The organism is Salinivibrio sp. IB282, assembly GCF_001995685.1.
In the GTDB taxonomy this organism is placed as follows: domain Bacteria; phylum Pseudomonadota; class Gammaproteobacteria; order Enterobacterales; family Vibrionaceae; genus Salinivibrio; species Salinivibrio kushneri.
The window spans coordinates 1-51320 of sequence record NZ_MUET01000020.1; the positions used below are offsets into that span (position 1 = coordinate 1).

Sequence of the window (51320 nt, forward strand, 5' to 3'; positions counted from 1 at the left end):
CCAGTTATTGACAATTTAGACAGCTCATTTAACTACTTTATCGAAAAAAGACATGATTTATCTCTACCTATATGCACAAATAGCAGGTTAACCCCCATTTTCTTGCTAACTTGTTGGTTTTAAGGCTATTGATTTAGCCTCACGCTGTGCTTAATGTGCAATGACTGCCCGCTTTAGATAAAAAATTCAACATTCGGGCAACAGGAAGTTAAAAATCAATATTGCGGGAATGTGCTATTTCTTTCATATCGACCCAAAAAACGCAGCCTCACAACACTGCATATTTGGATGGACGTAAAGAAAGGCGATTCGCAAAGGAGTAAGTAGATATGAAAAGAGAACAATGGGGCWCACGCGCTGGGTTTATCTTGGCTGCCGTGGGGTCAGCAGTCGGCCTAGGGAATATTTGGCGGTTCCCTTACATGGCCTATGAGAACGGTGGCGGGGCCTTTTTTATTCCATACCTTTTCGCCATGCTCACCGCGGGTATTCCATTTATGATTATGGAATTTGGGCTAGGGAAAAAACTGCGCGGCTCATCGCCCGTGGTCTTTTCCAAGCTCAATACCAAATTTGAATGGCTGGGATGGTTTCAAGTTTTAATCGCGGCCACCATTGGGATTTACTACGTGGCCGTGATTGGCTGGGCCATTTCCTACTTTGGCTTTTCGTTTGGCCAAGATTGGGGCACGGATACCAACGCGTTCTTCTTCTCCGATTACCTAAAACTCGGGGAAAACTCTCCCACCAGCTTGGGTGATTGGCAGTGGCACATCGCGATTCCAATGATCATCGCTTGGGCTATCACCTATGCAGCGGTTTTCCGTGGCGTGAAAGGCGGCATAGAGAAAGCCAGCAAAATCATGATGCCTTTGCTATTTATCATGGTGTTGTTGCTCATTGGCCGCGTGGTAATGCTGCCTGGTGCGCTAGATGGTTTAAACTATCTGTTCTCGCCTGACTTTAGCAAATTGGCCGATGCCAGTGTGTGGTCCGCCGCCTACGGGCAGATCTTCTTCACACTGTCAGTGGGCTTTGCCATCATGCTTGCCTACTCTAGCTATTTGCCAGAAAAGTCTGACGTCAACAATAACGCCTTGATGACGGTGTTGATCAACTGTGGTTTCTCGATTGTCGCCGGCGTGCTGATCTTCTCCATTCTTGGTTATATGGCCGCGGAGCAGAGCAAAGGGATCACCGACGTGGTCAGTGGTGGGGTTGGTCTAGCGTTCGTCACCTTACCCGCGGCGATTAATCTGCTCCCTATCCCTTATATTCTTGGCCCGCTGTTCTTCCTGGCGTTGGTTGTTGCTGGCTTGAGTTCGCACATTTCCATCATCGAAGCCGTCACATCATCCATCATGGACAAACTCAATGTGACTCGCCAAAAAGCGGCGACAGCCGTCTGTGGTGTGGGTTTTGTCGTCTCAATGGCGTTCGCCACTAACGGCGGTTTGTTGCTGCTAGATTTGGTCGATTACTTTGTTAACAACGTTGCACTGCTCACAAGCTGCTTGCTTGAGCTACTCTTGGTCGGCTGGCTGGTTAAACTATCAGACATCCGTCAATATGCTAACCGTATCTCTGAGTTCAGCGTGGGACAGTGGATGGAAATTTGTATCCGCTTTATCAGCCCCATTATGCTGGCGGTGATCTTGGTGAAAAACCTGATTGACACCTTCAACGAAGGCTACGGTGGTTACGCACAATTCGAATTACTGACCCTAGGTTGGGGCTTGGTCGCTGCCATGCTTGTGGTAGGGATTATCGTTAATAGCACCACACCCCCTGCTCGCGATATGGAGACAGACGCATGACAACAGGCGCAATTATCATGATGCTTATCGGCTTTGCCGTCACTTGGGGTGGCGCGGCTTTATGTATTCGTAAAGCCATGCACAGCAATAGCGAATAGCGAATAGCGCGTCACGGTTCATAACACACTGTGATGTCAACCAAAGCCCTCTTCAATGGAGGGCTTTGTCTTTTTCACGCTCTCGCGTCGTCATGCGATGCACTATCTGCCTTTTTTATACCTTTACCCCTCCTGGGTGTCTGCTCTGACATCATCACCAATACGGCTATCAACAAGTCGCTGATTATTTACACAAAGTGCGGCTTTGTTTGTAGCATCTCAACGATAAAGCACCGATAATGGGGACACTGACTATAACAACGAGGACAATGGCGATATGGCTTCAGCCAAACGCATCTTAGTGGTCGACGACGATGTCGAAATTCGTGAGCTTCTCCAAGCTTACCTCACCAAAGCGGGTTACGAAGTCATGACCGCGCAAAACGGTCATGAGATGCAAACTAAACTGGCTGTCCAATACCCGGATTTAATTTTACTCGACGTGATGCTTCCAGGGGATGATGGCTTTACCCTGTGCAAAAGTATTCGTAAAGATTCGAGTGTGCCTATCATCATGCTCACCGCCGTGTCAGACGAAACCGATCAAATTGTAGGGTTAGAGTTAGGCGCCGATGACTATATCGCCAAGCCCTTTAGTCCGCGCCAATTGATCGCCCGTATTCGTGCATTACTACGTCGCACCCAGCAATTACAGGAAACGACTTTGTCCCGACCCAAAGCGATTCGGTTCGGCCAGTGGCGTCTTGAGCCTGCCACCCAGCAATTGCATCACGTTGTCACTGGTATGGAAATAGAGTTGTCGGCGTCTGATTATGCCCTGCTGATGTTGTTTATCGACCACCCACACCAATTGCTCGATCGTAATGCGATTAGCCAAGCGACACGAGGCCGCGATGCTCAGGCGCAAGAGCGTGGCATCGATGTACAAGTTAGCCGCTTACGCCAGCGCTTACGTGATACTGGCAAAGCGAACTTGATTAAAACCGTGCGTGGTGCGGGTTATATGTTTGTGGCTGAGATCCAATATGAATCATGACTGGCTAGAAAAGCTGATCCCCCGCTCTTTGCTTTCCAGAACCCTGCTATTGACGCTGCTATCCGTGGTCTTAGCGCAAGGGATCGCGACGTCAATATGGTATACCCAGTCAAAGCGAACCCAGCTAGAGGGGTTAGAATCCGCATCGGCGAGCTTGGCTAACATGTTTGCCTCAACCACCACCTTTTTTCAATCCTTGCCCGTTGCTTACCGGCATGTTGCACTTAACCAGTTAAGGAATATGGGCGGGACACGATTTTTTGTCTCCTTCAACAAAGAAAAAATCGAAATCACGCCCATTGAAGAGACACAGGCGAAAAAGGTAGCGACCCGCACCGTATCGGGCATTCTCCATGAGCAGCTCCCGTCATTGAATACGATTGATGTTGATTTTTCGCGCCCTGAAACCTTACGCGTGCTCAATAACGACATTTTATTGCAAGACTTGCCCAAGTCCTGGGCACATCACACGTTAAGTTTAGAGCCATTAAACCCACCCATTTTGGTGGTACAAATGGAGCTGAAACAAGATGAGTGGATCTATATCGCCGCGTTGTTGCCTGCGCCCTATGTGACGCTCGACGACACCCTGATTACCGCCGATCAAGTGGTCTTTATTGTGGTGATCACTGCGCTATTACTGTTTTTTACTTATATCTTGATTCGCCAGCAAGCTCGACCATTGAAACGACTCGCTAAAGCAGCAAACTTATTTAGCACCGATATCGAGCAGCCACCGCTTAAGGAAGAAGGCGCGGCTGAAATCGCGATTGTGACACGAGCGTTTAACCGTATGCAGCGTCGCTTACAACGCCACCTGCGTGAGCGTGAGACCTTATTTCGCTCCATGTCGCATGATTTAAAAACGCCCATCACCCGCTTACGTTTACGGGCAGAATTAATCGATGACGACGTACAAGCAGCGAAGCTCAATAAAGATTTAGATGATCTTGAAATCATGGTTAAAGGCGCGGTACAAACCGTCAGAGACACCGATATCCATGAGAATATGGCGGCTATTGATGTCATTGATTTCTTGGCGATGATTGTCGAACCACACAATCAAAACCGTATTCGAGTCAGTATTGAAAGTGACGTGGTGCCTCCGTTTACTTGCAAGCCACTCGCCTTTAAACGCTGCTTATCCAATTTAATTGATAATGGTGTGAAATACGGCGATAAAGTGACGATTTACGTCATGGACGCCAAACACACGTTAGATATTACCCTGATTGACGAAGGGCCAGGTATTCCTGAGCAAGCGCTCGACTCAGTGTTTGACCCTTATGTACGCTTACACGATGATAACGACGGTTCCGGGCTTGGTTTGGGGATTGCACGCGATATCATCCACGCGCATGGCGGGGATATGGTGCTTAGTAACCGCAGTGAAGGTGGCCTGCAAGTTGATATCAGTTTTCCGCGGGTAGAAGAATAATGGCACGCTTAAATAGATACCTCTCTCACTGGATCATCAGTGGCATGTTTGCCACCTACAGCCTTGCAGTGTCCGCCAGTGATGTTGAAGTTTTACACTGGTGGACATCTGCCGGTGAAGCCAAAGCCGCCTCTGTCTTGCGAGAAGGTATTGAGCAACGAGGCCATCAATGGCAAGACTTCGCGGTCGGTGGTCGCGCAGGGATAAGCGCGATGAACACCCTGAGGATCCGTGCCATCAGTGGTAACCCGCCCCTTGCGGCACAAATCAAAGGGCCAGAGATCACCGAGTGGGCCCGTTTAGGCTTTTTACGCAACCTCAATGAGATTGCGGAAGCGGAACACTGGGAAGATAAAATCCCTGCCCCACTACGTGATGTCATGCAGTACCAAGGTAACTATGTAGCGGCGCCCATTAATATCCACCGAGTAAATTGGCTATGGATTAACTTACGTGCGTTTGAGGCCGCGGATGCTGATGTCCCGACCGACTTTGATAGCTTTTTTACTGCGGCAGATAAACTTAAACAGGCAGGCTATATTCCCCTTGCCCTAGGCGGCGAGCCATGGCAGGTCGCGACACTTTTCGACAGTTTGGCGCTATCAGTGTTGGGACCACAAGATTATCAACGAGCCTTTTTAGACTTTGACCGCAAAGCGCTGCTGAGTGACGATGTGGTTAAAGCCTTTACCCTGTTGGCGAAGATGCGCCAATACGTGGATGACTCAGGCCAAGGGCGCAACTGGAGCGACACCACACGCCTACTCATTGATAACCAGGCGGGTATGCAAGTGATGGGTGATTGGGCTAAAGGCGAGTTTTTTGCCGCCAACCAACAAGAAGGCAACGCCTTTACCTGTGTCGCCTTCCCGGGAACAAAAAAAGCCTTTAGTTACAACGTCGACAGCTTTGTGTTTTTCAAACCCAATAACCAAAGTGAGCGACAAAGCCAAACAGACATGGCCTCGTACCTACTCACACCACAGTTCCAGCGTGACTTTAACCGTTACAAAGGCTCGTTGCCTATTCGGTTTGATGTGCCCCTCCCCCAGGGGGACCGATGTGCACAGCAATCGCGTGATGCGTTTATTTATGCGCAGGAGAATGGCACCTTAAGCCCCAGCATGTCACACGGTCTTTCTACCACACGTTATGTACAAAGCGCGGTGTTCGATGTGATTAATGAGTTCTTCTATAACCCTGAGCAAACGCCGCGTGAAGCCACCGAGGCACTGTATCGCGCGATTTTATCCGCGCAAGCGTGATCCCGCTATGGTTTGTCGCCACACAGGTATAGCCAGCCCTTCTCAACCGGTAATTGGCGCTTGCGTAGGGCTGGGATCGCGCTAGTCACAAGGAATAAAAGCGATATCTGGCGGCAGCGTCGAATAGTTGCTCAGTACATCGTTAGTGAACACATAGTCGAACTGACTTAAGGTTGTCACTTTCACCGGTGCGCTGCGCTGCCACTTTGATCCATCTGCCACCAACCAACGCGCACTCGCCGCGCTAAGCATGGTGTCACTGACATCTGCTTCATCGGGTGAAAACTCACACACCCATCCCTCTTCATTGACCGCCGCACAGCCGATAATGGCGATATCCGGTTGGAAACGAGATAGGAACTGAAGCACTGAGTGGCCAACCATGTCTTGGTCATTGGCGCGCAACTTCCCCCCTGCCAGCCAAATATCAAGGTCAGGGTTCGCCCCCAAAATGTGCGCGATCTGGACGTTATTGGTGATTACGCGAAGGTTGCGTCTTGTTAATAGCTGCTCAGCGATCGCAGAAACCGTGGTACCGATCCCAAGCATCACTGTCGCCCCCTCAGGAATGTGCTCGGCCACGGCCCGTGCAATCGCCGTTTTCACACCACTGTGCCGTTGCAAACGGCGCTGGTAATCGCTATTGACATGCGCAGAGGGCATATTAATGCCACCATGGTGACGTCGAGCTAAGCCCAGCGCACAAAGCTGATTAATATCACGACGAACCGTCTGCGTCGTAACCGAAAACTGCGTGGCTAAATCATCCGTTTCTAGGTGCTCTGTTTTTGCTAATTGCGCTAATATTTCGCGCTGACGCCAATTCAACTCTGCCTCTTGTGGCACGTATGCTCCTTGCTGTCAGAAAATGCTCGACCGCTCATCGACCAAGTCGTTTAACCCTGTGTTAGCACGGGTGTGTTAAGTATTTGCCCGGATCGTCGGTGATCATCATATCTACGCCCCAAGCCCATAACGTGTCAACTTCAGCTGGCTCATTAGGGGTATAACACTTCAATACTAAACCTGATTCTTTCACGGATTTCGCTTTGTCTTGCGTGAGGTGGCGATAGTTGCAGTGAATACTAAACGTCGCTAAGTCCCGAAACTCATGCCAATTGTCAGGGATCGTTTCCCATAAAATCGCCCGCGCTAACTCAGGCATTTCATCACGAACAATCGCGAGTGCTTCAAGAGAAAAAGACGAGACTAATACCTTCTCGGTGCTGATAGGGCTTGCCGACAAGCAAGCAAATATCGCGCGGCATAAGGCAGGAATATCGCTACCCGGGTAGGTTTTTATCTCAAGGTTGATATGAAGTGCATCACGGTGCGCTTGGGCTAAAACGGCCGCGAGCGTGGGTACCCTTTCATACCCAAACACGGGTGAAAAATGTCCGCCTGCATCAAGCTGCTGCAAGTCTGCCAAGGCGGTATCTTTTAGCGCCCCTGTCCCATTCGTGCAACGTAACAAAGTGTGGTCATGAAACACCACGGGCACCCCGTCTTGGGTCAATTGCACATCGACCTCCACCCAGCTTAATCCCATCTCTCGCACCTTTGAAATAGACGCTAACGTATTCTCTGGTGCATGAGCGGCGACACCTCGATGTCCGCATAATTGTTGTGGTGCGATTTTCATTTGAACAGTCTCATTTCAATCGGTCATTCGGGTATTGTAGGACAGCGTTCACCGTATTGTCTCGCGTAACTATGACAGTGTTTTTACGAATAAGTGGTTGCGGTTACAGCATTTTCATCATCAAAACACGCTCTATTTAACATTTTTTTTCACACAACATGAGACGGCGGTCAAAAGTCATACAATTGTCATCTCCCTTTTCGTTTGGGTTCATATTATGTTCATTTTTGTTCATTAAGTTGCCGAATGAACATTACCCAATCCTCAAAAGGAGTGACGCATGAAAACCCAACGCTTAACCGCGCTTTCTTCGGCCCTGTTGCTGGCCTCTTTTTCTGCCAACGCGACAACCGAAATCGAATGGTGGCACGCAATGGGCGGAAATCTTGGCGAAAAAGTGAATGAAATTGCCGAGAAGTTCAATGCCAGTCAGGATGACTATTCCGTCAAACCCGTCTACAAGGGTAACTACACCGAAACCATGACAGGCGCCGTATCGGCATTCCGCGCCAACAAGCAACCTCATATCGTCCAGGTGTTTGAAGTCGGCACCGCGACCATGATGTCAGCAAAAGGAGCGGTGTACCCTGTCTATGAGCTGATGGAAAATGCCAACGTCCCGTTTGACCAATCTGACTACCTCTCTTCTGTCACGGGTTATTATTCGGATGAAGATGGCAATATGCTGTCGATGCCGTTTAATAGCTCAACGCCCGTGCTGTATTACAACAAAGACCTATTTGCTAAAGCTGGCGTTAATCCTCCCAAAACCTGGGAAGAGGTTGAGCAAGTATCTGAGAAACTGCTTGCCAATGGTGCTCAGTGCGGCTTCACGACTGGTTGGCAATCTTGGGTACAAATTGAAAACCTCGGCGCTCGCCACAATGCCCCCATTGCCACCAATGACAATGGCTTTAGCAGTGTCGATAACAAGATGCTGATTAACCAGCCTCCGTTTGTGGATCACATTGCCAAAATGGCGGATTGGCAACAGGCTGGCATTTTTGAATATGGCGGTCGCCGCTCTGACAGTGCTCCGCTGTTCTACAGTGGTGAATGTGCCATGTATATGAACTCGTCAGCGTCTTATGCCGGTGTGCGTGAAAGCGTGAAAGATTTCGAGTTTGGTGTGGCGAAACTCCCTTACTGGGACAAAGCCGTTGAGCAGCCAAGAAATACCATCATCGGTGGCGCAACGCTTTGGGTTCTACAAGGCCACGAGTCAGAAGAGTATAAAGGCGTCGCCCAGTTCTTCTCCTTCTTGTCTCAACCTGAAATCCAAGCCGACTGGCACCAGTTCACCGGTTACTTACCCATTACCCACGACGCCTATGAGCTAAGCAAGAAGCAAGGCTTTTATGCCAAAAACCCAGGCACGGACATCGCGATTAAGCAGATGACCGAGGTCGAACCAACGCCTGCTTCGAAAGGGATCCGCTTAGGTAACTTCGTGCAAATCCGTGACGTGATTAACGAAGAGCTTGAGACTGTATGGTCCGGCGATCAATCGGCTCAAGAAGCGCTGGATGAAGCCGTTGAGCGCGCCAATGGCTTGCTTTCAAAGTTTGCGAAAGCCAATCAGTAAACAGTTAATTCCTTCCATAAAAAACCTTGTTGTATGACGGAGCGGTATAAACTGCCGCTCCACTTTTTGAGAAAGCCTATGTCCAATAAACCCACATTTAATCATTGTGCGTTTCCCATTTTACTACTCGCGCCTCAATTGCTGATCACCTTTATCTTTTTTATCTGGCCAGCGGCGCAGGCAGTATGGCAATCCACCTTGTTGGAAGATCCATTCGGTCTCAGTACCGAGTTTGTCGGTGGCGAAAACTTCACTGAGTTGCTGGGAGACGCCAGCTATTATCGCTCTTTTTTGACCACCTTGTTCTTTAGTTTTTCTGTTGCAGGCATCGCACTGCTATCGGCGCTTGTGCTGGCGGTGATGGCCGATCGAGTCATTAAAGGGGCGGCAGGCTATAAAACGCTATTGGTATGGCCCTACGCCGTCGCTCCCGCTGTCGCAGGGGTGCTGTGGTTATTCATGTTCAATCCCACTGTCGGTGTATTGGCCCATGCGCTAAAAGCCATGGGTTTAGACTGGAATCCGTTTATCCATTCTGGCGATGCCATGACCATGGTGATCATTGCCGCCACATGGAAGCAGATTAGCTACAACTTCCTCTTCTTCCTCGCCGGGCTGCAATCCATCCCTCGCTCATTGGTGGAAGCGGCAGCCATCGACGGCGCAGGCCCGGTAAAACGCTTTTTTACCATCATTTTCCCATTGCTCTCTCCGACCTCTTTTTTCCTATTGGTCGTGAACTTGGTGTACGCCTTTTTCGAAACCTTTGGGGTGATTCATGCCATGACACAAGGTGGGCCTGGGCAATCCACCACGACGCTGGTGTATAAAGTGTATGCAGACGGTTTTGTCGGCCTCAATATGGGCTCATCCGCCGCGCAATCCGTGGTGTTGATGATCCTCGTGGGTGCATTAACCGTGATTCAGTTTAAATATGTTGAAAAGAAGGTGGCTTACTAATGGTTGAACGTCGCCCTTGGCTTACTGTGTTCTCGCATTTGGTGTTGATTTTAGGGGTGGCCTCGGTTGCCCTCCCTGTGTGGCTAGCGTTAACCGCTGCGACCCATGACAGCAGCGCCTTTGTCAGTGGTGTCACGCCGTTATGGTTTGGTGACAAAGGCTTATCTGTGTTCAAAGAGGTATTAACCGAAGGGACATCCCGAGAGTTAAATATTTCCGTAGCCGGCATGCTGTGGAATTCATTTTTAATGGCGATGGGTATATCGATCGGCAAACTGGCTATTTCTATTTTATCGGCCTATGCGGTGGTGTATTTTCGCTTTCCGGGTCGGATGTTGGCATTTTGGGTGATTTTTATGACTCTGATGCTGCCCGTGGAGGTGCGCATTATGCCTACGTTCCAGGTCATTGCCGACCTGAACATGCTCAACTCGATGTCGGGACTGACCATTCCACTCATCGCCAGTGCTACCGCGACCTTTTTGTTCCGTCAGTTTTTTATGACGGTCCCTGGCGAAATGCTTGAAGCCGCGCGGATTGATGGCGCGGGCCCGTTCAAGTTTTTCAAAGACATCCTGCTCCCTCTCTCGCGTACCAATATCGCCGCGCTGTTTGTGATCACTTTCATATACGGTTGGAACCAGTACCTTTGGCCGATATTGATCACCACGGATGATGAGTATTACACCATTGTGATGAGTATTCAGCGCATGCTGTCGGTCGGCGACGGTGAAGTGGAATGGAATCGCGTAATGGCAACAACCCTGATGGCCATGCTACCACCCGTACTCGTGGTGCTTGGCATGCAAAAACTCTTTGTGAAAGGCTTAGTGGAAACGGAGAAGTAAATGGCAACGGTAACCCTAGAACAAATGGCAAAGACCTACCCTAATGGGTTTAAAGCCATTCACGGCGTCGACTTATCAGTGAAAGATGGCGAAATGATTGTGTTGGTGGGGCCCAGCGGCTGTGGCAAATCAACCTTACTGCGCATGATTGCCGGCCTCGAGGCGATTTCCAGCGGCCAATTGGTCATTGACGATAAAAAAGTGAATGATCTTGAGCCCGGCGAACGCGATATTGCCATGGTGTTTCAAAACTATGCGCTCTATCCACACATGAGTGTATTCGACAATATGGCCTATGGCCTTAAAAACCGCGGCACACCCAAAGCGACCATTCAACAGCTTGTGACCGAGGTTGCGACGATGCTCGAGCTAGAACACCTGCTCGACAGACGGCCTAATCAATTGTCCGGTGGACAGCGACAACGGGTGGCAATGGGCCGTGCGATTGTGCGTCGTCCCAAGGTTTTTCTCTTTGATGAGCCGTTATCCAACCTTGATGCTAAACTACGTGTACAAATGCGTTTAGAAATCAAAAGTTTGCAAAGGAAGCTGAATACCACTGCCGTTTATGTTACCCACGACCAAGTTGAAGCGATGACCCTCGCGGACCGCTTAGTGGTATTGAATGGTGGTAACGTTGAGCAAATTGGTACACCGTTAGACGTTTACGATGCACCGGCTAGCTTGTTTGTCGCCACATTTATTGGCTCTCCAGCGATGAATATTGTCGAGGGTCAAATCGACAGTGATGTCCTATCGATAGGTAAACACGTTTTGGCTGAGTGTCAGGACGTTGATACACAATCCGTGTCCGTCGGATTGCGGCCCGAGCATTTAAAAGTGGTATCGGCCGATCAGGCCAGTTTTACGCTTGCAGTCACCTTGACCGAGTCTTTAGGGGCCGATTTGCTAGTCTATGGTCATATAACCGATACCGATAGCTTCATCACACTGCGTTTAGAGGGGCACAGTAAAGTGGTTGAAGGCGATAAACTTCCCTTGACGATTTCCCCTGACGACCTCCACGTATTTGACAATGAACAAGGGAAACGACTGGCTCTTAATCTGCGTCAGGTTAATCATCGCCATGTGGCGGCTATTTAATTAACGAGGATCGCGACACCTATGTCGAATCAGTGTTTGCCCATCTCGTCAATGCATGATCACGCCACACGCTGGCGTGACGTGCAATGGCTATTTACCGACGTGGATGACACCTTGACATGGCAAGGTGAGCTGCCCTGGCAAACCCTGAAGGCGATGGCTGATCTCCGTGAAGCCGGCATTTACGTTGTCCCTGTTACTGGCGCGTGCGCCGGCTGGGGCGATCACATGATTAACGCGTGGCCCGTTGATACGGTGATCAGCGAAAACGGTGGGGTGATCCTATGGCAAGAAAACGGTCAGCGCTTCACGAAAATCAATCAAGCCGCCCGCCAACAACAAGCCGCCCTCGTCGACTGGGTAAACCGCTTACTTCAGCGCTATCCAGATCGCGCACTTGCGGCGGATCAGCCTTATCGCCTTTGTGAAGTAGCGGTTGATATTGGCCAGCATACGTCACGTGCATCCACCGATGAGATCAATGCATTGCTCGCCGAGTTTCATGGACAAGGTATTAATGCAACAGCCAGCTCGATTCACATTAATGCTTGGTTCGGTACCCATAGTAAGCGACGCGCAGCGCAAGCATGGTTAGAGCGTTACAATGTCACCGGTAGGCAGGCTCAGCAACGCGCGGCGTTTATTGGCGATTCACCGAACGACAGTGACATGTTTGCCCACTTTCCTCTGAGCGTCGGCGTTGCGAATATTGCTCCTCACCTTCCAGCATTGACCACCGCGCCAACTTGGATCACGGATGCGCCGGGAGGGTTTGGTTTTGCCGAATTTACCCGCCACTGGCTGTCGGTATTGTCGAACCAGCAAGGCATGTCACGCGCTAACTGAGCGTGATATCACAGCTTTTCTGCTACAGGGCTTTTTATATCAATGTGTTATTTAACTTTGTCACTGGCTCGTTCTACAATATCTGCGTTTTATCATTCACAAAGATGCCCAAACCTCATTGTTTGCGCCCCGCACACGGTTAGTGCGTATAATCTTAAAGCGCAAACACGATAACGATTAGGATAATGTTATGAAACGCTATGCCCTTGCACTGGTCGCGGCACTATTGCCGATAATGTCAAACGCTGCCCCTATCAAAAATGCAGACTGTTATTCGGCCAAATATCATGATTATGTGGATGCATCGATCAATTGGTACCAAGCGCTGGTCGATATGACAGTTAAAAAAGATCCGACACTGGATGAGGTCGCCGCGTGGTTCTTGAAAGGCCGAAAAAATCACTTCAATCTCAATGCACAAGCTTTTGATTATTATCTAGAAAATGACAGTGCCAAGCTCAATTTGGAAGCGCCGGTGGAGTCTTGGCTAAAACTAAGCCAAGAAGACGTAAAAACGCTCGCGCAAAGCTCATTGCCACCCTCGACGCTGGCTGAAAAAGTGTTTAACTTTCGCCAAGGCGAAGCCATGGACGGAAACTATACCCTTCGCAGTGCACTGGCTGATCTGCTAAGCCATCCAAAAGAGATTGACAAGGCGCTCAATCAATATAATGGCCAAATGAACAGTATTAACCAACGTCAGTGTCAGTAAACACGCTCTCATTTAAGAGCCAGCAATCGCTGGCTCCTCTTATCAACTCTACTCTCTATCGCGTGCGCTGTTTCAGCTGTCATCCTTCAGTAAAAAAAGCCTGATGCTCTGGCTTTTTTTTGCTATGTTGAGGCCTAATTTCAGTCAGTGATCGTGACCCTAGTCTCAATGCGCTTGAGAGGGTCACTATTTGGACAGCCAAGCAGATATAAGAAGAACGTCATGGCAACACACAATAAAGCCGCGGACGCCACACCGGAAACCTTGCACCGGATTTTTACTGTCCCCGAAGCCCCAGATTCAACGCTCAGCCAAATTGAGCAAGCGATCTCTCAGAATCTAAACCGGTTTTTACAAAACCATATAACTGCCACCGAGCGATCGCTCGCTGATATTGAGCGCGATTTTAGCGACCCGGCCATCCCTGAAGATCCCAGTTTTGTCTCTGATCATACGCAGTTTCTGCTCGAGAAACTCGTTGCTCAATCAGTACATACCGCTTCACCGCGATTTATCGGCCACATGACCTCTGCACTGCCCTATTTTTTGATGCCACTGTCTAAAATCATGATTGGCCTCAACCAAAATACGGTCAAAATTGAAACCTCTAAAGCGTTTACACCGCTTGAGCGGCAAGTGCTTGGCATGTTGCATAACCTGATTTATCAGCAAGACGACGCCTTCTATCAGAGTTGGATGCACAGCGCCAACCATTCACTCGGTGCTTTTTGCTCAGGTGGCACAGTGGCGAATATCACCGCTTTATGGGTCGCGCGAAATAACGTCCTCAAGCCTGACGGAGAGTTTCCTGGCATCAACAAGGCTGGCTTGTTTGGCGCGATGCGCCACTACGGCTATCGCGACCTCGCTATTTTGGTGTCAGAGCGTGGTCATTATTCACTGGGTAAGGCGGCTGATGTGCTGGGTATTGGTCGCGACCAACTGATCTCGGTGCCTGCGGATAGCCAAAATCGCATATGTATTGATGCACTTGAAGACACCATTTCGCAACTGAATCGAGACAAAATTAAGCCGGTCGCCATCGTGGGTGTCGCGGGCACCACAGAAACCGGCAGTATCGACCCACTCAACGCATTGGCGGATATTGCGGAGCGTGAGGGCATTCACTTCCACGTTGACGCCGCGTGGGGCGGCGCGACGTTAATGTCGAATAACCAGCGACATAAACTGAGTGGGATTGAACGTGCTGATTCGGTGACCATTGACGCCCATAAACAGCTTTATGTCCCTATGGGCGCGGGGATGGTGCTGTTTAAAGATCCGTCCGTGGTCGCATCCATCGAGCACCACGCCGAGTATATTCTCCGTAAAGGAGCAAAAGATCTGGGCAGTCACACACTCGAGGGCTCTCGCAGTGGCATGGCAATGTTGGTGTTTGCTTGTATGAACATTATCTCTCGCCGCGGTTATGAGTTGTTGATTGATCAAAGTATCGATAAAGCAGCTGCGTTTGCCAAGATGATTAGCCAACACCCGGATTTTGAGCTTATCTCAGAGCCAGAGCTTTGTTTATTGACCTATCGGTTTGTTCCCGCTCGTGTGCAAGCGGCCCTTGCGGTGGCTAATGAAGAGCAAGTCGATTTGATTCATAACTTGCTCAATGATCTGACTAAATTTGTGCAAAAACGCCAGCGTGAATCAGGTCAAACCTTTGTCTCCCGCACGCGCCTCACCCCAGAACAATGGCAACGACGCACCACCACGGTTTTCCGTGTCGTGCTGGCCAATCCGCTCACTACCACGGATATTTTGCAAGAAGTGTTGGCAGAACAGGGGGAAATAGCCAAAGAAAGCGAGTTTGCCTACCCACGCCTGATGACCCTGGCAGAGAGTATTCTCAAAGCCTAAGTATCAGTGCGTTTCGAACAATAAAAAGGCAGCCAGGTTACGGTGGCTGCCTTTTTAATTTGATTAACCACGATTCAATGTCATATTCGCGCTATTTTAGCGGTCCTGTTTTGGGTGAGTCGGTCGATTGCAGGCAATGAGTTTGACTCAATACAGCCTCGCGTTGATGTTCAATATCAATTTGGGCTTGGCGCCATTGCATCTGCACCTGAGAGGCCGTCATCGTCCGTCCCGGCTCTGAAAACAAAAAGCGCTGCAAGGTATGATCTAACTCAGCGCTGTTCTCTTGTTCGCTGTAGACAATGCCCATTAGCTCAAACGCACGCATTTTCTCTCGCGCCGTACCAATCACGGTATAACGCTGCGCCGTATCAAGTGTTTTATTATAGCGGCAATGGATAAGATCTTGTTGCGCGCCGCGCAGTGCTTCGTTGAGGCCAATGGTGCTGTAATTGCGCCATAAGTCCGACATTTTTGGCAGTGAGCAACCGACCAACAACATCGATAAGTACACCGCTGCCATTATCCTAATCATCGCTTCTTCCTACGCTGTGCACCGAATACCACTCTTCTCTCTAAGGCTACTTACCAAGAGGTTTTGCGCCATAAAACCATGTCTACTGTCACAATGACGCCTTGCTATCACTTATAACGGCACCACCACTGACAACTTGAGGTCAGTCACGCTTGCCAATTATCACTTCCCCTGATTGCTCAAACATCGCCACTTCCTTGCGCCGACGTCCCAGTAAAATAGGCTTATCGTCGTAGAACAGGAAGTTTTTCCAATACTGTTTAAACACCCTCCAGTGAGTTTCGACGATATTGTGTTTGTCATAACAAAAATAAACCTTGATGTTGTCTTCCCATGGAAAGTGAGCGAGAAACTCATCAGGAAGGTCACCGTCATCATCCCAGGCTTGTTGCCAAACCAGCCGCTGGGTCCAAACACTTTGATGGGTTGGCCAATCTTGCTTGCCAAAATGATCCGGGGTTGGGCTGTCTTTACTGATAAATTCTTGCCACAACTGCGCCGCGCGCGTCTCTGTCATGGGTTTAATCTCGGCAAGATCGCTTTCCTCAATCGGTAATGATTGATGGGTAAAGATCCACTTGCGCTTATAGTCAGATAAAGGGATATAGTTCATGGTGTTGTTCGTTATCACATTGGTATAAGGTGCCACTTTACCATATTCAATGATCGGTTGTTATTGACCCGCGCGCAGACAAAAACGGCAATGCGTAAGGCATTGCCGTGAATGGTGAAATAGAGATCGCAACGATTAGCTGTTGACCGCTACCTCGTCGGTCGATCGGATGTCTTGATCACTGCCGACTTTGCGGTGTCCTTGGTCAAGGTGCACCATATCAACCAAATCATCGTTACCTACTTGGAACGCTTGACCAAATCCTTTGACGTATAAACCATTGTCCGGTACCAAACGGAACAAAAGAAAATCTTCTAACCCACTTAGACTCTCAATGATATCGCCAAAACGGGCTTTCAACGCATCAATACCGGCTTGCCAAGCATCGGTATTACGTTCCACCATTTCAGCTCGTGCGTCAAAGCTAAGACGTTGCCGGGCAAAAATCTGTTTCGCGCTCCCTTCATCTTCGATCATCATCAACGACAGGTTGGGGTTTTCTTGCAGATTGCGTGCGTGACGGGCAATTTCACTAATGAGGATATAAAAGCCATCTTCACGCTGAATAAAGGGCGCATAACTGACATTGGGTTTACCTTGTGCGTCTACGGTCGCCAATTGTAACGTCCGGCAGTTTTCACGAAATTCTTTAATTTCAGGGCCAAGGCGGTTTTGTAGGCGTTGTTGTTTCGTCGCTTGATCCATAATTATTGCTCCAGGCCTGTTGGTGTTGAGGTCGCTAACTGCGTTTTTAGCTGATTAAAGGCATCAATCTGATGGTCGAGAAGCTGACGTTTTTCGTCACGCCCGAGATAAATCTTAAAAATCGAATCGCCTTGTTCGGTAAAAAAGCCGATGTAGTGGGTTGTCTTGCCGCGAAAGGGCTTGCTGACAAAAGCAATACCCGCCATACGCTCTAGCTTTAGGTGGCCATGCATCTCACCGGGCTTACCCATTAAGTTGTAATAGCCGTAAGCGATTTTTCCTTTGGGAAACGGCGCTTTTACTTCAAAGATTGAGCCGCCGGAATGCACAATCGCCGTGACTGGGCCACCCCATTCGGCCACCTGCATGAGCACGGTTTCAGCATGTTGCCCATCGACCCAAGTTTGATAATCTGCGGGCATGGCGCGTACCACTTCTCCCTCACTCACACCTAGCGTTGCTGCCATATCGGCAGGCAGCATCGAGGCATTTTCGTTCAGTAGCGCGCTGACCTGTTCCGTTAACGTAGTGGTTGTCATTGATCACTCCCAGCCTATTTTTATTGTGATAGGTTCTATCAGTGTGGGCAGGCGTTCACCTGCCCTTTGTATGTGTTTGATTAAAATTGGTAACGAACGTTAAATTTAATATCACGCCCTGGAGAGGCCACTTGTGCCCAGGCTCGGGTATACTGTTCGTCGGTTAAGTTATCGATCGCGAGATCGAACTTCACCCCATCCCAGGCGCCATTCGKGCTATAACTTGCATAGAGATCCCACAGGGTATAGCCGTCGTAGCTGTTGGCATTATTCGTATCGTCTTGATCGGCATAATGAGAAACGCGACCACCAACACTCACCGGTAACGTCGCCAGCGCGTAGTCGGTTTCCGCAACAAACTTGTGGGCTGGGATGTTATCGAGGTAACTGCCCGTCTCTTTGTCTCTCCCTTCAGTTTGGCTGTAGTTTAGATTATTGGTAAAGCCACCGAGTTGGTGATGAAGGCTTAGCTCGACGCCTTCGAGTTTAGCTTCAGGCAAGTTATTCTTGACGGTAGTACCATCACCTTTCGTACCTGATGTGCCGTCTTTAGTTGATTGTTCGATAAAGTTATCGACATCGTTTCGAAATACGCGCACATCGACATAACCTTGATCTACATACGTATTTGGCACAAACGTATAGGTCATGCTTAGCTCTTTATTGGCGCTCTCTTCTGGCCTCAAGTCGGGATTCGGCACAAATTGATTCATTCCAAAATGTGTACCACTGGCATACATTTCTTCTAAGCTCGGTGCTCGGAACGCCTCACGATAACTAGCGGTGAGTGCCAGCTGCTCAGTGGCCTGCCAGGTTAATGCGGTGGAAGGCGACCACGCCGTATCATCATGGTCTCCAATCGTCGAGCTGGGTCGCTTATCTTTTGCGTCATAGGCGTCAAAGCGTACACCCGCTTGCCAGTGCCATGCTTGTCCCAGCGGTACATCAACTTGGCTAAACAAGCCGACACTTTGTGCTTCGGCGTCTTGGTTGTCTGGGCGAGAGGTGTTGCTGCTTTTATCACGTACGGTTTCAAAGCGATCTTGATAAGCATCCAACCCAGTGGTGAGCGTGAGGTTTTCAAGGTTTGAGTGGTTGGACAAAGATAAGCCCAGCGTTTGCATTTGGTTATTGTCAAATTCACCCTTCTCAACACGATGCTCATTGACCTCGGTATCATTCCAATACAGACGCGCATCCAAATCTACCCACGACTGACTTGGGTTGTAGTTATAGGCGACTGACAAGCTTTGATCATCTACTTGACGATACGTGCGAGGCGACCTGCTTGAGATCGCTAACTTCGAAGGGTTATATGGCACCATGGCATCACGCTTGCCTTGACGAGCAGTCAACGTCCATTGATGGTCTAAAGACGGCGTGAATGTCACTTTCGCAAACCCGCCTTTTTCTCTCTCGGCTGAATAAGACAAGGTTTCGCCATTGCCTAATTGGTTATCATCACTATCGTTGTAGTAACTTTGCACCAGCCAATCAACCGTCTCTGTTCGTCCAAATACCGCGCCGCTGGTGCGTGAGGCATTATCGTTACTATGAAAACCTTGTTTAAGGTAACCACCTAAGTCCTGATCACCGGAAAGAAAATCACTGGCTGATTTTGTCGTTTGAGCAAACACGCCCCCCAAGGCCCCGGAGCCCCACAAGGTACTGGAAGGGCCACGGACCACTTCGACAGAACGAAGTAACTCAGGATCCATAAATAAGCTCGAGCGATGACCCACAGAAAAGTTCTGACGTGCACCATCAATAAGCTGCACCACGCGACCGTTTTCGCTACTTAATCCACGAATAGTCACAGATTGCGCCACATCGCGCCCACCGCCGAGCACAGACACATTAGGTAAGTGCCGGATTAAGTCAGTGACATTACTTCCCTGGCGTTTTTCAATCTCGTCGAGTGAAACCGTATTGACTGCCACGGCGCCATTCGCTTTTTGCGCGTCCATACGGCTGGCATACACAGATACCGTCTCTGTTTGCGTACTACTTTGCTCGTCAGTCGCGGCCATTACTGATGAAGTGAAGCTTAATGTACCAAGTGCCAGCCCAATCGCGAGGTTTAAATGGCTGGGGCGCGGTATCAAAATATCCTTTTTCAATGTCATGTCAGTGCTCTCTAGTTTAACTACAAATGAGAATCATCATTATTTTTGCAAGATTGTATTGATCGAGAACACCAATGTAAACGATAATTGATCTTAATTAGGTATGTAACTAATAATTACAATTGTGCAGTAACACCTATAGTACTGTCAAAACAGGACGTTACTGCTAAGTCATTAAACRCTGATAAAGCAAAGATAAGGATTTAACATGGTCGCCGCAGCAAGAGTGATAGCTCTAATCAGTCTTTTCGCATCGCTTAGTATTCATGCTTCACCACGTATCATCAGCGCGGGGGCGAGTGTGACTGACTTGCTCATTGAGCTTGGCGCGCAATCACAGATTGTTGGTATTGATGCCACCAGCCAATTACAAGAGAAGGACATGCCGAGCGTGGGCTATCATCGCCAACTCGCGGCGGAAGGGGTGCTTTCGCTATCCCCCGATCTTTTAATTGGTTCAGAAGAAATGGGCCCAGCACCTGTGTTATCAACACTCCGTGATGCCGGCGTCAAGGTAGTGAGGTTATCGAGCACCCCGACGGTTGCTGCCCTCAAGCAACGCATTCATACCCTGGCGGAGTTAACGGCGACACAAGCGAATGCCGAACCATTGATCAACGCCATGGACGCTCAATTAGCCAAGCTAGAAACCAGAGCGTCTGCGTCAGCACTAAACACATCCACACTCAACGGTCTGTTTCTCTTGGTTCATCAGGGGCGGCCTGCCAGTGTCGCCGGCGCTGATACCACCCCAAATACCTTGATTGACTTACTCGGTGCCACAAACCCTGCGGCTGAATCCGTCACCAGCTATAAGCCGCTTTCACCCGAAGCGCTACTGGGCTTTAACCCGGACTTTATTTTGGTTATGCAACGCTCACTCGATCAGCTTGGTGGTATGCAAGGCCTAGCAGACGCCGTCCCGTTGCTATCAAACACGCGAGCGTATAAAAACAATCGCATCATCGCTGTGGATGGTCGCGTGTTAGTGGGGGGATTGAGTCTTAATACGCTTAAGGAAGCCCTTCGTATTCAAACGGCGTTAACCGGAAACCAATAGTAATGCACGCTTACTTTCGTGAAACCCATCAGCGCCTATTCCCTGCGCTCATCTCAGTTTTGTTCGTTGTCGCGGTAATGTCGATAGCCGTGGGACAGTGGCAGCTCGGATGGCTCGTCAGTTTACAAAGCCTGAGCCCTTGGCAAAGTGATGTCGCACCGCATATCTTGACCATCGTGCAACAAGTCCGCTTACCACGCACCTTATTGTGTTTGTTCGTTGGCGCACTTCTGGCAGTATCTGGCGCATTAATGCAAGGGCTATTTCGTAATCCGCTTGCGGATCCGGGGATCATTGGGGTCTCTGGAGGGGCATCGTTAGGCGGCGCGTTAGGATTGCTACTTTTATCCTGGGGCAGCCTCAACGTCGGTTTTACCCTCTCGGTGCCGCTGTTTGCCTTTTTGGGTGCGCTGGTCGCCACCTTGTTTGTTTATCGTATTGGCACAACATCGATGGGAACATCGGTTACCGTGATGTTATTAGCCGGTATTGCCATTAGTGCCTTGTCGGGTGCGGCGCTCGGGTTAATCAATTACGTTGCTGATAACCAAACATTGCGTGATATCGCCTTGTGGTCAATGGGGTCGCTCACTGGCGCATCGTGGGGACTCATAGCGTTAACGGGCGTTGCAGCCGTTACCCTCACGCTTTTTGCCTATCGCTGCGCTCCGCATATCAACGCCTTATTACTTGGCGAGAACGAAGCTGCGTATCTTGGCATCAATGTTCATCGCCTAAAGCGCTTATTGATCATTGTAACAGCCGCTGGGATGGGCGTGTCGGTCAGTGCCGCAGGATTAATTGGCTTTATTGGCTTGGTTGTACCGCATATTGGCCGCCTATTGGCTGGGCCAGATCATCGCACCCTGATCCCTTTATCGGCGATATTGGGCGCCCTTTTATTGACGCTTGCTGATATTATCGCACGAATCATCGTTGCGCCGGCAGAGCTGCCAGTGGGGATCATCACCGCACTTATGGGGGCACCCTTCTTTTTATGGCTTTTGATCCAACAACGACAAGCAGTGGTGCATTAATGTCTGATATTGCCCTTAATGTTCGTGATTTAAGTTACTCGCTTAACGGACGCCAACTACTTAATCGCATCAATGTTTCCTTTGCTGCAGGCCAATTACATGTGTTGCTCGGGCCAAATGGCGCGGGGAAAAGCACCTTGCTCAAACAAGTGATGAGTGACAGCCATCCATCAGGCCAGGTTGATTTTTGGGCGACGCCCAAAGCCAGATGGCACGGTGAACACTTTGCTAAACAGGTCGCCTTTCTCCCCCAAAGTAGTGGCTTAACCTTTGCGTTTACCGTCAAAGAAGTGGTTCAAATGGGGGCTACGCCGTTACAAGCGAGTCAGGCGCAAGTTGCCGCGCTGGCCGATGAACAGTTACAGCAGTGGGATATCTCCCACCTTGCCAACCGGCCATACCCTATTTTGTCAGGCGGTGAAAAACAGCGAGTCCATATGGCGCGCATTGCTTTGCAGTTGGTCCAAACCGATCCTACGCGGGCCATCATGCTACTCGACGAACCTACATCGGCGCTCGATATTACCCATCAGCATTACACGCTACAACGCTGTCGGTCGCTTGCCGATCAAGGGATGACGGTGATCTTGGTGCTCCATGATCTCAATCTTGCCAGTCGCTACGCGGATCGCCTGTATTTTCTCAAACAAGGAGAGATGGTCTTAACGGGGACCCCTTGGCAGTGTTTTGACAGTGAACAGGTCTCGACGATTTATCAGTATCCGCTTACGGTCATTGAACACCCAGAGCATGCCTGCCCATTGATCGTGACCTAGTGCCTGATTTATTGCTATCAAGGTGGGAGCTTGCCAGCGTCGCCATGAGACTTTTGCATTGATAACCACCTAGCTGGGTCACAAAACCGTCTGTTGATGATCGTTCGCTCATCAGACCAATTGCGACTGAGCAGCAACCTAAGTAAACTGAGACCGCAACCGATTAACTATGAGAATGGATGAAATCGGATTCGTTACCTTCGCAACCGTCTAATGAGCCGGGATTGTGAAAGACATCGCCGCTGCGTTACAGCGGCGTTTTTCTGTAAGGTCGCGAGTAACGATCCCAAGGCTTCACAATATAGAAGAATTAAGATGGCAACGATTAAAGATGTCGCGCGTCTCGCGGGCGTTTCRACCACSACGGTTTCACACGTTATCAATAAGACCCGCTTTGTCGCCGAAAAGACCACCGAAAAGGTGTGGCAAGCGGTTGATGATCTAAACTATGCGCCAAGTGCGGTGGCGCGCAGCTTAAAATGCAATACGACGCGCACGCTTGGCATGTTGGTGACCAAATCGACTAACCCCTTTTTCGCTGAACTGGTTCACGGTGTAGAAGACTACTGCTATGAGCAAGGTTATACCCTGATCTTATGTAATACCGAGGGTAACTTAGAAAAACAGCGTGACTATTTGCGCATGTTGTCAGAAAAACGCGTCGACGGCTTGATTGTGGTGTGCTCGGATCTTAACGAAGACCTCATGCTGCTATTGGAAAAAAAGCGTGACCTGCCCATGGTGGTTATGGACTGGGGGAGTCATCATATCAACACCGACCGCATCGAAGATAACGCTGAATTAGGCGGCTATCTGGCCACCAAACACTTTATTGACAATGGCCATACCCAAATTGGCTGCATTTCCGGTCAAATGGATAAAAATACCTGTAAACAACGACTAGCAGGGTTTTACCGCGCACTGAATGAAGCCAATATAACCGCGAACCCTGACTGGATTGTAGAGGCTGACTTCGAGGCAGACCAGGCCAAAGTCGCTGCACAACAGTTCATTGATATGACCCACCGCCCCACGGGCGTGTTTTGCTTCAACGATATCATGGCGCTTGCGGCAATTAGCACCTTTAACCAAGCTGGGTTGCAGGTACCTGAGGATATGTCTGTCATCGGTTATGACAATATTGATCTCACCGAGTATTACTCACCACCACTCACTACCGTGCACCAACCTAAACGGCGGCTCGGTAAAACCGCCGTTAAACTCTTGCTCGCACGCATTAACGATAATGATACGCAACAGCAAGTATTTGAAATGGATCTCGAGCTCATTAGTCGTGAATCAGTAAAAACGATAAATTAGTGTTTTATAGAAGTTTTTTAAGCCGCCAATGCCTTTGGGTATGGTGGCTTTTTTAGTCTTTCGAGCCAAAAAGAGCCTTTACTTTAACTTATCAATTACAACTTTTTTGAACCAAAATCACATTTTGTATGGTTAGTGAGGGCGACATCACTGTCTAAGTATTATATGCTTATCCCTGTTTGAACAAGGCAAACCATGGCGAAAGCATGGGACGCAAAGCCACCGGCCTACGGACACTGATCAATCGTTTCAGTCAGTCACGGTAGCGGGGTTGCCAGCATCGTCGTTATAAAGCTGAAGATGGTGTCAATGCAATATGAAGTATCATTATTGATATTTTGATAACTTATTGACAATCCTGCCTGTTTGCCTTGTTACACTGACACATTATTTTTAGGCATTTGCATTCATCGAGATTGTTATTAATGGATAAACCAGCTTTAAAAGACGCGATGCGTTTATTTGCCGATTTTGGCAATATCAAATCCCGATCCATGTTCGGCGGATTTGGCTTATTTTGCGAAGACACCATGTTCGCCCTTGTCGTCAACAACACCCTTCATCTACGCGCCGGCAAAGAAAACGAAACCTTACTTAAGAAGCAGGGACTTACCCCTTACGTTTATAAAAAGCGTGGTTTCCCGGTGGTGACCAAGTACTTTGCCATTCCTGATGCTTGGTGGGACGATCACCAAAAACTCATCAATGAAGCTAAAAGTGCACTCGATGTCGCTATTCGCGATCGTTCGCTGAAAACCGAAACCAGTCCGTCGCGATTAAAAGACCTCCCTAACCTCCGGTTAGCAACAGAAAGAATGCTGAAAAAGGCAGGGATTGACACCCCCGAAACGCTGCAAAAACATGGCGCAGTCAACGCATACAAAGCCTTGGTATCTGCGCACGATAAAGACCTGAGCTTGGAGCTATTATGGTCACTAGAGGGCGCAATTACTGGCAAACACTGGTCAGTTGTCCCTCCTCAACGCCGCCAAGAATTATTACAACATCTAGAAAAATAACCTCTCACAGTCTCCCTTGTATAACGCTCWAATCTTTTCTGTGAGCAATGTTCGCGTTCAACACCGCCTCTCGGCGGTGTCGCCTCGCTTTTCGCTCAAAAAAGCATCAACCACACGTTTTTCACACTCTATTTGAAAGTCTCTCGCGATCGGACAGGTCTGATCCTAGGTACGATTAAGAGCACAGTTTCTTAATGCAACCAAAAAAATCAGCCAGTTAATTAGTCTAAAGCACCTAATGTTATATCTGGGCCCTATTTGCTACCTGACGAGACATAGTATGCCAGTAAAAAAAATCCTGCTTGGTTTAGTGATTGTTGCGCTTATTACCCTGTGGTTTAGTTTTGATCTCAGCCAATGGTTGACGCTTGAAAACGCCAAAGCACAACAAGCGGCATTAAACGATTACATTATCGAAAACGCGACCACCGCAAGTCTGGTGTTTTTTGTCGGCTATGTGGTGATGACAGCATTGTCGCTACCGGGAGCGGCAGTGGCGAGCTTATTGGGCGCAGCACTGTTTGGCTTTTGGTGGGCATTGGTGTTGGTCTCCTTTGCCAGCTCGATTGGCGCCACCCTTGCCTTCTTGGTGAGTCGCTTTATGTTGCGCGACTGGGTCCAGGCCAAGTTCGGTAATAAGCTCGACGTTATTAATCGTGGTATCGAGAAAGACGGCAGCTTGTATCTGTTGACCCTACGCCTAATCCCGATTTTCCCGTTTTTTCTGATTAACCTAGTGATGGGGCTCACCCCATTCAAAACCCGCACCTTCTATTGGGTCAGTCAGCTCGGTATGTTGCCGGGTACCGCAGTCTACGTGAATGCAGGGACTCAACTCGCCCAAATCGACGCACTCGGCGACGTGGTGTCACCCTCGGTGCTTGGCTCACTCGCCTTACTCGGCCTATTCCCGCTGCTGGCAAAGTGGATCATCGCGTGGGTCACGCGTCGTAAACGCTATCAAGGTTGGAACAAGCCTGGTCAGTTCGATCGCAATATGGTGGTCATTGGTGCCGGCGCAGGCGGTTTGGTGTCAAGCTATATCGCAGCCGTGGTGAAAGCAAAAGTCACGCTAGTTGAAAAAGGTTCGATGGGAGGTGATTGCCTAAACACGGGCTGTGTGCCTTCTAAAGCGCTGATCCGCGCGGCGAAAACCATGCGAGAAATTGGCAAGGCTAAGGCGTTTGGCATTCATACCCAGACGCCAGCCGTTGATTTTCCAGCGGTCATGGCGCGAGTTAAACAAGTGATTACCCACATTGAGCCTCACGATTCGGTCGAGCGTTACACCAAGCTCGGCGTGGAGTGCGTGCAAGGCGAAGCACACATCGTCTCGCCATGGGAAGTTGAAGTGAATGGCGAACGCCTCACTACCCGCAACATCGTGATTGCCACAGGCGCACGCCCTATGTTGCCCCCGATTCCCGGTTTGGCTGAGGTCACCCATTACACCTCAGATACAATTTGGTCTCTGAATGAACTGCCGCCACGGTTATTGGTGTTAGGCGGTGGTCCCATTGGCGCGGAATTGGCACAAAGTTTTGCGTGTTTAGACAGCCAAGTGACGCTCGCAGAAATGGCCGACCAACTTCTCAGCCGTGAAGATAAAGATGCCGCCCAGTTGGTTGAGCAGGCGTTAGAGCGTGACGGCGTCACTGTTTTAACACAACACAAAGTGAAAGCATTTGAGCACAGTGATGATCAACAAGTCGCGTTACTCGACGGTCCTGATGGGGAGAAATCCGTCGCGTTTGATGCAGTGCTGGTCGCGTTAGGGCGCAGCGCCAACACCAAAGGCTTTGGTCTCGAAAAGCTCGATATTCCAGTGACCGAGCGTGGCACAATTCAAATCAATGAGTATCTGCAAACCGCCTATCCCAATATTTACGCGGTGGGCGACATGATCATGGCTTTATTAAGGTGCTGACACCGAAAGGAAAAGATACCATTCTAGGCGTGACTATTGTTGGCGAACATGCGGGCGACTTGCTCGCAGAATTTACTCTCGCCATGCGGCACGGGCTTGGGCTGAATAAGATCCTTGGCACCGTCCACCCTTATCCCACCATGAGTGAAGCGGTGAAGTATACTGCCGGGATGTGGAAGCAAGCCCATGCCCCCGAGAAGCTGCTGAAATGGGTCGAAAAATATCACCGTTGGATGCGTCACTAATTGAAAAGGAAGATTAAAATGAAACATTGGATAGCGGCGATAACACTGTCGATCGCAAGTGTCGTCAGTTTAACCGCCTCCGCCAGCACCGAAAACCAGCGTTGGGAAAGTATTGAGCAACAAGCCAAAGGCCAAACCGTTTACTTTAACGCATGGGGTGGCAATCAAGAGATCAATGCTTACTTACGTTGGGCAAATCGGGAGTTGCAACGCGATTACGGTGTCACGCTTAAACATGTCAAAGTGGCGGATATCGCTGAAACCGTCAATCGCCTGCTTGCCGAGAAGACCGCGGGTAAGGATAGCGGCGGCAGCGTCGATATGGTTTGGATTAACGGCGAAAACTTCAAATCAATGAAAGAAAATGATTTGCTGTACGGCCCTTTTGTTAGCAGGCTGCCCAACTGGCAAATTGTCGATAAAAGCTTACCGGTTGAAGAGGACTTCACGGAACCAACAGACGGCCTCGAAGCGCCTTGGGGAGTGGGACAGCTGGTATTTATCCACGATAAGCGCACACTTGCCAACCCGCCTCGCTCGTTTGCTGAATTACTGAGTCTCGCGCAAGCGAACCCAGGTCGAGTGAGTTACCCAAAACCGCCGCAGTTCCATGGCACCAGCTTTTTGAAAGCGGCGCTGCTTGAGCTGACAGATTCGCCCGAAGCCCTTTACCTGCCCGTTGATGAGGTGGACTTTAACGCCGTGACCGCGCCATTATGGCGCTATCTGGACCAATTACATCAAGTGGCCTGGCGCGAAGGCTCACAATTTCCCTCCAGCAGTGCCGAAACCCTACAACTGCTAGACGACGGCGAGCTTCTCGTGGCGATAGCGTTTAACCCCAATGCGGCAAAAGCGGCAGTCGCATCTGGAAAGCTCGCCCCATCAGCACGTGCGTTTGCCTTTGACCAAGGTGCGCTATCTAACATTCACTTTATGGCGATCCCATACAACGCCAATGCCAAAGCCGGCGCCATGGTCGCTATCAACTTCTTGATGAGCGAAAAGGCACAGCTGCGTAAAGCCGATACCCAAGTATGGGGCGATCCACCGGTCGTTAAATTATCCGAGACCGCCGAGGTCAGTCGCTTTAATACCCAGCCCGAGCCACACCCGAGCTGGCAAACCGCGCTTGAGGCTGCTTGGCTGAAACGCTACGGCCAATAAAAAGAGGCTGATATGGCACGTTTGCTGTTTGCCATCACCCTAACGGTATGCTGCCTACCCTTGTTGCCAGGGGTCGGCGGCTTGCTCGCGAGTGCCTTTGCGTTCTTGCCCACCCTGGGGCTGACAGAGGCCAATTTTAGCGGCTGGCACCAAGTCATGGCATGGCCGGGACTTTGGCAATCGATTCAGCTGACGCTCATCTCGGGGTTGGGCAGTAGCCTGCTCGCGGTGGCATTTAGCTTTATGATTTTACAAGCCGCTTGGCACACGCCCATTTGGCAAAAGCTCAGTGCGCGCTTGCCTGCGCTACTGGCATTGCCACACGTCGCCTTTGCGATTGGCCTGGTTTTACTGCTTTCCCCCTCGGGTTGGCTGTTTCGCCTGTTAAGTCCCCTTTTCGGTGAGAAACCTGTAACTTGGGCATTAGTACAAGATCCTTATGTTATCGGGCTCACCTTGGCGCTAACGCTAAAAGAGACACCATTTTTATTATTGATGAGCCTGTCAGTGCTACGGCAAATTGATGTCTCTCGACTAACCATGGTATCAACCAGCCTCGGGTATAACCGCACCGCAACCTGGCTAAAAGTCATTCTTCCGCTTTGGCTGGCCAAAATGCGTTTCCCGATTTTTGCCGTCATCGCCTACAGTCTGTCGGTGGTTGATGTGGCGATGATCCTCGGGCCCAATACGCCGCCCACTTATGCGGTATTGGTATGGCAGTGGTTCAATGACCCTGATTTGGCGTTATTGCCCAGAGCCTCAGCTGGGGCATTGTTGTTATTTGCCCTATGTGGCCTAGCGTTATTGCTATTCCGCTTTTTGGCGTGGCTTGGCTGCCAATGTCTCAATCGCTGGCAATACACGGGCCGCCGCCACGCATGGCTGCCTGGCAAGTTACTCTGGTGGCCAGTGTTTATCACTCCCCTTGCGATTATACCTGTGTTGCTGGTGTGGTCATTCGCGCTGCGTTGGTCATTTCCCGATTGGCTGCCCAGTCGATATAGCTTACGGTTTTGGGAACAAGAACTGAGCTATGTGTGGTCATTGGTGGGAAACAGCATTGTTCTGGCGGTGATCAGCGCCAGTGTCGCCTTGCTGTTTGCTATTGGGTGTCTGGAGCGCTCGGTCAATCAGCGATGCTCGGTGCCGAGAGCCGTCATCGCCATTCCATTATTGGTTCCGCAACTCTCTATCTTGTTCGGTATTCAGGTGGCGGTGTACAGCCTCCCCGGCCAATGGCACGTGCCGGCAACCCTTTGGGCTCACATTTTTTTCGCGTTTCCTTATGTGTATCTCGCGCTCGATGGGCCGTGGCAGCAATTTGATATGCGGCTCATGCAAACCGCCAGGAGCCTCGGTGTCAGTGCAACACTGGCATGGTGGCGCGTTAAACTACCGCTGCTTTTGCCTGCGATCATCTTGGCGTGGGCGGTCGGCGCGAGTGTCAGTTTGGCGCAATATCTGCCTACACAGTTGTTGGGCGCGGGACGCATTAATACGCTCACTACCGAGGCAGTTAGCTTATCGAGCGGCCTCGATCGCCGTATTAGTGGTCTGTATGGACTGATGCAAGCGATGCTTCCCCTTATTGTTTTCGCCTTAGCCACCGTGCTTAGCCGTATTGCGGAGCGCCGCCTTTTACCCACATCAACACCGACTTATTCAGGAGCGAAACACCATGACACTGTGTGTCAATCAACTCACCATAAACGCGCCTGAGCAATGCTTGGTGCGTGATTTATCATTCTCGGTCGCCCCGGGAGAAATACTCACCGTAATGGGTCCCAGTGGCTGCGGAAAATCGAGCCTGCTGAGCGTATTGGCAGGACACATTCAACCGCCCATGCATTACAGCGGCCAACTAACCTTAAATGGTGAACCCTTTGATCACTTGCCGCCGGAGCAGCGCCGTATCGGGATTTTGTTTCAAGATGATTTGCTCTTTCCGCATCTCAATGTCTGGCAAAACTTGGCCTTTGCCCTGCCTTCATCGATGAGCAAAGCGCAAAAACGTGATCAGGCCATCGCAACATTAGGGTCTGTCAATTTAGCGGAGTTTGCCGATTATGCCCCCAGCCAGCTCTCCGGCGGGCAGCGCGCGCGGATCAGTGTGTTGCGTGCATTACTCGCCGCGCCCGATGCTATCTTGCTTGATGAACCCTTTAGTAAGCTGGATAAGCCGCTACGACGGGATTTTCGTGCTTTCGTGTTTGAGCAAATCGCGCAGCGCAACATCCCCGCGCTGATTGTGACGCATGATGCCGAGGATATTGCGCACCAGAGCCGCTGTTTAAATTGGCCTAAACGCCCAGCTAGCTCAGTACTGCATGAGGAGATGCAAAATGCTTGATCGCTATGCCATCGCCGTGATCCGCTGGCCATTGAAGCAGGCAGCGGTGCAGCTCACAAAGTGGTGGGTCAAACCTGATACCGTCACACTATCGGGCTTTTTGATTGGCTTGCTGGCGGTGCCCGCTCTGGCGCTACAAGTGTATTGGCTGGCGCTTGTGTTCATTATCATTAACCGACTGTTCGATGGCCTTGATGGCGCGCTCGCCCGCGAGCAAGGACTCACGGACGCAGGGGGCTTTTTAGATATCACCCTCGATTTTATCTTCTACGCTGCCATTCCCTTTGGTTTTGCGCTGGCTGATCCCGCTAGTAACGCCATCGCCGCCAGCTTTCTGCTGTTTTGCTTTATGGGTACAGGCGCAAGCTTTTTAGCGTTTGCGATTATGGCGAGCAAACACCAGATTGATAACCCAGTGTACGCCAACAAGTCGATGTATTACATCGGCGGGATCACCGAAGGCACGGAAACCATCGCCAGCTTTGTGTTGATGTGTCTTTTCCCTACATACATGGCATGGATTGCCGGCGTTTTTGGCGCAGCCTGTTTAATCACCGCCACATCACGGGTTTGGGCGGGGTATCAAACCTTGCGTACGCTCGATGCGCCGTCCTCCTAGCTTATAACCACTGGTACTGCAGTTGCTCTTTATCGCCCAGGTAGTCGAGCAGCCAGCGCACCGGTGGCGATTCTTTATCCGAGCGCCATGCAATACAACACGGACTACTTAATAGCGGTTCTTCAAGGGCAAGCTCCACCAACTCTCCTCGCGCAATCGCGTCTTCTGCCATGTGTGACGGCATCACACCAATGCCCAGCCCGGCCTTAAAGCATTGCATAGCACTGTGCCAATTGGGGACGGTAAGACGGCGCTGATTATCCAATAGCCAGGTAGTACGACGCGGCAAACGGCGCGAAGTATCTTCCAAACATATCGCCGGATACGACGCGAGCTGATCATTAGCCAGTGGCTGGGCACACTGTACGAGTGGATGCGACGGACTCACCACAAACCGCCAACGCAGGGTACCCATTTCTCGATAGCGAAACGCGCCGCTCACTGGCACAGCAGCCGTGGCACCAATGGCAATATCGGCTCTATCATCCGCCAGCGCATCCCACACACCATTGAATACTTCCATGGTCAGTAACAGCTCGACATCAGGAAACGCATCATAAAAGTCACGTACCAAGGTATTGACGCTATCCTCTCTTACGACGTTATCCAGTGCCAATGCGACACTTTGCGTCCAACCATTAGCAACACGCTGGGTTTGTTGGCGAATGGCTTCCATATTCTTAATCATCTCACGTGACTGGGAGACAAAGTACTCGCCCGCGGCGGTCAACCGAACCTGGCGATGAAGCCGCTCAAACAGGGTGACGGCCAGCTTGTCTTCAATCTGTCGTACCGTGTAGCTCACCGCACTCGGTACCTTGTGCAGCTCTTCAGCCGCCGCAGAGAAACTTCCTCGCCGTGCAACCACGTCAATCACTTGAAAATCTTGGTAAGAAAACATTCACATCAAATATTTTGAAAGCAGTATTCAAATCATAGCGTTTCACAGTATTAATTGTTAGGCATAAACTGCTCTTTACATTAATCTTTGTATCAAGAGATAAAAAAATGAACAAAAACGTGCCATTTATCACGCTGTTTTGGCTAGCAGGGCTCAGTATGCTCGGCTTCTTAGCCACCGACATGTATCTTCCCGCCTTTGAAGCCATGCAAATCGATTTTGCGACCTCGTCGGCCAATATCGGTTTGACCTTGAGCATCTTTTTGCTTGGCATGGCCTGTGGTCAGCTCGTTTATGGTCCCCTCTCCGACCGCATTGGCCGCAAGCCTGCGCTGTTAATTGGCTTAAGTCTCTATAGCGTTGCGACCGTGGTATGTCTGTTTGCAGATAATATTTATCTGTTACTCGGTGCGCGCCTTGTTCAGGCGTTGGGCGCGTGCAGCGCAATTGTGATTTGGCAAGCCGTGGTCATTGATCGCTATGAGGGAAAACTGGGGCAGAAAGTGTTCGCCACTATCATGCCTTTAGTTGCTTTGTCTCCAGCTCTCGCACCATTATTAGGTTCCTATTTACTCCAGCATTTTGATTGGCGCAGTATTTTTGTGGTTTTATTCGCACTAGGTATTATTTTTGTTGCACTGACCCTTCGTGAGGAAGAAAGCTTAACTAGCCCAGCACAAGATACTAAAATTATTGATAAACTTAAGGGTGACTACCAGCAAGTTTTTAAATCAAAAAAGTTCATCGGAAATATGCTTATCTTTGCCGGTTGCTCGGCCGCTTTCTTTGCCTATTTGACTGGATCGCCGTTTATCATGTCAGCGATGGGCTATACCGAAGCAGACATTGGCCTAAGCTACATCCCACAAACGATCGCGTTTGTTGTCGGCGGGTATGCCTGTCGTTATGCACTGAATAAACTCAAAGATCACAGCATCCTTCCTTGGTTACTGAAACTGTTTGTCGCCAGTGTGGTGGTAATCTTTTTAATTAGCTGGCGCACTGATGTCACTAATATTTGGGTAATCTTGGGGCCATTCTGCTTTTTGGCAGCGGCCAATGGTGCCATTTATCCACTCGTGGTAAACCGAGCCTTAGAAGATTTTAAATCATGTAGCGCGACAGCGGCGGGGCTGCTGAACTTCTTGCAAATGATRATCTGCTTCTTGGCGAGCGCCGTGGTGTCTGCGTTTGCGGCCTCGGGCTTGATCGCCGTCACCACCGTCATGCTGTCCACCTGTGCGGTGGTGATTATTGGCTTTGGCTTGGTCTGGCATGCAAACCGTCAAGCACAAACGCTAGCAGCCGCGTAATACTGCAGGCTGTAGAGACTAAAAAGGCGTCTTTCGGGACGCCTTTTTATCCTGCCAACTTTCCATCACGCAAACAGGCAACAAGCTCACCTTTACCAATGGGAAGTACACCCACATCGAGTTCAGGCTGTTGCTAACGCAATAAATCCACGGCCATTAGTCCAATATAAGGCTGCCGTTATCATCAAATTGCCAACAATCGCCATAAGCCACTTCCCAAAGGTAGTTATCCGGATCGGCAAAGTAGCCGCTGTAGCCTCCCCAAAATACGTCTTGTGCAGGTTTAACAATACGACCGCCACACCGCTCTGCCAGCGCCAGTACCTCGTCGACCTCTTCTTTGGATCGCGCGTTATGCGCCAATGTGATACCACCAAACCCTGTCTCGTTAACGGTGAGTCCGGGTTTGATATCATCGGCTAACGAGTCTGCGGGATATAACGCTAATCGTGTACCTGCGGTACTAAAAAACACGATGCCTTCTTCAGGGTGGCGGTGCGTTGGAAAGCCCAATTGGCGATAAAATTCATAAGAGTGAGAAAGATCCGCAACCCCCAATGTGATGATACTAATTCWTGCTTCCATACCATTGCTCCTTCGCTTAATCGGTAGGGGCATTGAGTCGCTTTGATATCACACTGTAACGTGTCAGCCATAAGGTAAGTGTGCGAGTAATCACAGCCTTACAGTGTCGCTAACTCAACATGAAGATTGATGTTTTTCAGTGTGATACCAACAGAAGCAAGGCGACTTTGTATATCATTTAGAGCGGCTTGGTAGTCATCACTTCGTTCAAAGCTGGCTAGCGTCTGTCGGTCTTTAAACATTAGCCGCACGATTAAGCTTTGTGGAAAACGCTGATAATTCACCTCATGCGTCAGCCATTCAAATCCCTCCACTTTTTCCATTGTCAATTCACAGACATCTGTCAGCGCTTCTCGAACCGCCTTGTCATATTTCTTATCTGTCTTTCGCATGATGCGTCTCTTCTACTGCTGGGTTTTCTTGTGTTTGGGGTCCGTGCGGCTGTGATCGACAAAAATCAGCGCTTCAGTGGCAAAACCTCGCTGTTTCGCTTCTGCAATAAATTTGTTTTTTACTGACTCCGACACGCTCGGTGTGCGCGATAGCAACCACAGGTAATCGTGGTCAGGCCCCGAGATAAAGGCATATTGGTAGTTATCATCCAAATCAAACACCACATACGACCCATAGAAAGGCCCAAAGAACGAAACCTTCAGATACCCCGTCTTATCATTTTCAACGAAGTACGCCTTACCCTCTGCTTCTTGCCATTTGCCCTCTTCGCGGCTAAAGCCTCGGTTTATCACTTTAACGCCACCGTCTTCACGCAACGTATAGGTTGCCGTCACATCGGATAAGCCGCGCTCAAACGAGTGATCCAGTCGCGCTACTTCATACCAAGTACCTAAATAGCGGTTAATCTCAAAGTTTGTTACGGGTGTAACCTGTTTTGGCATGCCTAAACACCCAGTTAACATTAAGGATAATAACCCAATCACCCAGCCTCTTTTCATCCTTATTCCCTCTTTAAATCCAACATGATGAGTCTTACTCAGTAACAGGTTTGATCGTTTACATGCTTTGTCAATTTTTGGTCAACTCGCTATTTCTCTGCTTGCCAAGGTGTCAAGACGGTGCTTATATAAGCACTCTTTAGTCACAGAGGTAATCACAATCCATGGACAGCGACCGATGTCGTGTTATGCCCTTCCCCGCTTCCTTTAATCAGGAGGCCATCGTATGTTAACACTCTTTTTGGAACCCGAAACCTGGGTGGTCTTCTTTACCCTTCTAACCCTTGAAGTGGTATTGGGTGTTGATAACTTAGTCTTTATCTCCGTACTGTGTGAACGTCTCCCTAAAGAGAAACGCCGCTTTGCGCGCACCTTGGGTATTGGTCTGGCCGTGATTAGCCGGATTGGCTTATTGCTTTCCATCGCTTGGGTCATGTCGTTGACTGTGCCCCTGTTTACGATTGGTATGGAACCGGTTACCGGTAAAGATCTTATCATGCTGTTTGGTGGTGGCTTTTTGCTGCTAAAAAGTGCCAAAGAGCTGTGGGCATGGTTGGGTCATGGCGAGCCCGTGAGCCATTCGACACAAGTGCGCACTGGTATGGCAGTGATTTTGCTGCAAATCGTTGCGGTAGATGCGGTATTCTCGATGGACTCAGTGATCACTGCGGTCGGTCTCACCCAAGATGTGCCTGTGATGGTCGCCGCCATTATTACCGCCGCCATCATTATGATAATTGCGGCAGAGCCCGTGAATAATCTGGTCAGCCGTTACCCTGGGTTTAAAACCTTAGCCTTGTTGTTCTTGGTGTTACTGGGATTGCTGCTGATGGCCGAAGGTGCTGGCATTCATATCAACAAAGGCTACGTATATGTTGCGATGGCATTTGGTTTGATACTTGAGCTCTGCCACATTCGATTGCGTAACAAGCAGCGCTTGAACATCAAGCGTATTCGTCCGCACTCTTCGTTGAAAGTGTCACGTCGGATTGCTGACAGCCGTTAATTCCCAGAGACCGTCGCCACACTGTTGATGGCGGCGGCCCTATCTTTAAACTGGATTTTTCCCACACAACACTGCCCTTGCTGCGCATAATGCGCTTGAATACGCGCCACAAGCTGCTCAAGTGGCATGATTTCCCCACTTGGCTGCCAGTGCTGCCCCCCATTTTCGCTCAACCAACAAATGCCTTCGCTATCTACCAACCGATCGTCTTCAGTGATCACGCTGTCACTCAGCGCCTCAAGCGACGCCGAGTCTGACGCAAACGAGAGTTCATCATCGCCGTGCCAAATCAGCAGTGCTGGGTATGCAAGAAAAGCACTCATTGCTTGGGCTTAAATATGGCCAGATTGAGTTCAACAGACGGGCCCATCCAACCCACGTGAGCCGTATGGTCAATGTAGTCATCGCCCGTCACGCCATGCAAAAACACGGTTAAATCACCGCGATGCGCCTCAAGCCATGCCATCACCTCGTCAAACGCAGCCTTATCAAAGGCGATTTGGAAGCTCCATCTTGGGTGTGGGCCAACACATTTTCGATGAAAGCGGCCAAGGTCGATGGGCAGTGATGATGCGGCGGCAGCCTGATAGATAGCATCCGCCTGCGCTTCGGTGTCAGCCTCGTAGTAGACATGGGCATGGTAAGCCTGGTGGCGGTTTGGAAAGTCAATGATTCGAGACATTTAGATTCTTCTACAAATCGATATGAATGATAAGAGTTTACGATAAACCAACACATATAAAAAGCGCCTTTCTACAAGGAGCTCGACTGGGTAACCCTTCGTCAGTCTGAGTATATAAGCATACCGCGTCCATGCTAAGCTTGAGCTAAACGCAAAGACAATGACCAAGGAGTCATCATGATTCAGCAAGGACAATCTCTACCGAGCGCCACCCTCAGTGAACTCACCGCTGAGGGCATGCAAACCCACGACATCCCTGCCCTTTTCGCCAACAAGAAGGTTGTGCTGTTCGCGGTGCCGGGGGCCTTTACCCCGACCTGTTCAGAGTCGCACTTACCGGGTTTTGTGGTGAAAGCGGATGAGATTAAAGCAAAAGGCGTCGATATGATTGCCTGCGTATCGGTTAACGATGCCTTTGTGATGCAGGCTTGGGGCGAGGCACAAAATGCCAATCAGATTCATATGCTGGCCGACGGTGATGCGAGCTTTACCAAGGCGCTAGGACTAGAAATGGATTCGGGGAAGTTTGGCGGTGTTCGCTCACAGCGCTATGCCATGATCATTGAAAATGGCACCGTCACCCAGCTTAATGTTGAGCCGCCGAAAAGCTTTGACGTTTCCAGTGCTGAAGCCGTACTCAAGCAGCTATAGGTTTGCCAGATGTTAGGCGATAACTCGCCCAACTGACGGCCTGAAGGTAATTTAGTAAGCGGTGACGGGATGACGCCACCGCTTTTTTATTACACTGACTTTTCACTCACGTTACGACGCAGTACATATTTTTGCACTTTCCCTGTCGACGTTTTTGGGAGTGTTGTAAAGATCACTTTTTTAGGCGCTTTAAAGTGCGCCATTTGCTCACGACAGAAAGCAATAATGTCTGCTTCAGTTACGACTGATGCTTCGGTCGTTTTGACAAACGCACAGGGAACCTCACCCCATTTTTCATCGGGCATCGCTATCACCGCGACTTCGTCAATCTCGGGGTGACGATACAAGACATCTTCAATTTCAATGCTGGAAATATTCTCTCCACCACTAATAATGATATCTTTCAATCTATCTTTGATTTCGATGTAATTATCGGCATGCCACACCGCTAAATCGCCCGTTCTAAACCAGCCGTTACTCATGGCATCTTCGGTCGCGCTGGGGTTCTTTAAGTAGCCTTTCATAACGATGTTACCGCGGACAAAAATCTCACCGAGTGTGCCACCATCTTTTGCAACCGGTTTAAACGTCACCGGATCGGCGACCATCAGATCCCCTTGCATCGGCGCGCGTACGCCTTGGCGCGCTTTCATCCGCGCTTTTTCTTGTTGGGAGAGGTGATCCCAATGATGCTGCCAATCACACACCACGCAAGGACCGTAGGTTTCGGTGAGCCCATAAACATGGGTCACAGCAATGCCCATCGCTTCCATGCCCTCAATCACAGAGGCAGGTGGCGCGGCACCTGCGGTCATGACCTTGATGGTATGCTTAATGCCAGATTTTAACGCCGGATCAGCACTGTTGATCATATTAAGGACAATGGGCGCACCGCAGAAATGAGTGACTTTATGGGTTTTTATCGCATCAAAGATAGGCTCGGCCCGAACATGCCGTAGGCTGACACTCACCCCCGCCGTTGCGGCCACCGTCCATGGGAAACACCAACCATTACAGTGGAACATGGGTAGCGTCCAAAGATACACTGGATGGGAATCCATGTTCCAAGACAGCACATTACTCACGGCATTCAGATGGGCGCCACGGTGATGATACACCACCCCTTTGGGATTGCCCGTGGTGCCCGATGTATAATTAAGAGAAATGGCCTGCCATTCATCGTCTGGCAATGCGTACTGATAATCACCATCCCCTTTTGCTAAAAACGTCTCGTAGGTAGTTTCACTGATGCATTCGCCATACGGATACAAGGGATCATCAATCGCAATCACCAGTGGGCGGTGTTTGATCATTTTTAACGCCCGCTTAGCCACTTCCGTCATTTCCTTGTCGACGATAAAGACTTTGCTTTCCGCGTGTTCGAGAATAAAAGCGACGGTTTCCGCTTCTAGCCGGGTATTAATGGTATTGAGTACGGCACCTGTCATCGGCACACTAAAATGCAACTCAAAGACTTCAGGCAGGTTGGGAGCCATCACCGATACCGTATCACCCAGCCCAATGCCGGCTTGACTCAATGCCGAGGCAAATTGACGACAACGCTGATCGACTTGCTGCCAACTCCAACATAAATGGCCATGCACGCTGGCCGGATAATCTGGATAGACGCTGGCGGCCCGCTCAAGGAAAGAAAGCGGGCTCAGTGTTTGATAATTGGCTGGACTTTTGTCTAAGCCAAGATCGTAGATATTATTAGATGACATAACGCGCTCCTTGCTGACTTTGTCTAGATAACTAGATCAACGTAGCATGTCATCGAGCATGCGCTATTCAACTTAAGTCGATATGGCGGCGATAACGCAAAAAGGCCCAGCGGTGCTGAGCCTTGTTATTAATGAGGTGTGAATTTAGAAGTGTAATGACGCGCCGAGGACGACTTTGCGCTCTTCGCCCAACGTGGTTTTATTTTGTACACCACCAGCGAGATAGCTTTCGTTGAAGAGGTTTTTAACATTCACCGTGAGTTTTAGATCAGATCGTTCACTGGTTTRTACCGTGTGGCCGACACCTGCATTCACTGTGGTGTAACCTGGCTTATGATAGGTATTTTTAGTATCGCCATAACGATCACCGACGTAACGCGCACCTACGTTCACATAGGTTTGGTTATCGACATCATAACGTGACCAAATGCTGGCGCCCCACTCGGGTGTATCGGCAGGCTGTTTACCGTCATGCTTAGGGTCAACGGGATCTTCGGTCCGTGCATGCAAGTAGGTTGCAGAACTATGCAGTGACCAGCTATCGGTCACCTGGCCGCCCAAGTTTAGCTCTACCCCTTTATGGGTTTGTTTACCTAATTGTGTGGTGCGTGAGGTAAGGTTGCCTGGTCCGGTAATCGTCTCTTTCACTACTTTGTTTTCTTGCTCAATTTGGAACACGGCAGCACTGAATAACGCTTGATCGTTCAGTAACGCTTGCTTGTAACCGAGCTCGTACAACTTTCCTTTTACCGGATCAAGCGCCATACCTTCGTTAATATCCTTTTCGCCTTTAACCGGGTTTTTCGGCTCAAAGCTCTCGGAATAGGTCACGTATAGGGTTTGTTCGGGGGTTGGGTGATACATCACCGCCGCTTTCGGTAGCAGGTTATAATAGGTATCGGTTTCGTTCTCTTCGCGATCGTAGCGAAGCCCTGCAAGCACTTGCCATTGTGGATTCAATGTCATTAAGTCTTGCGCGTAAAAGCCAATTGAATCGGTGGGTTCATAATCACTTGGGGGCACTGTGTTATAATGGATATTTGGCTCTGGATACGCACCGCCAACTATGGCAGTTTGGTCTTCCTTCTTCACACGCTGCCTGACATAGTCATTACGCAGCGCATTGGAGCCAATTAGCACTTGGTGACCGATATTGGCGAACTGAAATGCACCGGTGACATCAATATAAGCCGTATCCAATACCCAATTGTCGTGACGATCCATAGCAAAGTACTTAAACGATTGGTTATTGGCGTTGTAGGTTTCACGCTTTCCAAACCCTTCATGATAGTGGCGCTCGTAATCTTGACGATTGTAGCCGGCTTTGACTTTCCAATCCGGCGTTAATTGGCTGACAATATCGATTCCGTAGTTCTCGACATCAATGTCCATGAACGACCAAGGCGCTTCCCAGATAAATTGGCTACCCAGTTGCGGTTGACCATTAATAATATTAGCGCCGTTATCGCTGTTACTGTCATCAATCACGCGATCATAATGAAGAGAAAGTTGGGTATCGGGGGTGATGTCATAATCAAGCATCAAGCCTGCGACTTGGCGATCGAGCTCAGGTTCACTGCCATCTACATAGCGACGTGATGAGCCCTCGCTTTGTTTCGATAGCACCATCCGACCACGTAAGGTGCCGCTCTCGTTGAGAGAACCCGACGCATCGGCGACGGTGTGTTGATAATCGTTAGTACCGACTTTCTGACTGATTGACGCTTGGAACGCAGCTGTTGGTCGTTTGGTGACCATATTCACCAGACCGCCCGGTGCGGACTTGCCATAGAGCAAACCTGCTGGCCCTTTTAACACCTCAACGCGTTCCATCAGCTCAACAGGATGGCGATAATAAGACCATTGCTGCTGGCCATTACGCAGGTAGCCTGTTCCGGTATCAAGTTCAAAACCGCGAAGCGAGAAAATCTCACGATTACGGTCCGTACCGCCCACACCAATGCTGGCGTCATTCACCAACACATCCCCTAACGTGGTCGCGTTTTGCTCTTGAATCAGCGTTTGATCCATCACAGCCACTTGGCCCGCTGTTTCTAGTTGGCTGACATCCATTCGCATCGCCGTTTCGTTGCTATTAGCCTTAAAACGTGCCTGATGGCCTTCAACCACATAGACTTCATCAACGGGTTCTGTCGGGTTGGTTGCAGCTGCACTGGTAAGGGGTGACAGCGCGACAGCCACAAAAACGGCAAGGGGGTGTTTCTTCAACATGAGACTTCCTGTAGCTAACGATTATTTGAACTCACTGGAACATAAACAACAATCAGTCTCATTTCCATTTGTTTTTATCGATACGCAACTGTTTGCGCTTTTTTTCGTCAAGGTTGTATGGGTTGTGTTAAAAATGTTAAAGGTTTCATCAGGTTATTGATAGGCCACCGTTTCGTTACTTAGCGGACATTAGATAATTGTTTATCAACGTGACCCAATCTATCGACATACTCAAGCGCCTTGTTGTTCATTCGGACGTTGCGCTTAAAGACAACGAAAGCGTGAGAACCGCATCTCGGCTGCGCCCTGTCTCCACAAAACCCAGCGCTTGGTACAATGAAACGGCTGGGTTTTCTGCAAAGACACGCAACGCTAACTGCGCATAGCCAGACGTTTGCGCATAAGCCATCGCCCAAGTGATGGCCTCGCGGCCGATCCCTTGCCGCTGCTTACTCGGCTCAATCTGCAAATCACGGATAAAAAGCGTTGCACCGTCTGACTTCAAACGAATCACGCCACAACGCTTTCGCTCATGGCGAATTTCATAGTTATCAAATATTCGCCAACTTTCCATAAACCGCTGGGGATCCCAAGCGATATTCCTCGCCTCGTAGTAAAGGGCCATATTCTCTTGGGTCAGCCGTTGGCTGTACTTCGCATCCGTTGTCGGACCTATTGCAACATCCATGTCATTCTCCTCTCATTCACGCTTGGCTAAACGTGCTTTGACGGCACTTACACCTTGCCAATCTTCTAGCTCTTGTTCGGGGTACTCGGATCGAAATTGCTGATACAACGCAATGCCCTGCGGATCTTCCAGCACATCAACCGTCACCCCTTTTTCTTGCAGCATCGTCTCGTTACCGCCCGCACTGGTGACATCCCCCACCACCACGCGAGAAAAACCGCGCATGGTAATCAATGTCGCGCACACATCGCATGGGCTTAAACTGGTAAACAAGGTTGTTTGGCTGAAGTCGATTCGCCCAGCATCACGTATCGCGGCCGTTTCACCATGGTTGTAGGGGTGATTGTCTTGCACCAAGGTGTTATGTCCTTTGCCCACAATTTGGCGTGTCTCATTGTCAATAATCACCGCGCCGATGGGGCAGCCTCCTTCATCCGCGCTTTTTTGGGCTAACAACACCGCAATGCGCATCAAATCGGCATCGGTCAGTTTTTGGCTGAAGCTGTTATCCACCAGCACCGGCAAACTGCGCGTTGGCATATGCGCCATGGCACGTAGCGCGGCTTCGTCCACCGTACTGTTTGCATTTAATAGCATCCACTCTCTCCTTATTTTATCTGACAGATAACGTTAAGCTGCGTCATACCACAAGATCATCAATTTACTCGCAATTAATGAACCAAACAGTGATAAGGTTTGTATTGGTCAATTCGATATTTGTTATTGGTTTAATCGACCTTTTGCGCCTTCGTCTGTACTTGTTAGCCAAGGGTGGTGATAGCAACTCTTTTCAGGGATTTTTATNGGGAATTTTTGCTTACAAAGCAGTAGGCAACCATTTTATGAACCAATTCTTTGACAACATGCCTGCCCCTACGGTCACCGTGACGGCCACTACAGTCTCAACCCATCCTTGGCGAGAACAACAAACCACCATTGGTAGTTTTGCGGCCATTAATGACACCCAGCTAACCACCGAGGCAAGCGGCATCGTCAACAATATCTTGTTCGACAATGCGACGTCGGTGAAAAAGGGACAACTGCTCCTCACGCTAGATGCCAGCGTTGATGAAGCAGAATTACGTCGGCTCGAGTCCGTGGCAGAGCTTGCTCAACTTGAGTTAAGACGCTATCAACGGCTGTTTAAAGACAAAAACATTTCTGAATCCGAGCTAAAGCGCAAAGAAAGCGAAGCCAAACAAGCGATTGCCGCTGTCGACAGCCAAAAAGCGCGCATTGAGCAAAAGTCATTAACCGCGCCTTTCGACGGCATCATTGGGATCAGAGACGTCAGTCTTGGCCAATTAATGTCCCCGGGGACAGCGGTTGCGACACTCACGTCAGTGACCCCGATTCACCTAAACTTTACCCTGCCCGAGCAGCAGCTCAGCACGCTGAAAAATGGCCAAACCGTTTCTGCCACGATTAGCGCGCGGCCCGACGAGGTCTTTACCGGCACAGTGACTGCGATTTCGCCGGTTGTGACGCCGTCGAGTCGCAGTGTTGATATTCAAGCCACCTTTGACAACCCAGATGCCGTTTTACGGTCAGGTATGTTCGCACGCGTGAGCCTTGATCAAGGTGAAGAAACGCAAAATGTCTTGCTGGCACCACAAAGCGCGATTCAATTTAATCCGTATGGCAACGCAGTCTTCGTGATCCAAGAGCAAGACGATGCATTGACGGTACAACAGCGCTTTGTGCAAACGGGCGCGCGCCGCGGTGACATGATTGTGATTAAAGACGGCCTTCAACCCGGTGACCGTATCGTTACCTCCGGCCTCCTCAAGCTCCGTAACGGCAGCAACATCAAGATCAGTGACAATGAGCGTGTTCAGCCGAGCGAAGATCTTGATCCCAACGTTGTGAATCAATAGGAGCGATTCGATGCGATTTACCGACGTCTTTATCAAGAAACCCGTCTTGGCCTCCGTAGTGAGCCTATTCATTATCTTGCTCGGCTTACGCGCCATCACCGACATGAATGTGCGTCAATTCCCCGAGATCAAAAATGCWGTGGTCAGTGTCTCTACCACTTATATCGGTGCAGATGCCGACCTGATTCAAGGCTTTATCACCACGCCGCTGGAGCGTGAAATCGCTGCCTCAGAAGGGATTGATTACTTAGTCTCGACTTCAACTGCCGGTGTGAGCACCATCGAGGCCTATTTACGCCTTGATTACGACCCGAATGAAGCACTCACGCAGATTGCCGCACAGGTGAATAAGGTGCGCTCTGAGCTGCCTGATGATGCCCGTGAGCCCGTCGTTACCCTGCAGGTGGGGGAAACAGTCGCGGCTATGTACCTCGCGTTCTACTCTGACGTCCTCACTGACAATCAAATTACCGATTACTTGGTCCGGGTGGTCGAGCCACAGCTGTCGACGATTCCCGGTGTGCAGCGTGCTGATGTGTTAGGTGCCAGTAGCTTTGCGATGCGGATCTGGCTCGACTCGGTCAAAATGGCCGCTTACGATCTCACCGGTACGGATGTGATTGCCGCCCTGCGCAGCAATAATGTGCTTGCTACGCTGGGGCGCACCAAAGGGCAAGACGTGGCGATTGATTTGAACGCCGCCACCGACATTCATGACGTTAAGCAATTTGAAGATTTGGTGATCAGCAGTGATGGCCAATCTGTTGTGCGTTTGAGTGATGTGGCGACCGTTGAGCTCGGCGCCGAAAGTTACCAAACGTCGGTGAACTTTAACGGGCTCGATGCCACTTTTATCGGCATCGAAGTCTCGCCAGATGCCAACGCGCTGGATGTGATTGAGGCGGTGAATCAGGTGTGGGATGCCGACATTACCACCCAATTGCCTCAAGGGTTATCGGCCTATATCGCCTATGATTCAACCGAGTATATTGATAACGCCATTGACGAAGTGGTGATATCGATTATTCTCGCCTTAGCCATCGTGGTGTTTGTGATTTACGGCTTTTTGGGGTCGTTACGCTCAGTGATTATTCCTGCGGTCGCGATCCCCGTATCGCTTATCGGCACCTTCTTTTTAATGTGGCTGCTAGGGTTTTCCATTAACCTACTGACACTGCTTGCCATGGTACTTGCAATCGGTGTGGTGGTCGATGATGCGATTATCATGCTTGAAAACGTGCACCGCCATATCGAAGAAGGCAAAAGCCGAACACAAGCTGCGCTGGAGGGCGCGCGCGAACTGGCGTGGCCGATTATCACCATGTCGACCACCTTGGTCGCGGTATTCCTGCCCATCGGCTTTGTTGGTGGCTTAACCGGGGTACTGTTTGTTGAATTTGCCTTTACCCTCGCCGCCTCGGTGATCTTATCCGGCGTGGTGGCGCTCACGCTCTCGCCCATGATGTGTGCCTATGTCCTCAAGCCCTATCAAGCGGACAAAGCGACCCAAGATCGCTCCCTTGAGCATTGGCTGGACAAGCAGTTTGACCGACTACATCATCGCTACCAACGCACACTCCATAGCTTGTTGAATACCAATGCGGTGATCCTCACGTTTGGCGCGATTGTTTTAGTGTCTTGCTATTTCTTGTTTATCACCAGTCCCTCTGAGCTTGAACCCGCCGAGGACCAAGGGTTTGTGTTCTCCATTCTCGAAGCCGACAGCCAAACCACACTGGATGCGTTGTCTGCCAGTACCGACGAATTAAACCGACTGATTGACGATGTACCAGAAATCGACAACGTCTTTATTATCAATGGCTCTGGCGGCACCAACAACGCAATAGCCGGTATTGTACTCGCACCATGGGATGAGCGAGAGCGCAGTACCCAAGCGATCTTGGAAACCGAAATCCAACCCTTTATGGACAGCCAACCGAGCTTAAGCAGCTTTGCCTTGGTGCCCCCTTCACTACCGTCTCCGGGCGGCGGGACGCCGGTTGAATTTATTATCGGTTCAACACAACCCTTTGAAGCGATTAATGAAGTGGCGAACAATATCGTGGGCAAAGCGATGCAAACGGGGCGGTTTATCTTCGTCGATACCGATCTGAGCATTGACCGCCCCAAACAAACGGTCAACATCGACCGTGAAAAGGCTGCTTTGATGGGCGTGAGCATGCAACAGCTTGCCGCGGATATGGGCTCACTGTTATCTGGTGCGGATGCGGGACGCTTTTCACTGGATAACCGCTCATACCGGGTGATCCCCCAAGTGGCGCGTAATGAACGTCTCACGCCAGAACAATTGCGCCAGTTCTACACTCGCAACCAAGACGGTGAATTGGTTCAGCTATCAACGTTAGTGTCCTTGGACGAAAGTGTGCAGCCCCAAGCATTACGCGGTTTTCAGCAGCTGAATGCGGTGAAAATTTCTGGTGTACCGCGCCCTGGTGTTCCCTTGGGGGAAGCGCTGGGTGTGCTCGAAGAGATTGCAGCGACAGAATTGCCAGCAGGCTTTAGTGTCGATTATGCCGGACAGTCACGCCAGTTTATGAGCGAAGGACAGCAACTGGTCGTGACCTTCTTCTTTGCTTTAATCGTGATTTTCTTAATCTTGGCGGCGCAGTTTGAGTCGTTTAAAAACGCGATCATTATTTTGGTCACCGTGCCTATGAGTGTCTGTGGCGCGCTGATATTTATCAGCCTCGGGTTTACCACGCTGAACATATACACCCAAGTCGGCTTGCTCACCCTCGTCGGCCTGATTGCCAAACACGGGATATTAATCGTCGAGTTCGCCAATCAGCTTCAGCAAGAAGGACGAACCAAACGTGAGGCGATTGAAGAAGCGACCGCCATCCGTTTACGCCCTATCTTGATGACAACGGCGGCGACGGTGCTCGCCATGATCCCGCTCTTGATTGCCTCAGGCGCAGGTGCTGGTGCCCGTTTTGCCATGGGGTTAGTGATTGCCAGTGGGATGACGTTGGGTACCTTATTCACCCTGTTCGTAGTGCCTGCGATGTATCTATTTTTAGCCAAAGCGATTACACCGACGCCAACTGAACATAGGGTGTCTACCCAAACAAACCACGACGCCTAATCTTCCCACATCAGGCCACAGTGCAACACATCGTGGCCTGATTTCATCCTTCAACAAACCTCGCGAGTACAAACTCCACCAGCAGTTTCACCCGCAGCGGTACATGATCCCGATCGCGATACAACAAAAACAGGGTTCGTGCTTGGCTTTGCCATTCAGGCAGCACCCGCTGTAACGTCCCTTGTTCAATCAATGGTAATGCGGAGTAGTCGGGAATGTAGCCCATTCCGAAACCAGCCTGTACGGCATGCGTCAGCATTTGAATTTCGTCAACTTCAGCACGAATGCCAGTGGTGGCTTGGTAGTCATAGGCGTCACCAGTTGTGTCGTGCTCTAGCTGCCAAACGGTCATTGGGTGACACAGCACGACAGGTTTACCCACCAGCTCTTTTGGCGACTGAATCTGACCATAATCACTGTCTGGACTCGCGCAGACAATAAAGTGAATATCGGTTAATGGCCGTGCGATCCAATCTTCTACCACTGGATTGCCGACCCGAAACACCACATCCATCCCTTCGCCTTCAATATCGATGAGCGTATTCGAAACACTCACATCAAGCTGAATTTCTGGATAAGCAGACATAAAATCAAACAAAACAGCGCGCAAAAACTGTTTACCGGCATTAATAGGGGCGCTGATACGAATCTTACCTTTGGGCTGGTGTTTTTCGCTCAATAGTTCATCACTGACAGCGTTCAGCTCATTAAAAAGACTCGCAGCGCGTTCAAAATAGCGACGGCCCGTTTGCGTCAGCGAGATACGATGCGCATCGCGATTGAGTAAACGCAGGGCAAGATCCTGCTCAAGCTGGCGAATACGACGGCTGAGGGTGGATTGCGGCATGGCAAGCTGTTGCGCCGCGGCTTTAAAGCTGCCTAATTGCGCAACAGTACAAAAACAGCGCAAATCGTCTAACGAATAGCTAGGTTTCATATTTGGAATCTACCGTTCTGATATTGCCGGTTTATTCATATTTTGAAACTTATACACTAGCGCACCTCACTCAACAAGTCAGGTCTTGCTATGACAACTACTGCTTCACGGTGGAAAGCCATTGCCCTTCTCATTTTATGTGCTTTTTTTTGGGGCAGCACTTTTCCGATTGGTAAAGATGCGCTGAATGAAGTGAATGCGCTGACCTTGGTATTTTGGCGTTTTGCTGTTGCCGCGATGTGCTTAGGCTTCTACCTCAAACTCACCCGTACCCGCGTCCCCACACTCAGTGCTAAACAATGGCTGTGGGCGACCACCGTTAGCGCCGTGGGGATTGGTGGATTAAATCTTTGCCTATTTACTGGACTTGAGCATACTCAAGCGACCAATGGGTCATTAATCATGGCGCTCAGCCCGTTGGTAACCTCACTTATCGCCTGTATCGCGGTTCGTGCGTTGCCGCGTAAAGGGCAAGTTTTCAGCTTGGTGGTGAGCTTATCGGGCGTGCTCATGGTGATTACCAATGGTCAATGGCAGATGCTCAGCCAATTAAACTTTAACCAAGGCGATCAGATGATTTTCACTGGCATGTTTGCATGGAGTGCGTACACCTTCTTCAGCCAAGGCATTGGCCGCTGGATGCCGGTGATCCCCTACACGTTTTTGGGCATGCTTAGTGGCGCGACTGTGATTGGTATCATGTGTGCTCTTACACCAAACGTGCATCCATTTGGCGAAGTTTGGGCTGCAAGTCCGCTGGCCGTCTCCGAACTCCTGTATATCGCTGTGCTGGGTACCGTCGCTGGTTACTTACTCTGGCTCAACGGTGTGCGCCATTTGGGGTCAGCTAATGCTGCCGTATTCTTTAACTTTGTACCTGTGTTCGCGGTAGTCACCGCGTTTTTGATGGGACAAGCCGTGAGCCAGCTTCAGGTGGTGGGCATTATCATTGTGATCGCAGGACTGTTATTACCACGCCTCCCCCACCCTGGACGCTGGCGACTTGCGCTGTCACGCTCAGCTTAAACGCCATTAAATAAAGCAATAGCCTTTGCCGTGGTCGGTTTGCAAGCGCTCAGGCGGCAGTCCAGCGTCAGCGAGTTTTTTCCGAACACGGCTTAAATGCATATCGAGGCTGCGATCATCAGGCGTAAACGTTTTTTTAAGCACCTGACGATAAAGGAGTGACTTACTCAACGTAGTATCTTTATGCTGCGCAAGAAGCCACAAGAGTTCGAATTGTATGGGTGTTAATTTGACCGCTTGGTCATCCACTCTGACTTGGTGTGTGTCTTGGTGCATCCAGAGATTATCAACTTGCAGCTGGCCTGATGACTCTTTGATCACCACCATGGCATGGCGGCGATGCATCGCAATCGCGGTGCGCAGCATACACTCATCAATATCAATAGGGACAGATAGCACATCTTCCGCCCCGGCATTCAGCGCGGCCACGCGATCAGCCGCCGCTTGACTTGCCATTAAAGCAATAAACGGGCACTGCTCGCTCAACCAGCGCAAGGTTGTCATTTGCGCCTCTCCCTCTGGCACCCAGCTAATCAATTGCACAGCATCCCAATCGGGCATTGGATCATCAGGGCCAATCACAGTCACATCGCAGCCGTGATCTCGCAGCCGAGCTTCGAGTAGCGCGATAAATGACTGATCTTCTGGGCCGCGCACGACAATGGCGGGCTTAGTTTTGGAGAAAAACGCCTGGTGCATCAGTGGTCCTATCTAAACGTTCACGTCACATCAATGGCTGAACCCTATTTATCGTCATTGTCACTCAAAAAAGGATTCGCCAAGCTATTCATTGTCTTACAGTATTAGCCTGTAAAGCAAACGGGTTTACGTCGACTTCAGCGTTTTCGATCCCTCATGGCGTGGGAATGATGACAAACTCAGCAGCCGACCACTAAAAGCGATCGACCACTAAAAGCGATCGACACGATACGGATGCATATCAATATCCGTGTGTTCCTCATCTATCATTTGTCCCAACAATTTTCCGGTCACAGGGCCCAAGGTAAAACCTTGATGACCATGACCGCATGCCAACCACAATCCCTTTTGGTCGGGCGCTGGGCCGATCATGGGCTTCATATCGGGCAGGCAAGGACGCCCACCTTTCCAGGGCGCCGCATCCACACGATCACCCAGTGGATAAAGCGAACGGGCGACCTGTTCAGCGGCATTAAGTTGGCGTTCATTCACTGGCGCATCCAATGCTGTCAATTCTGCCCCTGTGGTTAATCGCACGCCCGCGCGCATCGGTGCGAGCAAATAACCCACTTCGGCGTCCATAATCCAATGATTGAGCGGGGTGTTAGCGTCAGCTTGATAATGCATGTGATAGCCACGTTTGGTGAACAAAGGTACCTCTATGCCTTGCTGACGCAACCAGTAAGATGACCACGGTCCCATCGCCATTACAACCCGATCCGAGCGAAGACGCGCGTGATCTGTTTCGATGACCCAATGTCCGTCTTCCTGCTTGAGTGCTTGCAAATTGGCGCGCTTTATCTCGCCGCCTTTGGCGATGACATCGTCGGCGTAGGCTTGAACCAAGGCGCCTGGGTCGGTCACTGTCCAAGGTTGTTTCCAGTGGATCGCGCCCGCCAGCGAAGCCGTTAAACTTGGCTCCATCGCCGCGATCTGTGCTGCGTTTAGCATCTCATAGTCAACGCCATAGTTGACACTGTCTGACGCGGCACGCGTACACTCTTCGTCTAAAGCTTTTTGGGTGCGGAATAATTTTAGGTAACCCTCTTTGCGGATCAATGACCCTGCTTGAGCAGACGTAATCATCTCCTCGTGAGTCTCTAAAGATTGCATAATTAACGCCGCGTACTCTGGCACCAGTTTTTTATATTTACTCTCACTGGAGTAGTGCCAGTATTGCAACAGTGGATGCGCAGCGCGGATCACACTGGTGGGACGGTAGCGGATATCGACCGAACGATTGGGTAACACGCGCAACAAGGTGGCAAGATCGCGGGGAAAGGCATAAGGTCTCACCGCCTCGCGCTGAATAATCCCAGCATTGCCAAATGAGGTCTCTTGCCCTGGCGCAACCCTATCAATAACAGTAACCTCGTACCCGCGCTTTAAAAGATGCCACGCCACCGACACGCCCACCATGCCTGCACCTAATACCACCACATTTTTGGCCATTTTTTCACTCCCTGAACACGCCAAGTCATTTATTGTCACTGCGAAATTTATCCGCGTAATTCCATGCTTTTACACATAACCAATAACGACATCAATCATACACTGATGAGTTTTCCGGCGCGCTCTCAGTCCATGAACGATGTCGGCTTAGTCTCTGATTACCATGCGACGTTTTTACACTGGGTTGACGTACAAACCGGATAGCTCAAAGATTTCGACAGCTTTATTGAACGCTTCTACCGCAGTTATCATCCACTATATAATGG

48 protein-coding genes, 1 pseudogene and 1 riboswitch are annotated in these 51320 nt (G+C 50.0%); of the genes and pseudogenes, 29 read left to right on the forward strand and 20 right to left on the reverse strand.

From position 1 onward, the window contains the following. Window positions 1-329 precede the first annotated feature (329 nt). The 5 genes from BZG14_RS06330 to BZG14_RS06345 all read left to right on the forward strand — a co-directional run bounded on the left by BZG14_RS06330 (window position 330) and on the right by BZG14_RS06345 (window position 5615). A complete protein-coding gene (locus BZG14_RS06330; RefSeq protein WP_077608267.1) occupies window positions 330-1817 on the forward strand; it encodes a sodium-dependent transporter in 1488 nt (495 codons plus the stop codon). After that, the gene (locus BZG14_RS15395; protein WP_100297978.1) at window positions 1814-1915 is read left to right on the forward strand and encodes a MetS family NSS transporter small subunit; all 102 of its coding nucleotides are present in this window, start codon (window positions 1814-1816) and stop codon (window positions 1913-1915) included. The genes BZG14_RS06330 and BZG14_RS15395 overlap by 4 nt, the downstream gene beginning before the upstream one ends. 277 nt (window positions 1916-2192) lie before the next feature. Then, window positions 2193-2912 carry a response regulator gene (locus tag BZG14_RS06335; RefSeq protein WP_069361274.1) on the forward strand — a complete coding sequence of 240 codons (720 nt, stop codon included), beginning with the start codon at window positions 2193-2195 and terminating at the stop codon, window positions 2910-2912. Beyond that, window positions 2902-4350 carry an ATP-binding protein gene (locus BZG14_RS06340; RefSeq protein ID WP_077608268.1) on the forward strand — a complete coding sequence of 483 codons (1449 nt, stop codon included), beginning with the start codon at window positions 2902-2904 and terminating at the stop codon, window positions 4348-4350. The genes BZG14_RS06335 and BZG14_RS06340 overlap by 11 nt, the downstream gene beginning before the upstream one ends. Continuing rightward, window positions 4350-5615 (forward strand): ABC transporter substrate-binding protein, encoded by a 1266-nt coding sequence (locus BZG14_RS06345; protein WP_241824627.1) that lies wholly within the window; start codon window positions 4350-4352, stop codon window positions 5613-5615. The genes BZG14_RS06340 and BZG14_RS06345 overlap by 1 nt, the downstream gene beginning before the upstream one ends. An 81-nt stretch (window positions 5616-5696) precedes the next feature. Here BZG14_RS06345 and BZG14_RS06350 read toward each other — a convergent pair whose 3' ends face one another. Together BZG14_RS06350 and BZG14_RS06355 are read right to left on the reverse strand one after the other, a co-directional pair. Beyond that, window positions 5697-6461 carry a DeoR/GlpR family DNA-binding transcription regulator gene (locus BZG14_RS06350; protein ID WP_069361276.1) on the reverse strand — a complete coding sequence of 255 codons (765 nt, stop codon included), beginning with the start codon at window positions 6459-6461 and terminating at the stop codon, window positions 5697-5699. Window positions 6462-6522: 61 nt separating this feature from the next. Continuing rightward, the gene (locus tag BZG14_RS06355; RefSeq protein WP_077608269.1) at window positions 6523-7257 is read right to left on the reverse strand and encodes a glycerophosphodiester phosphodiesterase family protein; all 735 of its coding nucleotides are present in this window, start codon (window positions 7255-7257) and stop codon (window positions 6523-6525) included. Between the two features lie 280 nt (window positions 7258-7537). On the opposite strand from BZG14_RS06355, the gene ugpB reads away from it, so the two are divergent. From ugpB to panP, 7 genes are all read left to right on the forward strand, one after another. Next, entirely contained in the window at window positions 7538-8842 is a 1305-nt protein-coding gene (ugpB, locus tag BZG14_RS06360; RefSeq protein WP_077608270.1) for a sn-glycerol-3-phosphate ABC transporter substrate-binding protein UgpB, read from the forward strand. 78 nt (window positions 8843-8920) lie between these two features. After that, window positions 8921-9802 (forward strand): sn-glycerol-3-phosphate ABC transporter permease UgpA, encoded by an 882-nt coding sequence (gene ugpA / locus BZG14_RS06365; protein ID WP_069361279.1) that lies wholly within the window; start codon window positions 8921-8923, stop codon window positions 9800-9802. Then, window positions 9802-10650 (forward strand): sn-glycerol-3-phosphate ABC transporter permease UgpE, encoded by an 849-nt coding sequence (ugpE, locus tag BZG14_RS06370; protein ID WP_077486206.1) that lies wholly within the window; start codon window positions 9802-9804, stop codon window positions 10648-10650. The genes ugpA and ugpE overlap by 1 nt, the downstream gene beginning before the upstream one ends. After that, window positions 10651-11754, forward strand: a complete 1104-nt coding sequence (locus tag BZG14_RS06375; RefSeq protein ID WP_077486205.1) for a sn-glycerol-3-phosphate import ATP-binding protein UgpC — start codon at window positions 10651-10653, stop codon at window positions 11752-11754. 21 nt (window positions 11755-11775) lie between these two features. Further along, a complete protein-coding gene (locus BZG14_RS06380; protein ID WP_077608271.1) occupies window positions 11776-12600 on the forward strand; it encodes an HAD family hydrolase in 825 nt (274 codons plus the stop codon). A 190-nt stretch (window positions 12601-12790) separates the two neighbouring features. Then, window positions 12791-13312: a hypothetical protein gene (locus BZG14_RS06385; protein WP_077608272.1), complete on the forward strand. Its 522-nt coding sequence runs from the start codon at window positions 12791-12793 to the stop codon at window positions 13310-13312. Between the two features lie 222 nt (window positions 13313-13534). Further along, a complete protein-coding gene (gene panP / locus BZG14_RS06390) occupies window positions 13535-15181 on the forward strand; it encodes a pyridoxal-dependent aspartate 1-decarboxylase PanP (RefSeq protein WP_077486203.1) in 1647 nt (548 codons plus the stop codon). Between the two features lie 91 nt (window positions 15182-15272). Here panP and BZG14_RS06395 read toward each other — a convergent pair whose 3' ends face one another. The 5 genes from BZG14_RS06395 to BZG14_RS06415 all read right to left on the reverse strand — a co-directional run bounded on the left by BZG14_RS06395 (window position 15273) and on the right by BZG14_RS06415 (window position 19699). Continuing rightward, on the reverse strand, window positions 15273-15716 hold the full coding sequence (locus BZG14_RS06395) for a hypothetical protein (protein ID WP_131825167.1): 444 nt from the start codon (window positions 15714-15716) through the stop codon (window positions 15273-15275). 142 nt (window positions 15717-15858) lie between these two features. Next, entirely contained in the window at window positions 15859-16329 is a 471-nt protein-coding gene (locus tag BZG14_RS06400; RefSeq protein WP_077608274.1) for a DUF2947 domain-containing protein, read from the reverse strand. A gap of 135 nt (window positions 16330-16464) precedes the next feature. Next, window positions 16465-17034, reverse strand: a complete 570-nt coding sequence (hutZ, locus tag BZG14_RS06405) for a heme utilization protein HutZ (protein WP_077608275.1) — start codon at window positions 17032-17034, stop codon at window positions 16465-16467. Window positions 17035-17036: 2 nt separating this feature from the next. Next, window positions 17037-17573 carry a heme utilization cystosolic carrier protein HutX gene (gene hutX, locus BZG14_RS06410; protein WP_077608276.1) on the reverse strand — a complete coding sequence of 179 codons (537 nt, stop codon included), beginning with the start codon at window positions 17571-17573 and terminating at the stop codon, window positions 17037-17039. Window positions 17574-17653: 80 nt separating this feature from the next. Beyond that, a complete protein-coding gene (locus BZG14_RS06415; protein ID WP_077608277.1) occupies window positions 17654-19699 on the reverse strand; it encodes a TonB-dependent hemoglobin/transferrin/lactoferrin family receptor in 2046 nt (681 codons plus the stop codon). 226 nt (window positions 19700-19925) lie between these two features. Between BZG14_RS06415 and BZG14_RS06420 the strand changes: the two genes are divergently transcribed. The 10 genes and pseudogenes from BZG14_RS06420 to BZG14_RS06465 all read left to right on the forward strand — a co-directional run bounded on the left by BZG14_RS06420 (window position 19926) and on the right by BZG14_RS06465 (window position 31222). Further along, window positions 19926-20759, forward strand: a complete 834-nt coding sequence (locus BZG14_RS06420; RefSeq protein ID WP_274532387.1) for a heme/hemin ABC transporter substrate-binding protein — start codon at window positions 19926-19928, stop codon at window positions 20757-20759. A gap of 2 nt (window positions 20760-20761) precedes the next feature. Next, a complete protein-coding gene (locus tag BZG14_RS06425; RefSeq protein WP_077608278.1) occupies window positions 20762-21796 on the forward strand; it encodes a FecCD family ABC transporter permease in 1035 nt (344 codons plus the stop codon). Continuing rightward, window positions 21796-22572: a heme ABC transporter ATP-binding protein gene (locus BZG14_RS06430; RefSeq protein ID WP_158011733.1), complete on the forward strand. Its 777-nt coding sequence runs from the start codon at window positions 21796-21798 to the stop codon at window positions 22570-22572. Before BZG14_RS06425 ends, BZG14_RS06430 begins: the two co-directional genes overlap by 1 nt. A gap of 315 nt (window positions 22573-22887) precedes the next feature. Then, complete coding sequence (locus BZG14_RS06435; RefSeq protein WP_069361290.1) at window positions 22888-23892, forward strand: substrate-binding domain-containing protein; 1005 nt, start codon at window positions 22888-22890, stop codon at window positions 23890-23892. 177 nt (window positions 23893-24069) lie between these two features. Next, window positions 24070-24171, forward strand: a riboswitch (cyclic di-GMP riboswitch). A gap of 146 nt (window positions 24172-24317) precedes the next feature. Continuing rightward, window positions 24318-24911 carry a TfoX/Sxy family DNA transformation protein gene (locus BZG14_RS06440; protein WP_069361291.1) on the forward strand — a complete coding sequence of 198 codons (594 nt, stop codon included), beginning with the start codon at window positions 24318-24320 and terminating at the stop codon, window positions 24909-24911. A 280-nt stretch (window positions 24912-25191) separates the two neighbouring features. After that, window positions 25192-27083 (forward strand): annotated as a pseudogene (locus BZG14_RS06445) (FAD-dependent oxidoreductase). Window positions 27084-27101: 18 nt separating this feature from the next. Continuing rightward, window positions 27102-28250, forward strand: a complete 1149-nt coding sequence (locus tag BZG14_RS06450) for an ABC transporter substrate-binding protein (RefSeq protein WP_077608279.1) — start codon at window positions 27102-27104, stop codon at window positions 28248-28250. Between the two features lie 12 nt (window positions 28251-28262). Next, the gene (locus BZG14_RS06455) at window positions 28263-29972 is read left to right on the forward strand and encodes an ABC transporter permease (protein ID WP_077608280.1); all 1710 of its coding nucleotides are present in this window, start codon (window positions 28263-28265) and stop codon (window positions 29970-29972) included. Next, window positions 29932-30603 (forward strand): ATP-binding cassette domain-containing protein, encoded by a 672-nt coding sequence (locus BZG14_RS06460; RefSeq protein ID WP_077608281.1) that lies wholly within the window; start codon window positions 29932-29934, stop codon window positions 30601-30603. Before BZG14_RS06455 ends, BZG14_RS06460 begins: the two co-directional genes overlap by 41 nt. After that, on the forward strand, window positions 30596-31222 hold the full coding sequence (locus tag BZG14_RS06465) for a CDP-alcohol phosphatidyltransferase family protein (RefSeq protein WP_077608282.1): 627 nt from the start codon (window positions 30596-30598) through the stop codon (window positions 31220-31222). Before BZG14_RS06460 ends, BZG14_RS06465 begins: the two co-directional genes overlap by 8 nt. 1 nt (window position 31223) lies before the next feature. Here the strand turns inward: BZG14_RS06465 and punR are convergent, their stop codons facing one another. Further along, complete coding sequence (punR, locus tag BZG14_RS06470) at window positions 31224-32123, reverse strand: DNA-binding transcriptional activator PunR (protein WP_077599877.1); 900 nt, start codon at window positions 32121-32123, stop codon at window positions 31224-31226. 107 nt (window positions 32124-32230) lie between these two features. On the opposite strand from punR, the gene punC reads away from it, so the two are divergent. Further along, window positions 32231-33436, forward strand: a complete 1206-nt coding sequence (punC, locus tag BZG14_RS06475; RefSeq protein WP_077608283.1) for a purine nucleoside transporter PunC — start codon at window positions 32231-32233, stop codon at window positions 33434-33436. A gap of 156 nt (window positions 33437-33592) precedes the next feature. On the opposite strand, the gene BZG14_RS06480 is transcribed toward punC, so the two are convergent. The 3 genes from BZG14_RS06480 to BZG14_RS06490 all read right to left on the reverse strand — a co-directional run bounded on the left by BZG14_RS06480 (window position 33593) and on the right by BZG14_RS06490 (window position 34974). Continuing rightward, window positions 33593-34021 carry a VOC family protein gene (locus BZG14_RS06480; RefSeq protein WP_077608284.1) on the reverse strand — a complete coding sequence of 143 codons (429 nt, stop codon included), beginning with the start codon at window positions 34019-34021 and terminating at the stop codon, window positions 33593-33595. Window positions 34022-34119: 98 nt separating this feature from the next. Continuing rightward, window positions 34120-34413: a hypothetical protein gene (locus BZG14_RS06485; protein WP_077608285.1), complete on the reverse strand. Its 294-nt coding sequence runs from the start codon at window positions 34411-34413 to the stop codon at window positions 34120-34122. Window positions 34414-34425: 12 nt separating this feature from the next. Continuing rightward, window positions 34426-34974 carry a lipocalin family protein gene (locus BZG14_RS06490; protein WP_077608286.1) on the reverse strand — a complete coding sequence of 183 codons (549 nt, stop codon included), beginning with the start codon at window positions 34972-34974 and terminating at the stop codon, window positions 34426-34428. Between the two features lie 226 nt (window positions 34975-35200). Between BZG14_RS06490 and BZG14_RS06495 the strand changes: the two genes are divergently transcribed. Beyond that, entirely contained in the window at window positions 35201-35980 is a 780-nt protein-coding gene (locus tag BZG14_RS06495; RefSeq protein ID WP_077608287.1) for a TerC family protein, read from the forward strand. Here the strand turns inward: BZG14_RS06495 and BZG14_RS06500 are convergent. After that, window positions 35977-36303 (reverse strand): DUF4144 family protein, encoded by a 327-nt coding sequence (locus BZG14_RS06500; RefSeq protein ID WP_077608288.1) that lies wholly within the window; start codon window positions 36301-36303, stop codon window positions 35977-35979. The two genes, BZG14_RS06495 and BZG14_RS06500, sit on opposite strands and share 4 nt — an antisense overlap. Then, entirely contained in the window at window positions 36300-36662 is a 363-nt protein-coding gene (locus BZG14_RS06505) for a DOPA 4,5-dioxygenase family protein (RefSeq protein WP_077457967.1), read from the reverse strand. The genes BZG14_RS06500 and BZG14_RS06505 overlap by 4 nt, the downstream gene beginning before the upstream one ends. 177 nt (window positions 36663-36839) lie before the next feature. Here BZG14_RS06505 and BZG14_RS06510 point away from each other — a divergent pair, with 177 nt between their 5' ends. Next, a complete protein-coding gene (locus tag BZG14_RS06510) occupies window positions 36840-37313 on the forward strand; it encodes a peroxiredoxin (RefSeq protein WP_077486184.1) in 474 nt (157 codons plus the stop codon). 89 nt (window positions 37314-37402) lie between these two features. Here the strand turns inward: BZG14_RS06510 and BZG14_RS06515 are convergent, their stop codons facing one another. The 4 genes from BZG14_RS06515 to BZG14_RS06530 all read right to left on the reverse strand — a co-directional run bounded on the left by BZG14_RS06515 (window position 37403) and on the right by BZG14_RS06530 (window position 42554). Further along, window positions 37403-39037, reverse strand: coding sequence for an acyl-CoA synthetase (locus BZG14_RS06515; protein WP_077608289.1), 1635 nt, complete (start codon window positions 39035-39037; stop codon window positions 37403-37405). A 144-nt stretch (window positions 39038-39181) separates the two neighbouring features. Next, window positions 39182-41269, reverse strand: coding sequence for a TonB-dependent siderophore receptor (locus BZG14_RS06520; RefSeq protein ID WP_077608290.1), 2088 nt, complete (start codon window positions 41267-41269; stop codon window positions 39182-39184). Between the two features lie 247 nt (window positions 41270-41516). Further along, on the reverse strand, window positions 41517-41957 hold the full coding sequence (locus tag BZG14_RS06525; protein ID WP_077608291.1) for a GNAT family N-acetyltransferase: 441 nt from the start codon (window positions 41955-41957) through the stop codon (window positions 41517-41519). A 12-nt stretch (window positions 41958-41969) separates the two neighbouring features. Continuing rightward, window positions 41970-42554 (reverse strand): nucleoside deaminase, encoded by a 585-nt coding sequence (locus BZG14_RS06530; protein ID WP_077608292.1) that lies wholly within the window; start codon window positions 42552-42554, stop codon window positions 41970-41972. Window positions 42555-42799: 245 nt separating this feature from the next. Between BZG14_RS06530 and BZG14_RS06535 the strand changes: the two genes are divergently transcribed. Together BZG14_RS06535 and BZG14_RS06540 are read left to right on the forward strand one after the other, a co-directional pair. Further along, a complete protein-coding gene (locus tag BZG14_RS06535; protein ID WP_241824629.1) occupies window positions 42800-43834 on the forward strand; it encodes an efflux RND transporter periplasmic adaptor subunit in 1035 nt (344 codons plus the stop codon). 10 nt (window positions 43835-43844) lie between these two features. After that, complete coding sequence (locus BZG14_RS06540) at window positions 43845-46940, forward strand: efflux RND transporter permease subunit (RefSeq protein WP_077608294.1); 3096 nt, start codon at window positions 43845-43847, stop codon at window positions 46938-46940. A gap of 43 nt (window positions 46941-46983) precedes the next feature. Here BZG14_RS06540 and BZG14_RS06545 read toward each other — a convergent pair whose 3' ends face one another. Further along, on the reverse strand, window positions 46984-47877 hold the full coding sequence (locus BZG14_RS06545) for a LysR family transcriptional regulator (protein WP_077457102.1): 894 nt from the start codon (window positions 47875-47877) through the stop codon (window positions 46984-46986). A 90-nt stretch (window positions 47878-47967) separates the two neighbouring features. Here BZG14_RS06545 and BZG14_RS06550 point away from each other — a divergent pair, with 90 nt between their 5' ends. Then, complete coding sequence (locus BZG14_RS06550; RefSeq protein ID WP_077608295.1) at window positions 47968-48903, forward strand: DMT family transporter; 936 nt, start codon at window positions 47968-47970, stop codon at window positions 48901-48903. A gap of 6 nt (window positions 48904-48909) precedes the next feature. Here the strand turns inward: BZG14_RS06550 and BZG14_RS06555 are convergent, their stop codons facing one another. Then, window positions 48910-49602 carry a winged helix-turn-helix transcriptional regulator gene (locus BZG14_RS06555; protein ID WP_077486176.1) on the reverse strand — a complete coding sequence of 231 codons (693 nt, stop codon included), beginning with the start codon at window positions 49600-49602 and terminating at the stop codon, window positions 48910-48912. Between the two features lie 210 nt (window positions 49603-49812). Continuing rightward, on the reverse strand, window positions 49813-51054 hold the full coding sequence (locus BZG14_RS06560; RefSeq protein WP_077486175.1) for an NAD(P)/FAD-dependent oxidoreductase: 1242 nt from the start codon (window positions 51052-51054) through the stop codon (window positions 49813-49815). A 63-nt stretch (window positions 51055-51117) separates the two neighbouring features. Here BZG14_RS06560 and BZG14_RS15665 point away from each other — a divergent pair, with 63 nt between their 5' ends. Continuing rightward, entirely contained in the window at window positions 51118-51258 is a 141-nt protein-coding gene (locus BZG14_RS15665; protein WP_198532027.1) for a hypothetical protein, read from the forward strand. Window positions 51259-51320 lie beyond the last annotated feature (62 nt).

Coding starts and splice junctions, on each gene's coding strand:
- BZG14_RS15395 (WP_100297978.1), top strand. CDS start 1,814: ATGACAACAGGCGCAATTATCATGATGCTTATCGGCTTTGCCGTCACT.
- BZG14_RS06335 (WP_069361274.1), top strand. CDS start 2,193: ATGGCTTCAGCCAAACGCATCTTAGTGGTCGACGACGATGTCGAAATT.
- BZG14_RS06340 (WP_077608268.1), top strand. CDS start 2,902: ATGAATCATGACTGGCTAGAAAAGCTGATCCCCCGCTCTTTGCTTTCC.
- BZG14_RS06345 (WP_241824627.1), top strand. CDS start 4,350: ATGGCACGCTTAAATAGATACCTCTCTCACTGGATCATCAGTGGCATG.
- BZG14_RS06355 (WP_077608269.1), bottom strand. CDS start 7,257: ATGAAAATCGCACCACAACAATTATGCGGACATCGAGGTGTCGCCGCT.
- ugpB (WP_077608270.1), top strand. CDS start 7,538: ATGAAAACCCAACGCTTAACCGCGCTTTCTTCGGCCCTGTTGCTGGCC.
- ugpA (WP_069361279.1), top strand. CDS start 8,921: ATGTCCAATAAACCCACATTTAATCATTGTGCGTTTCCCATTTTACTA.
- ugpE (WP_077486206.1), top strand. CDS start 9,802: ATGGTTGAACGTCGCCCTTGGCTTACTGTGTTCTCGCATTTGGTGTTG.
- BZG14_RS06375 (WP_077486205.1), top strand. CDS start 10,651: ATGGCAACGGTAACCCTAGAACAAATGGCAAAGACCTACCCTAATGGG.
- BZG14_RS06380 (WP_077608271.1), top strand. CDS start 11,776: ATGTCGAATCAGTGTTTGCCCATCTCGTCAATGCATGATCACGCCACA.
- BZG14_RS06385 (WP_077608272.1), top strand. CDS start 12,791: ATGAAACGCTATGCCCTTGCACTGGTCGCGGCACTATTGCCGATAATG.
- panP (WP_077486203.1), top strand. CDS start 13,535: ATGGCAACACACAATAAAGCCGCGGACGCCACACCGGAAACCTTGCAC.
- BZG14_RS06395 (WP_131825167.1), bottom strand. CDS start 15,716: ATGATTAGGATAATGGCAGCGGTGTACTTATCGATGTTGTTGGTCGGT.
- BZG14_RS06400 (WP_077608274.1), bottom strand. CDS start 16,329: ATGAACTATATCCCTTTATCTGACTATAAGCGCAAGTGGATCTTTACC.
- hutZ (WP_077608275.1), bottom strand. CDS start 17,034: ATGGATCAAGCGACGAAACAACAACGCCTACAAAACCGCCTTGGCCCT.
- hutX (WP_077608276.1), bottom strand. CDS start 17,573: ATGACAACCACTACGTTAACGGAACAGGTCAGCGCGCTACTGAACGAA.
- BZG14_RS06425 (WP_077608278.1), top strand. CDS start 20,762: ATGCACGCTTACTTTCGTGAAACCCATCAGCGCCTATTCCCTGCGCTC.
- BZG14_RS06430 (WP_158011733.1), top strand. CDS start 21,796: ATGTCTGATATTGCCCTTAATGTTCGTGATTTAAGTTACTCGCTTAAC.
- BZG14_RS06440 (WP_069361291.1), top strand. CDS start 24,318: ATGGATAAACCAGCTTTAAAAGACGCGATGCGTTTATTTGCCGATTTT.
- BZG14_RS06450 (WP_077608279.1), top strand. CDS start 27,102: ATGAAACATTGGATAGCGGCGATAACACTGTCGATCGCAAGTGTCGTC.
- BZG14_RS06455 (WP_077608280.1), top strand. CDS start 28,263: ATGGCACGTTTGCTGTTTGCCATCACCCTAACGGTATGCTGCCTACCC.
- BZG14_RS06460 (WP_077608281.1), top strand. CDS start 29,932: ATGACACTGTGTGTCAATCAACTCACCATAAACGCGCCTGAGCAATGC.
- BZG14_RS06465 (WP_077608282.1), top strand. CDS start 30,596: ATGCTTGATCGCTATGCCATCGCCGTGATCCGCTGGCCATTGAAGCAG.
- punR (WP_077599877.1), bottom strand. CDS start 32,123: ATGTTTTCTTACCAAGATTTTCAAGTGATTGACGTGGTTGCACGGCGA.
- BZG14_RS06485 (WP_077608285.1), bottom strand. CDS start 34,413: ATGCGAAAGACAGATAAGAAATATGACAAGGCGGTTCGAGAAGCGCTG.
- BZG14_RS06490 (WP_077608286.1), bottom strand. CDS start 34,974: ATGAAAAGAGGCTGGGTGATTGGGTTATTATCCTTAATGTTAACTGGG.
- BZG14_RS06495 (WP_077608287.1), top strand. CDS start 35,201: ATGTTAACACTCTTTTTGGAACCCGAAACCTGGGTGGTCTTCTTTACC.
- BZG14_RS06500 (WP_077608288.1), bottom strand. CDS start 36,303: ATGAGTGCTTTTCTTGCATACCCAGCACTGCTGATTTGGCACGGCGAT.
- BZG14_RS06505 (WP_077457967.1), bottom strand. CDS start 36,662: ATGTCTCGAATCATTGACTTTCCAAACCGCCACCAGGCTTACCATGCC.
- BZG14_RS06510 (WP_077486184.1), top strand. CDS start 36,840: ATGATTCAGCAAGGACAATCTCTACCGAGCGCCACCCTCAGTGAACTC.
- BZG14_RS06515 (WP_077608289.1), bottom strand. CDS start 39,037: ATGTCATCTAATAATATCTACGATCTTGGCTTAGACAAAAGTCCAGCC.
- BZG14_RS06525 (WP_077608291.1), bottom strand. CDS start 41,957: ATGGATGTTGCAATAGGTCCGACAACGGATGCGAAGTACAGCCAACGG.
- BZG14_RS06530 (WP_077608292.1), bottom strand. CDS start 42,554: ATGCTATTAAATGCAAACAGTACGGTGGACGAAGCCGCGCTACGTGCC.
- BZG14_RS06535 (WP_241824629.1), top strand. CDS start 42,800: ATGAACCAATTCTTTGACAACATGCCTGCCCCTACGGTCACCGTGACG.
- BZG14_RS06545 (WP_077457102.1), bottom strand. CDS start 47,877: ATGAAACCTAGCTATTCGTTAGACGATTTGCGCTGTTTTTGTACTGTT.
- BZG14_RS06550 (WP_077608295.1), top strand. CDS start 47,968: ATGACAACTACTGCTTCACGGTGGAAAGCCATTGCCCTTCTCATTTTA.
- BZG14_RS06555 (WP_077486176.1), bottom strand. CDS start 49,602: ATGCACCAGGCGTTTTTCTCCAAAACTAAGCCCGCCATTGTCGTGCGC.
- BZG14_RS06560 (WP_077486175.1), bottom strand. CDS start 51,054: ATGGCCAAAAATGTGGTGGTATTAGGTGCAGGCATGGTGGGCGTGTCG.
- BZG14_RS15665 (WP_198532027.1), top strand. CDS start 51,118: ATGCTTTTACACATAACCAATAACGACATCAATCATACACTGATGAGT.